52 protein-coding genes and 1 tRNA gene (1 of these 53 cut by a window edge) are annotated in these 56497 nt (G+C 72.5%); 29 read left to right on the top strand and 24 right to left on the bottom strand.

The genetic code is table 11. The annotated features are described in order from the left end of the window. Window positions 1-242, bottom strand: the start of a protein-coding gene (locus tag ACTVAJ_RS11480) for an AraC family transcriptional regulator (RefSeq protein WP_470388101.1). 754 nt of this gene lie to the left of the window's left edge; only the first 242 of its 996 coding nucleotides appear in the window; it begins with the start codon at window positions 240-242; its stop codon lies beyond the left edge, outside the window. 130 nt (window positions 243-372) lie between these two features. On the opposite strand from ACTVAJ_RS11480, the gene ACTVAJ_RS11475 reads away from it, so the two are divergent. Next, window positions 373-816: a DUF6069 family protein gene (locus ACTVAJ_RS11475; RefSeq protein ID WP_470388100.1), complete on the top strand. Its 444-nt coding sequence runs from the start codon at window positions 373-375 to the stop codon at window positions 814-816. Window positions 817-883: 67 nt separating this feature from the next. On the opposite strand, the gene pgl is transcribed toward ACTVAJ_RS11475, so the two are convergent. The 5 genes from pgl to tkt all read right to left on the bottom strand — a co-directional run bounded on the left by pgl (window position 884) and on the right by tkt (window position 7627). Then, complete coding sequence (gene pgl, locus ACTVAJ_RS11470) at window positions 884-1630, bottom strand: 6-phosphogluconolactonase (protein WP_470388099.1); 747 nt, start codon at window positions 1628-1630, stop codon at window positions 884-886. A 2-nt stretch (window positions 1631-1632) separates the two neighbouring features. Further along, complete coding sequence (locus ACTVAJ_RS11465) at window positions 1633-2556, bottom strand: glucose-6-phosphate dehydrogenase assembly protein OpcA (RefSeq protein ID WP_470388098.1); 924 nt, start codon at window positions 2554-2556, stop codon at window positions 1633-1635. Window positions 2557-2596: 40 nt separating this feature from the next. Next, window positions 2597-4147: a glucose-6-phosphate dehydrogenase gene (gene zwf, locus ACTVAJ_RS11460; RefSeq protein ID WP_470388172.1), complete on the bottom strand. Its 1551-nt coding sequence runs from the start codon at window positions 4145-4147 to the stop codon at window positions 2597-2599. Window positions 4148-4334: 187 nt separating this feature from the next. Then, the gene (gene tal / locus ACTVAJ_RS11455) at window positions 4335-5444 is read right to left on the bottom strand and encodes a transaldolase (protein WP_470388097.1); all 1110 of its coding nucleotides are present in this window, start codon (window positions 5442-5444) and stop codon (window positions 4335-4337) included. Window positions 5445-5533: 89 nt separating this feature from the next. Beyond that, the gene (tkt, locus tag ACTVAJ_RS11450) at window positions 5534-7627 is read right to left on the bottom strand and encodes a transketolase (protein ID WP_470388096.1); all 2094 of its coding nucleotides are present in this window, start codon (window positions 7625-7627) and stop codon (window positions 5534-5536) included. A gap of 666 nt (window positions 7628-8293) precedes the next feature. On the opposite strand from tkt, the gene ACTVAJ_RS11445 reads away from it, so the two are divergent. Then, entirely contained in the window at window positions 8294-9262 is a 969-nt protein-coding gene (locus tag ACTVAJ_RS11445) for a heme o synthase (RefSeq protein WP_470388095.1), read from the top strand. A gap of 121 nt (window positions 9263-9383) precedes the next feature. Here the strand turns inward: ACTVAJ_RS11445 and ACTVAJ_RS11440 are convergent, their stop codons facing one another. Then, complete coding sequence (locus ACTVAJ_RS11440) at window positions 9384-9800, bottom strand: hypothetical protein (RefSeq protein ID WP_470388094.1); 417 nt, start codon at window positions 9798-9800, stop codon at window positions 9384-9386. A 156-nt stretch (window positions 9801-9956) separates the two neighbouring features. Between ACTVAJ_RS11440 and ACTVAJ_RS11435 the strand changes: the two genes are divergently transcribed. Continuing rightward, window positions 9957-11243 carry a PrsW family intramembrane metalloprotease gene (locus ACTVAJ_RS11435; RefSeq protein WP_470388093.1) on the top strand — a complete coding sequence of 429 codons (1287 nt, stop codon included), beginning with the start codon at window positions 9957-9959 and terminating at the stop codon, window positions 11241-11243. Here ACTVAJ_RS11435 and ACTVAJ_RS11430 read toward each other — a convergent pair. The 3 genes from ACTVAJ_RS11430 to ACTVAJ_RS11420 all read right to left on the bottom strand — a co-directional run bounded on the left by ACTVAJ_RS11430 (window position 11179) and on the right by ACTVAJ_RS11420 (window position 13757). Next, window positions 11179-12291 (bottom strand): COX15/CtaA family protein, encoded by a 1113-nt coding sequence (locus ACTVAJ_RS11430; RefSeq protein WP_470388092.1) that lies wholly within the window; start codon window positions 12289-12291, stop codon window positions 11179-11181. The genes ACTVAJ_RS11435 and ACTVAJ_RS11430 overlap by 65 nt on opposite strands. A gap of 140 nt (window positions 12292-12431) precedes the next feature. Further along, window positions 12432-13364: an EamA family transporter gene (locus ACTVAJ_RS11425; protein WP_470388091.1), complete on the bottom strand. Its 933-nt coding sequence runs from the start codon at window positions 13362-13364 to the stop codon at window positions 12432-12434. A 6-nt stretch (window positions 13365-13370) separates the two neighbouring features. Continuing rightward, window positions 13371-13757, bottom strand: a complete 387-nt coding sequence (locus ACTVAJ_RS11420; protein ID WP_470388090.1) for a hypothetical protein — start codon at window positions 13755-13757, stop codon at window positions 13371-13373. 134 nt (window positions 13758-13891) lie between these two features. Between ACTVAJ_RS11420 and ACTVAJ_RS11415 the strand changes: the two genes are divergently transcribed. Beyond that, window positions 13892-14581 (top strand): RICIN domain-containing protein, encoded by a 690-nt coding sequence (locus ACTVAJ_RS11415; RefSeq protein ID WP_470388089.1) that lies wholly within the window; start codon window positions 13892-13894, stop codon window positions 14579-14581. A gap of 170 nt (window positions 14582-14751) precedes the next feature. Here ACTVAJ_RS11415 and ACTVAJ_RS11410 read toward each other — a convergent pair whose 3' ends face one another. Both ACTVAJ_RS11410 and ACTVAJ_RS11405 read right to left on the bottom strand, forming a co-directional pair. After that, entirely contained in the window at window positions 14752-15582 is an 831-nt protein-coding gene (locus tag ACTVAJ_RS11410; RefSeq protein WP_470388088.1) for an ABC transporter permease, read from the bottom strand. Next, window positions 15582-16523 (bottom strand): ABC transporter ATP-binding protein, encoded by a 942-nt coding sequence (locus ACTVAJ_RS11405; protein WP_470388087.1) that lies wholly within the window; start codon window positions 16521-16523, stop codon window positions 15582-15584. The genes ACTVAJ_RS11410 and ACTVAJ_RS11405 overlap by 1 nt, the downstream gene beginning before the upstream one ends. A 309-nt stretch (window positions 16524-16832) precedes the next feature. On the opposite strand from ACTVAJ_RS11405, the gene ACTVAJ_RS11400 reads away from it, so the two are divergent. Genes ACTVAJ_RS11400 through ACTVAJ_RS11365 form a run of 8 tightly spaced genes read left to right on the top strand, consistent with a single transcriptional unit; the run spans window position 16833 to window position 23451 of the window. Continuing rightward, a complete protein-coding gene (locus tag ACTVAJ_RS11400; protein WP_470388086.1) occupies window positions 16833-17594 on the top strand; it encodes a helix-turn-helix transcriptional regulator in 762 nt (253 codons plus the stop codon). 19 nt (window positions 17595-17613) lie between these two features. After that, the gene (gene sufB / locus ACTVAJ_RS11395; RefSeq protein ID WP_017598412.1) at window positions 17614-19026 is read left to right on the top strand and encodes a Fe-S cluster assembly protein SufB; all 1413 of its coding nucleotides are present in this window, start codon (window positions 17614-17616) and stop codon (window positions 19024-19026) included. A 1-nt stretch (window position 19027) separates the two neighbouring features. Then, window positions 19028-20188, top strand: coding sequence for a Fe-S cluster assembly protein SufD (gene sufD / locus ACTVAJ_RS11390; protein ID WP_470388085.1), 1161 nt, complete (start codon window positions 19028-19030; stop codon window positions 20186-20188). Next, entirely contained in the window at window positions 20181-20516 is a 336-nt protein-coding gene (locus tag ACTVAJ_RS11385) for a non-heme iron oxygenase ferredoxin subunit (RefSeq protein WP_470388084.1), read from the top strand. The genes sufD and ACTVAJ_RS11385 overlap by 8 nt, the downstream gene beginning before the upstream one ends. An 8-nt stretch (window positions 20517-20524) precedes the next feature. Then, on the top strand, window positions 20525-21286 hold the full coding sequence (gene sufC / locus ACTVAJ_RS11380) for a Fe-S cluster assembly ATPase SufC (protein ID WP_470388083.1): 762 nt from the start codon (window positions 20525-20527) through the stop codon (window positions 21284-21286). Window positions 21287-21288: 2 nt separating this feature from the next. Next, the gene (locus tag ACTVAJ_RS11375; protein ID WP_470388082.1) at window positions 21289-22587 is read left to right on the top strand and encodes a cysteine desulfurase; all 1299 of its coding nucleotides are present in this window, start codon (window positions 21289-21291) and stop codon (window positions 22585-22587) included. 19 nt (window positions 22588-22606) lie between these two features. After that, window positions 22607-23083 carry a Fe-S cluster assembly sulfur transfer protein SufU gene (gene sufU / locus ACTVAJ_RS11370; RefSeq protein WP_470388081.1) on the top strand — a complete coding sequence of 159 codons (477 nt, stop codon included), beginning with the start codon at window positions 22607-22609 and terminating at the stop codon, window positions 23081-23083. After that, window positions 23080-23451: a metal-sulfur cluster assembly factor gene (locus ACTVAJ_RS11365; protein ID WP_470388080.1), complete on the top strand. Its 372-nt coding sequence runs from the start codon at window positions 23080-23082 to the stop codon at window positions 23449-23451. Before sufU ends, ACTVAJ_RS11365 begins: the two co-directional genes overlap by 4 nt. 123 nt (window positions 23452-23574) lie before the next feature. Here ACTVAJ_RS11365 and ACTVAJ_RS11360 read toward each other — a convergent pair whose 3' ends face one another. Next, window positions 23575-24426 carry a DMT family transporter gene (locus ACTVAJ_RS11360; RefSeq protein ID WP_470388079.1) on the bottom strand — a complete coding sequence of 284 codons (852 nt, stop codon included), beginning with the start codon at window positions 24424-24426 and terminating at the stop codon, window positions 23575-23577. Window positions 24427-24466: 40 nt separating this feature from the next. On the opposite strand from ACTVAJ_RS11360, the gene ACTVAJ_RS11355 reads away from it, so the two are divergent. Next, entirely contained in the window at window positions 24467-25909 is a 1443-nt protein-coding gene (locus ACTVAJ_RS11355) for an aminotransferase-like domain-containing protein (RefSeq protein WP_470388078.1), read from the top strand. A 377-nt stretch (window positions 25910-26286) separates the two neighbouring features. Here ACTVAJ_RS11355 and ACTVAJ_RS11350 read toward each other — a convergent pair whose 3' ends face one another. Together ACTVAJ_RS11350 and ACTVAJ_RS11345 are read right to left on the bottom strand one after the other, a co-directional pair. Then, window positions 26287-27033 carry a DUF2470 domain-containing protein gene (locus ACTVAJ_RS11350; RefSeq protein WP_470388077.1) on the bottom strand — a complete coding sequence of 249 codons (747 nt, stop codon included), beginning with the start codon at window positions 27031-27033 and terminating at the stop codon, window positions 26287-26289. Window positions 27034-27169: 136 nt separating this feature from the next. Then, window positions 27170-29482 (bottom strand): hypothetical protein, encoded by a 2313-nt coding sequence (locus ACTVAJ_RS11345; RefSeq protein ID WP_470388076.1) that lies wholly within the window; start codon window positions 29480-29482, stop codon window positions 27170-27172. Window positions 29483-30125: 643 nt separating this feature from the next. Here ACTVAJ_RS11345 and ACTVAJ_RS11340 point away from each other — a divergent pair. Next, on the top strand, window positions 30126-31076 hold the full coding sequence (locus ACTVAJ_RS11340; RefSeq protein WP_470388075.1) for an SGNH/GDSL hydrolase family protein: 951 nt from the start codon (window positions 30126-30128) through the stop codon (window positions 31074-31076). Window positions 31077-31328: 252 nt separating this feature from the next. Here ACTVAJ_RS11340 and ACTVAJ_RS11335 read toward each other — a convergent pair whose 3' ends face one another. From ACTVAJ_RS11335 to ACTVAJ_RS11315, 5 genes are all read right to left on the bottom strand, one after another. Further along, a complete protein-coding gene (locus tag ACTVAJ_RS11335; RefSeq protein WP_470388074.1) occupies window positions 31329-32507 on the bottom strand; it encodes an EAL domain-containing protein in 1179 nt (392 codons plus the stop codon). A gap of 302 nt (window positions 32508-32809) precedes the next feature. Next, the gene (gene fabF, locus ACTVAJ_RS11330; protein WP_470388073.1) at window positions 32810-34048 is read right to left on the bottom strand and encodes a beta-ketoacyl-ACP synthase II; all 1239 of its coding nucleotides are present in this window, start codon (window positions 34046-34048) and stop codon (window positions 32810-32812) included. A gap of 147 nt (window positions 34049-34195) precedes the next feature. After that, window positions 34196-34435, bottom strand: a complete 240-nt coding sequence (locus tag ACTVAJ_RS11325) for an acyl carrier protein (protein ID WP_470388072.1) — start codon at window positions 34433-34435, stop codon at window positions 34196-34198. Window positions 34436-34529: 94 nt separating this feature from the next. Further along, on the bottom strand, window positions 34530-35486 hold the full coding sequence (locus ACTVAJ_RS11320; protein WP_470388071.1) for a beta-ketoacyl-ACP synthase III: 957 nt from the start codon (window positions 35484-35486) through the stop codon (window positions 34530-34532). Between the two features lie 2 nt (window positions 35487-35488). Continuing rightward, window positions 35489-36472, bottom strand: coding sequence for an ACP S-malonyltransferase (locus ACTVAJ_RS11315; RefSeq protein ID WP_470388070.1), 984 nt, complete (start codon window positions 36470-36472; stop codon window positions 35489-35491). Between the two features lie 256 nt (window positions 36473-36728). On the opposite strand from ACTVAJ_RS11315, the gene ACTVAJ_RS11310 reads away from it, so the two are divergent. Both ACTVAJ_RS11310 and ACTVAJ_RS11305 read left to right on the top strand, forming a co-directional pair. After that, a complete protein-coding gene (locus ACTVAJ_RS11310) occupies window positions 36729-37985 on the top strand; it encodes a PucR family transcriptional regulator (protein WP_470388069.1) in 1257 nt (418 codons plus the stop codon). Window positions 37986-38254: 269 nt separating this feature from the next. Beyond that, window positions 38255-39148, top strand: a complete 894-nt coding sequence (locus ACTVAJ_RS11305; RefSeq protein ID WP_470388068.1) for a hypothetical protein — start codon at window positions 38255-38257, stop codon at window positions 39146-39148. 49 nt (window positions 39149-39197) lie between these two features. Here ACTVAJ_RS11305 and ACTVAJ_RS11300 read toward each other — a convergent pair whose 3' ends face one another. Beyond that, a complete protein-coding gene (locus ACTVAJ_RS11300) occupies window positions 39198-40886 on the bottom strand; it encodes a DUF7800 domain-containing protein (protein WP_470388067.1) in 1689 nt (562 codons plus the stop codon). Window positions 40887-41013: 127 nt separating this feature from the next. On the opposite strand from ACTVAJ_RS11300, the gene ACTVAJ_RS11295 reads away from it, so the two are divergent. The 4 genes from ACTVAJ_RS11295 to ACTVAJ_RS11280 all read left to right on the top strand — a co-directional run bounded on the left by ACTVAJ_RS11295 (window position 41014) and on the right by ACTVAJ_RS11280 (window position 42707). After that, complete coding sequence (locus ACTVAJ_RS11295; RefSeq protein WP_470388066.1) at window positions 41014-41421, top strand: secondary thiamine-phosphate synthase enzyme YjbQ; 408 nt, start codon at window positions 41014-41016, stop codon at window positions 41419-41421. A 185-nt stretch (window positions 41422-41606) separates the two neighbouring features. Continuing rightward, complete coding sequence (locus tag ACTVAJ_RS11290; RefSeq protein WP_470388065.1) at window positions 41607-42032, top strand: DUF3052 domain-containing protein; 426 nt, start codon at window positions 41607-41609, stop codon at window positions 42030-42032. Window positions 42033-42119: 87 nt separating this feature from the next. Further along, the gene (locus tag ACTVAJ_RS11285) at window positions 42120-42590 is read left to right on the top strand and encodes a peroxiredoxin (protein WP_470388064.1); all 471 of its coding nucleotides are present in this window, start codon (window positions 42120-42122) and stop codon (window positions 42588-42590) included. 43 nt (window positions 42591-42633) lie between these two features. Beyond that, window positions 42634-42707 (top strand) — tRNA-Val (locus ACTVAJ_RS11280). Between the two features lie 294 nt (window positions 42708-43001). Here ACTVAJ_RS11280 and ACTVAJ_RS11275 read toward each other — a convergent pair. Next, complete coding sequence (locus tag ACTVAJ_RS11275; protein WP_470388063.1) at window positions 43002-43160, bottom strand: hypothetical protein; 159 nt, start codon at window positions 43158-43160, stop codon at window positions 43002-43004. Between the two features lie 124 nt (window positions 43161-43284). Here ACTVAJ_RS11275 and ACTVAJ_RS11270 point away from each other — a divergent pair, with 124 nt between their 5' ends. The 5 genes from ACTVAJ_RS11270 to ACTVAJ_RS11250 all read left to right on the top strand — a co-directional run bounded on the left by ACTVAJ_RS11270 (window position 43285) and on the right by ACTVAJ_RS11250 (window position 50084). Continuing rightward, complete coding sequence (locus ACTVAJ_RS11270) at window positions 43285-43617, top strand: hypothetical protein (protein WP_470388062.1); 333 nt, start codon at window positions 43285-43287, stop codon at window positions 43615-43617. A 218-nt stretch (window positions 43618-43835) separates the two neighbouring features. Further along, on the top strand, window positions 43836-45392 hold the full coding sequence (locus ACTVAJ_RS11265; protein WP_470388061.1) for a pectate lyase family protein: 1557 nt from the start codon (window positions 43836-43838) through the stop codon (window positions 45390-45392). A 495-nt stretch (window positions 45393-45887) separates the two neighbouring features. Further along, window positions 45888-47879, top strand: coding sequence for a hypothetical protein (locus ACTVAJ_RS11260; protein ID WP_470388060.1), 1992 nt, complete (start codon window positions 45888-45890; stop codon window positions 47877-47879). Between the two features lie 169 nt (window positions 47880-48048). Then, a complete protein-coding gene (locus ACTVAJ_RS11255) occupies window positions 48049-48339 on the top strand; it encodes a hypothetical protein (RefSeq protein ID WP_470388059.1) in 291 nt (96 codons plus the stop codon). Between the two features lie 83 nt (window positions 48340-48422). Beyond that, the gene (locus ACTVAJ_RS11250) at window positions 48423-50084 is read left to right on the top strand and encodes a hypothetical protein (RefSeq protein WP_470388058.1); all 1662 of its coding nucleotides are present in this window, start codon (window positions 48423-48425) and stop codon (window positions 50082-50084) included. Between the two features lie 31 nt (window positions 50085-50115). Here ACTVAJ_RS11250 and ACTVAJ_RS11245 read toward each other — a convergent pair whose 3' ends face one another. Next, on the bottom strand, window positions 50116-52242 hold the full coding sequence (locus ACTVAJ_RS11245) for a SpoIIE family protein phosphatase (protein WP_470388057.1): 2127 nt from the start codon (window positions 52240-52242) through the stop codon (window positions 50116-50118). 208 nt (window positions 52243-52450) lie between these two features. Between ACTVAJ_RS11245 and ACTVAJ_RS11240 the strand changes: the two genes are divergently transcribed. Then, window positions 52451-53302 (top strand): universal stress protein, encoded by an 852-nt coding sequence (locus tag ACTVAJ_RS11240; RefSeq protein WP_470388056.1) that lies wholly within the window; start codon window positions 52451-52453, stop codon window positions 53300-53302. 21 nt (window positions 53303-53323) lie between these two features. Here ACTVAJ_RS11240 and ACTVAJ_RS11235 read toward each other — a convergent pair whose 3' ends face one another. Next, entirely contained in the window at window positions 53324-54355 is a 1032-nt protein-coding gene (locus ACTVAJ_RS11235) for a zinc-binding alcohol dehydrogenase family protein (protein ID WP_470388055.1), read from the bottom strand. A 104-nt stretch (window positions 54356-54459) separates the two neighbouring features. Here ACTVAJ_RS11235 and ACTVAJ_RS11230 point away from each other — a divergent pair, with 104 nt between their 5' ends. From ACTVAJ_RS11230 to ACTVAJ_RS11220, 3 genes are all read left to right on the top strand, one after another. After that, window positions 54460-54957: a hypothetical protein gene (locus ACTVAJ_RS11230; RefSeq protein ID WP_470388054.1), complete on the top strand. Its 498-nt coding sequence runs from the start codon at window positions 54460-54462 to the stop codon at window positions 54955-54957. Between the two features lie 123 nt (window positions 54958-55080). Continuing rightward, the gene (locus tag ACTVAJ_RS11225; RefSeq protein ID WP_470388053.1) at window positions 55081-56172 is read left to right on the top strand and encodes a TetR/AcrR family transcriptional regulator; all 1092 of its coding nucleotides are present in this window, start codon (window positions 55081-55083) and stop codon (window positions 56170-56172) included. Between the two features lie 126 nt (window positions 56173-56298). Beyond that, on the top strand, window positions 56299-56497 hold a 199-nt coding region (locus ACTVAJ_RS11220), incomplete at its 3' end, for a ClpX C4-type zinc finger protein (protein WP_470388052.1).

The raw sequence follows: 56497 nt of genomic DNA, 5'->3' as shown, positions 1-56497 counted from the left end.
GCGTCCGGCCGGTCGGCGAGCGCGTAGCCGTCACCGTACGGGAGGAACACCACGTCCCCCACGCCGAGCCGGAGCGGACCGTCCCCGCCGGTCCGCAGCCAGGCGGAGCCCTGGAGCACCACCTGGAAGCCCGTGCCGGACACCTTCGGGAAGCGCATGCCCCAGGGGGAGTGCCACTCGACGCGGGCCGCGCGCGGCTGCCCCGACCGGATGGTCCCGACCACGTCGCTGAGTACGTCCATGCCGTGAGAATACCCTGGAGAGGCCGGATAGGAGACGCTCGCGTAAACACGGGAGCGTCTGACGCATAGGAAGTCTCAGCTATGGTCCGTACGGTCGTGTCCGTACCCACCAGACGCGAGGAAAGCGATCATGACCACGGCATCCCCTGAGAACAGCACCATCCGTACCCGCCGCTCCGCGTGGAAGCCCCGCCTCGGTGCGATCGTCGCCGCCAGTGTCGCCACCGCCGTCGTCGGCGGACTGGCTCCGCTCCTGGGCGCCGACATGGTGATCGAGATACCCGGAATGCCCGCGGGACCCGTCCCGGTGGCCGCCTTCGTCATGTGGACGGCGCTCTTCGGCCTCATCGGGTGGGGTGCGCTCGCCCTGGCCGAGCGCCTGCTCGGGGCTCGCGGACGCCTGCTGTGGACGGTTGCGGCGGTCGTCTTCACCGTGGTCTCGTGCGTGCCGTCCGTGTCGGTCGGCGGCGCCGCCGCCACCGAGGCGGTCCTGGTGTTCACCCACGTCCTGGCCGCCGCCATCCTGGTCCCGGTCTTCTGGCGCTCCTCACCGGTGGCCCGGCCCACGGCCTGAGCCCCCGCCCCGGAACGACGGACGGCCCCGTCCGGACGCACTGTCCGGACGGGGCCGTCCACCGGTCTCAGAGGCGGGCCGCGGCCGCCTCGTCCACCCAGAACAGGGTCCGCTCGGCGCCGCGCGCCCCCGCCACGGGCGCCTCGCACGGGTCGCCGCCCGCCAGGCCGAGCCGTACCGCCTCGGCCTTGCCCTCACCGGAGGCCAGCACCCACACCTGGCGGGCGGTCCGGATCGACGGCAGCGTCAGCGAGATCCGCCGCGGCGGCGGCTTGGGCGCGTCGTGCACCGCGGCCACGGCCGACTCGTCCTCGCACACCGCGGGCAGCCCCGGGAAGAGCGAGGCCACGTGCGCGTCCGGGCCCACGCCCAGCAGGCACACGTCGAACCGGGGCACCGGCGCCTGGCCGCGCGCCGCCGCCGTCAGCTCCCGCTTGTACCGGGTCGCCGCGTGCTCGACGTGGTCCCCGTCCATCCCGTCGGAGGCGGGCATCGGGTGCACGTGGTGCACCGGGAGCTTGACCCGGTCCAGCAGCGCCTCCCGCGCCTGGGTCTCGTTGCGCTCGGCGTCCCCCTCCGGCAGGAAGCGCTCGTCCCCCCACCACAGGTGCACGTGCGACCAGTCCAGACCGACCGCCTCAGCCCGGTCGCCCACCGCCCGCAGGGTCGTGATCCCGACCCCGCCGCCGGTCAGCACCAGGTGGAACGCGCGCTCCTCCCGGGCGGCCTCGGCGATCATGTCGACCAGCCGTCGCGCCGCCGCGTCGGCGAGCCCGTCCCCGTCCTCGTGGCGGAGGATCTCCGGTTCACTCATGGTTACTGTGCTCCGCTTCCAGCGAGCGACGACCCCAGCTGACGGGCGGCGCTCGCGTAGGTCTCGTCGGCGTCCAGACGGCGCAGTTCCTCGGCCAGCGCCATGGCCGCTCCGCGCCGCTCCAGCGCCACGGTCTGGTCCGGCTGCCCCGGCCGCGACAGCGTGGCCACCCGCCCGTCCAACCGGGACAGGGCGACGTCCCCGTGGTCGGTGGTCAGCCGGACCTCGGTCAGTCCCGGCCCGTCGGAGACGGCGCGCTCCACGGTCACCGCCAGCCGGTCGGTCAGCCAGGCCGCCATGAGGTCGGCGCTCGGGTAGTGCTCCTCGGCGGTCACCCTCGCCGAGGTCACCCACCCGCACGGCTGGTCCATGGCGCTGGCCAGCAGCGACCGCCACGGCGTCAACCGGGTCCAGGACAGGTCGGTGTCGCCCGGGGTGTAGTGCTCGATCCGCTCCTGCAGATCCCGCAGCGGGTCCGGGGCCCGCAGCGCGTCGGTGATGCGCCGCTGGGCCAGCCGTCCCACGGGGTCCGAACCCGGGTCGGTCGGGCCCACCCCGGGCCACCACGCCACGACCGGCGCGTCCGGCACCAGCAGCGGGGTGATCACGGAGTCGGGGTGCTCCCCCAGCGGGCCGTACAGCCGCAGCAGCACCGCCTCACCCGGACCGGACGTGCCCGGGCGGCGGATCTCGGCGTCGATCGTCGGCTCCGCGTGCGGGTCGCGCCGGATCAGGGCCACCACACGCGAGGGGTGCTCGCGCCCGGCCTCGGTGGCCGCGCGCACGGCGTCGTAGTGGTCGGCCTCGTCGGTGACGATGACCAGGGTGAGGACCATGTTCATGGCGCCGCCGCCGACGCTGTGCCGTTCGGCCATGAGCGCCTCGGTGATCGCCGCGGTCGTGGTCTGCGGCAGGTAGAGCGTCATCGGCGGTTCCCTCCGGTCACTCCGGCGTGGTCGTGGTCGGTCACGGGCGCCGCCACTGGCGGCCGTCCCTGGCGAGCAGGGCCTCACCCGACTCCGGCCCCCAGGTGCCGGAGCCGTACTGTTCGGGCTGGCCGGACTTGGCCCAGAACTCCTCGACCGGGTCCAGGATGCGCCAGGACAGCTCGACCTCCTCCTGTCGGGGGAACAGCGGCGGGTCGCCGATGAGCACGTCCAGGATGAGCCGCTCGTAGGCCTCGGGGCTGGCCTCGGTGAAGGACTGGCCGTAGGTGAAGTCCATGCTGACGTCGCGCACCTCCATGCTGGCGCCGGGCACCTTGGACCCGAAGCGCAGCGTCACCCCCTCGTCGGGTTGGATGCGCAGGACCAGGGCGTTCTGCCCCAGTTCGGTGATGTCGGTGCGGGGGAACAGCTGCTGCGGCGCCCCCTGGAACACCAGCGCCACCTCCGTGACGCGCCGCCCCAGCCGTTTGCCCGTGCGCAGGTAGAACGGCACCCCCGACCAGCGGCGGGTGTGGACCATGAGCTTGAGGGCCGCGTAGGTCTCGGTCTCGGAGTCGGACGGGATGCCGTCCTCCTCCAGGTAGCCGCGCACCGCCGCGCCGCCCTGCCATCCGGCGGCGTACTGGCCGCGCGCGGTCCCGGTGGCCAGGTCCTCGGGCAGTGAGACCGCCGACAGGGCCTTCTCCTTCTCCGCGCGGATCGCGTCCGCGTCGTGGGAGACCGGCTCCTCCATGGCGACCAGGGCCAGCAGTTGGAGCAGGTGGTTCTGGATGACGTCGCGGGCGGCGCCGATCCCGTCGTAGTAGCCCGCCCGGCCGCCCACACCGATGTCCTCGGCCATGGTGATCTGCACGTGGTCCACGTAGCTGCGGTTCCACAGCGGCTCGAACAGGGTGTTGGCGAAGCGCAGCGCCAGGATGTTCTGGACGGTCTCCTTGCCCAGGTAGTGGTCGATGCGGAACACCGACGACGGCGGGAACACGTCGTCCACGACCGTGTTGAGGTCCCGGGCGCTGTCCAGGTCGTGGCCGAAGGGCTTCTCGATCACCACCCGCCGCCACGGCGTGCTCCCCCCGGGCCCCTCGCCCTCCCTGGCCTCGGCCAGGCCGGACCGCTTGAGCTGGGTGACCACGGTCGGGAACAGCTTGGGCGGCAGCGACAGGTAGAAGGCGTAGTTGCCGCCCGTGCCGCGCCGGGCGTCCAGCTCGCGCACCGTGTCGGCCAGGCGGTCGAACGCGTCGTCGTCGCCGAGGTCGCCCTGGACGAAGCGGATGCCCTCGCTCAGCTGGCGCCACACGTCCTCACGGAACGGTGTGCGCGCGTGGGCGCGGACCGCCTCGTGCGCCTGGGCCGCGAAGTCCTGGTGCTCCCAGTCGCGGCGGGCGAAACCCACCAGGCCGAACCCCGGGGGGAGCATGCCCCGGTTCGCGAGGTCGTAGATGGCGGGCAGTAGTTTCTTGCGCGCCAGGTCGCCCGTGACGCCGAACAGCACCAGCACACTGGGCCCGGCGATGCGGGGCAGACGGCGGTCCTGGGCGTCGCGGAGCGGGTTGGGTACCGCTCCGGGCATCACCGGTTCTTTCACGGGGTCTCGTCCTTCTGTCGAGAGTGGCCGGTGGAGGGTGGCTGGGCACCCGAGCCCCCGCCCGGGTGGGGCGGGGGCTCGGGCCGGGCGCCCCGGCCGGTGGACCGGAGCGCCCCTGGTCACTGACGGAACCGCCTCGCCCGCGGGACGGCTCCGCGCGGCTGGCCGGAGCTCAGGAGGCCTGGTCGAGCTTGGCGGACAGGCCGCCCAGCAGGCTCTCCCAGGAGTCGACGAACTTGCTCACGCCCTCGTCCTCCAGGACCCCGAACACCTCGGTGAGGTTGACGCCCACGCCCTCCAGCGCGGCGAAGTCGGCCTCGGCCTGCTCGTAGGTCCCCAGGATGGTGTTGCCGGTGACGACCGCGTGGTCGGCGGTGGCGTCCAGGGTGGCCTGCGGCATCGTGTTCACGGTGTCGCGCGCGACCAGGTCGGTGACGTAGCGGGTGTCCTCGTAGGCGGGGTCCTTCACACCGGTGGAGGCCCACAGCGGGCGCTGCGGCGTGGCGCCCAGGTCGGCCAGGGCCTTCCACTCGCGGGAGGAGAAGACCTCCTCGTGCTCCTGGTAGGCCAGCCGTGCGTTGGCGACGGCGGCACGGCCGCGCAGGGCCTTGGCCTCGTCGGTGCCGACGGCGTCCAGGCGCCGGTCGACCTCGGTGTCGACACGGCTGACGAAGAACGAGGCCACGGACTGGATCCGGGACAGGTCGTGGCCGTTGACGCGGGCCAGTTCCATACCGGCCAGGAACGCGTCCATCACCTGGCGGTAGCGCTCCAGGGAGAAGATCAGCGTGACGTTCACGCTGATACCCAGGCCCAGCACGCGCGTGATGGCGGGCAGGCCCTCGGCGGTGGCCGGGATCTTGATCATCAGGTTGGGGCGGTCGACCAGCCACCACAGGGCCTTGGCCTCGGCGACGGTGCGCTCGGTGTCGCGGGCCAGACGGGGGTCGACCTCCAGGGAGACCCGGCCGTCGACGCGGTCGGTGGAGTCGTAGACCGGGCGCAGGGTGTCGGCGGCCCAGCGGATGTCGTAGGCGGTGAGCAGGCGGACGGCCTCGTCGACCGACACGCCGCGCGCGGCCAGTTCGCGCACCTGCTCGTCGTAGGCGTCGCCCTCGGCGAGCGCCTTGTCGAAGATCGTCGGGTTGGAGGTCACGCCCGTCACGTGGTGGGTGGACATCAGGGCGGCCAGGTTGCCGGTGCGCAGCCGCTCACGGCTGATGTCGTCCAGCCAGACGGACACGCCCGCGTCGGAGAGGGCCTTCAGTGGTGTGTGGCTCATGGTGTCTCGTGCCTTCCTCATGGGCGTCTGGCGCCCGGTACACACAGGGAGCGGGCCCCGCGCCGGGTCTCGGCGCGGGGCCCGCGACGTCATCGTCCGGCCTTGGCGGCGCTGTCGCGGACCGCCGCGACCACGGCCTCGGAGGTGAGGCCGAACTTCTCGTACAGGGTCTGGTAGGGCGCGGAGGCACCGAAGTGCTCCAGACTGACCGACTCGCCCGCGTCGCCGACGTAGGCGCGCCAGCCCATCGCGATCCCGGCCTCGACCGACACGCGGGTGCGCACGGAGGAGGGCAGGACGCTCTCGCGGTACTCCTCGCTCTCGGCCTCGAACCACTCCACGCAGGGCATGGAGACCACGCGCGTGGGCGTGCCCGCCGCCTCCAGCTCCTCGCGGGCGGCGAGGGCGATCGGCACCTCGCTGCCGGTGGCGATGATGATCGCCTCCGGGGTGCCGCCCGCCGCCTCGGCGAGGACGTAGCCGCCCCGGGCCGCGTCCTCGGCGGGCGCGTACTCGGTGCGGTCCAGGACCGGCAGGTTCTGGCGCGTCAGGGCGAGCGCCGCCGGGCGGTCGGTGGTCTCCAGGACCTTGCGCCACACGACCGCGGTCTCGTTGGCGTCGGCCGGGCGGACGACGTCGAGGCCGGGGATGGCGCGCAGCGACCACAGGTGCTCGACCGGCTGGTGGGTGGGGCCGTCCTCGCCCAGGCCGATGGAGTCGTGCGTCCACACGTAGGTGACCGGCAGCTTCATCAGCGCGGCGAGCCGGACGGCGGGGCGCATGTAGTCGCTGAACACCAGGAACGTGCCGCCGTAGGGGCGGGTCGGACCGTGCAGGGCGATGCCGTTGAGGATCGAGCCCATGCCGTGCTCGCGCACACCGAAGTGCAGCACGCGGCCGTAGGGGTTGCCCGGGAACATGGTGCTGGCCCGGTCGAAGGGCAGGAAGGAGGGCTCGCCCTTGGGCGTGGTGTTGTTGGACCCCGCCAGGTCGGAGGAGCCACCCCACAGCTCGGGCAGGACCGGGGCGACGGCGCCGAGCACCTCGCCGCTGGCCTTGCGGGTGGCCATGCCCTTCTCGCTGGCCTCGAAGACGGGCAGGCTCTCCTCCCAGCCCGCGGGCAGCTTGCCGGACTGGAGCCGGTCGAAGAGGTCGCCGTGCTCTCCGGCGCTGCGGCGCCAGGCCTGGAAGGCGTCCTCCCACTCGGTGCGCGCCTGGCGGCCCCGGTCCAGGGCGCGGCGGGTGTGCTCGACGACGGCGTCCTCGACCGCGAAGGGCTCGTCGGGCAGGCCCATGATCTCCTTGGTGGCGGAGATCTCGGCGGTGCCGATGGCGGCGCCGTGGATGGCACCGGTGTTCTGCTTGTTGGGCGCGGGCCAGCCGATGATGGTGCGCAGGCGGATGAAGGTGGGCCGGTCGGTCTCGGCCTTGCCCCGCTGGACGGCCTCGTGCAGGGCGTGGACGTCCTCGGTGTACTCGCCGGAGGCGGCCCAGTCGACCTCCTCCACGTGCCAGCCGTAGGCGCGGTAGCGCTCGGCGACGTCCTCGGTGTGCGCGACGCGGGTGTCGTCCTCGATGGAGATCCGGTTGTCGTCCCAGATTACGATGAGGTTGCCCAGCCGCTGGGTCCCGGCGAGCGCGCTGGCCTCGTGGCTGACGCCCTCCTGGACGTCACCGTCGGAGCAGATGGCGTAGACGTGGTGGTCGAAGGGGCTGGCGCCGGGGCCGGCCTCGGGGTTGAACAGGCCGCGCTCGCGGCGTGCGGCCATGGCCATGCCGACCGCGTTGCCGATGCCCTGGCCCAGCGGGCCGGTGGTGGTCTCCACGCCCGCGGTGTGCCCGAACTCGGGGTGGCCGGGGGTGCGGCTGCCCCACTGGCGCAGCGCCTTGAGGTCGTCCAGACCCAGGTCGTATCCGGCGAGGTAGAGCTGGATGTAGAGGGTGAGGCTGGAGTGGCCGCAGGAGAGCACGAAACGGTCGCGGCCCACCCACTCGGGGGCGGTCGGGTCGTGCCGCATGACCTTCTGGAACAGGAGGTAGGCGGCGGGCGCGAGGCTCATGGCGGTGCCGGGGTGTCCGTTACCCGACTTCTCGACCGCGTCCATGGCCAGGGCGCGGACGGTGTCGACGGCGCGGAGGTCGAGGTCCGACCACTCAAGTTCGTGCGGCGTGTGGGCGTTCACGGACTTTCGTTCTCCTTCTCGGGCACCCGTTGGGCACGGTGTGCGCAAGGTTGTTGGCGTACTGTCGCCGGGGCACCGTCGGTGTCCGGCGCGGCCCGCCGGAAGGCGGGGCCGAGGACCTGGCCGGGGTGAACCACCCCGGGTACCGGGGCGGGGCGTGCGGTGCCCCGCGAGGTCACCCAGTGCAACGGTCGAGGCGGCCGAGGGAATCCCGACAGGTTCGGCCAACTGCGAGCCTATCGTCCGCAACCGGGGGCGGCGTTGTCCAACACCTCCTATGACCCACGGGTGACCGACGGCTTCGGAGTGGAGGCCGCTCCTTCGGCCCGTGCCCGCGCTCCTGGGCGCCCGTCGTGCGGAGCGTGGCACGCTGGCGGCGTGCACGGGCGTGTGCGACCCTGCTTACACCTGGTGGGCCCCCGCCGCCAGGTGCGGCGTGGACCTGGGGCTTTCCGTTGCCCGGGGGGTCGTCCCCGGGGTCCGCGAGGAAGTACTACAGTATGTCGTTGACGGGGTTTCCGCCGATCCAGACGCTTTGTCGGTCCGTTCGACCCCGCATGGCGAGCAGTGTCGAGACCCTTAGACTTGTCGAGGTATCCGCGTGTCCGAAACCGAGCCGGTACCCCACCAGGGGACGCCCGTGAGCCGACCGGGGGCACGGTGCTGATGGCCCTCGCCGACCGTTCCCCGCACCCGGGCGCCACCGACACCGCCGCTCCCCGGGCCCCCCGCAAGGCCCCCTTCGGCGACCACGTGCGCGCCTACGTCGCCCTCTCCAAACCCCGCGTCATCGAGCTGCTGCTCATCACCACCATCCCCGTGATGTTCGTGGCCGCCGGAGGCGTCCCACCGCTGTGGACCGCGGTGGCGACCCTGCTGTTCGGCACCATGTCGGCGGCCAGCGCGAACGCGATGAACTGCTACATCGACCGCGACATCGACCGTGAGATGCGTCGCACCCGCCAGCGTCCGGGCGCGATGGACCTGGTCACCCCGCGCGGCGCCCTCACCTACGGGCTGGTGCTCGCCGTCGGCTCCACCGCCGGCTTCGCCCTCCTGGTCAACTGGCTCTCCGCCGCGCTGTCGGTCTTCGCGATCCTCTTCTACATCTTCGTCTACACGATGCTGCTCAAGCGGCGCACCGCGCAGAACGTCGTGTGGGGCGGTATCGCCGGCTGCATGCCGGTCCTCATCGGGTGGGCGGCCGTCACCAACGGGCTGTCGTGGGCGCCGTTCGTGCTCTTCCTCGTGGTGTTCTTCTGGACGCCCCCGCACACATGGGCGCTGGCCATGCGCTACCGCGAGGACTACGCGGCGGCCAACGTGCCGATGCTGCCCGTGGTCGCCTCCGACCGCCGGGTGCTGCTGGAGTGCGTGCTCTACAGCTGGGCCACCGTGGTCGTGTCGCTGGTCTTCTGGCCGGTGGCGGGTACCACCTGGTTCTACGGGGCGGTCGCCCTCGTGCTCGGTGCGCTCCTGGTGGTCCAGGCGCACCGCCTGCTGAGCCGCTCGATGGCCGGGGTGACCGGGGCCAAGCTCAGGACGATGGGCTTCTTCCACCTGTCCAACGCCTATCTGGCGCTGCTGTTCGTGGCGGTCACGGTCGACCCGCTGGTCGCCAACCTGCTGGGCTGATCCGGCCGCGGCACGGTGGTGGCGGCGTCCCCTGAGGGGCGCCGCCACACACGTTCTCCGGGGGCCGCCCGGCCGGGGTCCCCGGGAGGCCGCGGACGGCCCGTCCCCGCGGACGGGCGGGTCAGCTCCCCGCGGGCACCCGGCGCAGGCCGCGCGACCAGGACAGGACGGCGGCCCACACCACCAGGCCGGTCAGGACCAGCGCGGTGGGCACGTGGGCCTGGAGCGGGCCGTAGCTGCCCATCGCCGCCTGGCCGAAGCCCAGGGCGAAGGCGACCAGGCTCACCGCCAGCACCGTCCTGGGCGCCTCCGGTCCGCGCCCGGTCCCCGACCACACCCACCACGCGGCCAGGACCTGGGCGCCCGCGGCCAGGTGCACCCCGAAGGCGCCGTAGTAGTGCAGGGGCAGCGCCCCGGTGTTGAAGGTCACCAGCTGTCCGGCGGTGGCGCCCTCCCACAGCACCGCCGCCAGGTGCAGCAGGACCGCGGCCCGCAGTGCCCACAGGGCGGTCGGTGGGGGAGTGGTGGTCGTGTTCATGTCTGGCCTTCCGGTCTGGGGCGGGTGAAGGGTTCTCCGGAGGGGCGGATCGCAACACCACGATCTTGCCGCATCCGGCGGCACCGCGGGAGATCAGCGGCGATGCCCGCGGACGGCGGCGCGGCCCGTCCCCCGGTCCGGATACGATCAGTGCCCATGCCCCGTCTCGACAGCAAGGCCATCCTCCAGGGCCGGCGCTCCCGCTACTCGCTCACCCTGATCGTGGGCATCACGGTCAGCGTGGTGTGCCTGGTCGGCATGCTCGTGTACCTGTGGCTGCTGGCCATGGCGGGCGGCGCGGCCGCCGGTATCGACGGGGCCGTGGGCTTCGCGGTCAGCCTGGTCGCCGCGGTCATCCCGGTGACCGTCCTCGTGCCGCTCATCCTCATGCTGGACCGGTTCGAACCCGAACCCGGCTGGGTGCTGTTCTTCGCCTTCGTCTGGGGCGCGGGTGTCGCCGTGGTGGCCTCGCTCCTGCTCAACACCTGGGGTATGAACAACCTCACCGTCCCGCTGTACGGCCGTGACCTGGGCGACTACCTCGCCACCTCGGTGGTGGCACCGGTGGTCGAGGAGAGCGCCAAGGGCGCCGTGCTGCTCATCCTCCTGTGGCGCCGCCGGCACGAGATCGACACCTTCACCGACGGGGTGATCTACGGGGCGATGGTCGCCACCGGCTTCGCCTTCACCGAGAACGTCCTGTACTTCCTCAGCGCGTTCTTCGACGACACCCTGGTGGCCACCTTCGCCATCCGCGGACTGGTCGCCCCCTTCGGCCACCCCATCTACACCGCGATGATCGGCATCGGCGTCGCCTACGCGGCCATGAACACGGGCCCCGTCCGCCTGTTCGCGCCCGTGGCCGGGTGGGGGATCGCGGTCGTCCTGCACGGTATGTGGAACGCCTCGACGCGCTTCGGCTGGCTGGGGCTCGGTGCCGCCTACCTCGTGCTCTTCCTCGTGCTGCTCTGCCTCCTGGCCACGGCGGTGCGCGACCGCCACGCCCAGATCAGCGCCATCGCCCGCTACCTGCCCCGGTACGTCCCCACCGGACTGGTGACGCCGGCCGACGTCGTCATGCTCGGCACCATGGGCGGACGGCGCCAGGCCCGTGAGTGGGCGGCGCGCAACGCGGGCCGCCGCGGACGCAGGGCGATGAAGGAGTACCAGTTGGCCGCGACCGAGCTCGCGCTCCTGCACAAGAAGCTGGACGCCGGCCTGCCGCGTGAGGACTGGAAGGTCCGCAGGGACTCGTTCCTGGCGCTCATGCACGTGGCGCGCGACACCTTCCTGGGACGGGTGCCGCAGCCGGTGACCCCCGGCTGGGCGGAGAGCCCGACGGACTCCGGCTTCCTACGCAGGTCGGACTTCGCGCACGTCATCGCCCAGGCGCGGGCTCAGCAGGACTACGTTCCCCGGCACGGTCAGCCTCCGGTCCGGTGAGCGCCTCGCCGGCCGGGACGAGCCGTGTGGTGGAGAAGTACAGGCGGCAGACCGCGATCCAGGTCAGGGTCGAACCGAGCACGTGCAGCACCACCAGGCCCTCGGGAAGCGCCAGCGCGTACTGCGTGTAGCCCAGCGCCCCCTGGAGGACCACGACCGCGACCAGGGCGACGGCGCTCATCCTGACGGGGCGCCGCGCGCCGCCGCGGACCGCGATGACGGCGGCCAGGACCGCTGCGGCCAGGGTCAGCCAGGCCAGGGCGGAGTGCACCCGGGTGACCGCGCTCAGGACCAGCTCCCAGCGGGGCGCCTCGGCGTCGCCGCCGTGCGGGCCGGTGCCGGTGACGACGGTTCCGGCGACCAGCAGCAGGAACCCGATCACCACCAGGCCGACGCTCAGCGCGTGCAGCATCGGGCCGACCGACACCCGGGGCGTCCCCTCGGGCTCCTGGCAGCGCACGTAGAGCGCCACGGCCAGGAAGGTCACCACCATGGACAGCAGGAAGTGCGTGGCGACCGCGGCCGGGTGCAGGTCGGTCCACACGGTGATGCCGCCGACCACCCCCTGGCCGAGGACGCCGAACGGGATGATCACCGCCAGGCGGGTCAGGTCGCGGCGCCGGGGGCGTGAGCGCAGGACGGCCAGGAGGGTGATGACCCCGACCGCGAGCACGACGAACGTGAGCGTGCGGTTGCCGAACTCGATCGCCGCGTTGAGCGCCGGGTGGTCGCCGCCGCTGGGGACGAAGCTGTCGGGCGTGCACCGCGGCCACTCCGAGCAGCCGAGCCCGGAGGAGGTGACGCGTACCGTGGCGCCGGTGACGGCGATCCCGGCGTTGACCACGACGTTGCCCAGCGCCCAGGCGCGCAGTGACCGCGGGGTCGGTGTCCAGATGGTGCGGGCCAGCAGGACGAGTACCAGGACCCCCACGGCGGCGACGGCGATCTGCCAGGCCCACAGCGGGGCGCCGAGGATGTCGATGGTCTCCGTCGCCAGTACGGGGAGCGGGGGCGGGGCCGTGGTCGCGGTGGCCGGGAGCGCAAGCATACGACAGAGCGTAGTACATGGTCCGGGCCTCCGGTGCGCACCCCCGCCCAGTGGCGCGACCTGCGTCGATACCGCTCGTCCGAGCGCTCACGTGTGACATGTCGTGACGCACACGGCTCCGCCCGGGGCGTGGGGGAGCCCTACCCCTCCTGGCGCGGCGGCGAGGGGGAGGAGCCGACTCCCCGTCCGGTGTCACCCCGCCGGGCCGACGTGCGCGTCGCTCCGGCGCTGGCCGCGATGACGCAGGCCACCGCGATCCACTGCCACACGGTGAGCAGTTCGCCCAGCAGCACGAGTCCCACGAGCGCGGCGGCGGCCGGCTGCAGGCTCATCAGGACGCCGAACACGCGCGGGGGCATCCTGCGCAGGGCGGTGAGCTCCAGCGAGTAGGGCACCACGGACGAGAGGACGCCGACCGCCAGGCCGAACAGGAGCAGACGCCAGTCCAGCAGCGCGGTGCCGCCCTGGGCCACGCCCACGGGCGCCAGGAGCACGACACCGACGACGCTGGCGACCGCCAGCCCCGACGCACCGCTGAACCGCTGGCCCGTGGCCGCGCTCAGCAGGATGTAGCCCGCCCACGCCGTGGCGGCCAGCACGGCGAACACGATGCCCCACACGTCCATGGACCCCGACTCCAGGCCGAGCGCGACCACGCCCAGCCCGGCCAGCGCGGCCCACAGCAGGTCGACGCGGCGGCGGGAGCCGAGGATCGCGATGGTCAGCGGCCCCAGGTACTCGATGGTCACCGCGATCCCCAGCGGAATCCGGGCGAAGGCCTGGTAGATGAAGAAGTTCATCATCGCCAGCGCCACGCCGTAGCCCACGACCACCGTCCAGTCGGTGCGGTCGTGCCCGCGCAGGGCGGGCCGCGCCACGAGGACGAGCAGGACCGCGGAGGTCAGCAGCCGCAGCCAGACCACGGCCGCGGGGGGAAGCACCTCGAACAGGTTCTTGGCCACCCCCGCGCCGATCTGCACGGAGGAGATGCTGACCAGGACCAACCAGACCGGTGGCACGGACGCCACCGCGGTGCGCGGGGAGAGGCCCGCACGACCCGACGAGGAGTTCATGGTCGGTCATCCTACGTTTTCGGGGTCCCTCCGGTCGACGGACGTCCCCCTGCCGGCGCTCCTCCGGCCGCGCGCCCGCCCGCCTCCCGTACGGCCTTCCGGTGCGACCAGGGCGACCAGCAGCAACGACCAGGCCACGACCACCAGGCCCGGCTGGAGCAGCGTCATGACCAGCCCGTACACCGTGCGTTCCGCCTGGTCGGCGAGGAGCTGCGCGCCGATCCACAGGTACGGCAGCGCCGCGGCGGCCAGGTTGGTCGCCAGCGCGGCCCAGGCGAGGCCGCGCCGGGCCGGACGCCGCCACAACAGGAGGGACCCGCCCGCGACGAGCAGGAACAGTGGCGGCCCGAGGTGGCGGACGGCGATGAACCAGGGAACTCCGATGGCCTCCATGGCGGCCGACACTATCGGGAACCGTGCGAGGGGTGTGCCGACCGGCCAACATGCGCGAATCGGTGCATGTGGTGTGAAATAGTCCGGAGCCGTCGCCGAGACGGCCCCTTCCCGCCGCCTTGGAGCCCCCACGCATGTCCCCTCGAACCGACACCCCGCCCGAGCGACACGTCCCCCGTTGGCCGATCGCGGTCGGCGCGGTGGCGCTCGTCCTGGTCGTCATCATCGCCGGGTACACCGGCGGCCTCCTGTTCCCGGGAGGGCAGCCGGAGGGGGAGCCGGAGATGACCGTGGCCTCGGGCATCCTCGTCGAGCCGCCGGGCGCCCCGGAGCCGGAGCCCACCGAGGAGCCGAGCGAGGAACCCTCAGCCGAACCCACCCACCCGGCGGGCCTGGAACCCGGGGTCGTCTACGTCCTCCAGAACGTCCACGGCGGCCGCGTCATGGACGTCGCCCAGGCGGCCACGGCCAACGGGGCCCCCGTGCACCTGTGGGACCGGCACGACGGAGACAACCAGCAGTGGCGCTTCGTTCCCGTGGAGGGCGGGTTCTACGAGATCGAGGCCGTCGGCGCCAACAAGCTCCTGGAGATCCCCACCGGCCCGGACGCGGGCCCCGGCGCGTCCCTGCTCACCCGGACCGGGCAGCCCAACCAGCAGTGGTCCCTGATCGAGGCGGGGGCCGGGGTGGTCCGCATCGTCAACCGCGCGACCGGTCAGGCCCTGGAGGGCCAGGGCGGAGCTCCGGACAACGGCACGCTGGTCAGCCAGGCGGGCGACGGGGGCCAGGCCCACCAGCAGTGGCGGCTGCTCCCCCTGGCCTGAGCGGCCGGACGCCCCGGGGTTCGTCGTCCGGGCGTCGGCGGGGTGCCGCACGAGGAGGCGGGCCGCGTGGCGGGGTACGGGCGTCAGGCGCGGCCGAGGAGGAGGCGTCCCTGCCTCCGGTACACCCGAACACGGTCCGAGGCGCGGCGAAGGACCGGGACGGACACCGCCTACTCCCAGCGGAACAGGCGGCTCGCCAGCAGGGCACCCGCCGCGGTCCACACGGCCAGCACCGCGAAGGCGGCCGCGCCGGGCAGTGAGCCCTCGACCAGCACCGCTCGCAGACCGGAGGTGAGCGCGGTGATCGGCAGGGCCGCGACCGCCTGCTCCAACGGACCCGGGAAGCTGCTGGTCGGGAAGAGCACGCCGCCCAGACCCAGCATGAGCACGTAGACCAGGTTGGCCCCGGCCAGCGTGGCCTCCGCGCGCAGGGTCCCCGCCATCAGCAGCGCCAGTGAGCTGAACGCGGCCGTGGCCAGCAGCAGCAGGGCCAGCACGGCCACCGCCCCGGCCGGGTCCAGGGACGGCGACCAGCCCAGCAGCAGAGCCACCGCGCACAGCACCGTCACCTGGATCGCCTGCACGCCGAGTACGGCCAGGGTCTTGGCGGCCAGTAGTCCCAGGCGCGACAGCGGGGTCGCGCCCAAGCGCTTGAGCACTCCGTAGCGTCGCTCGAAGCCCGTCCCGATGGCCAGGCCGGTGAACGACGTCGACATGACCGCCAGCGCCAGCACGCCGGGCGTGAGCGCGTCGACCCGGGCTCCCTCGCCCACGTCCAGGACGGAGGTGAGGCTGAAGCCCACGAGCAGCAGGACCGGGATGACCATGGTCAGCAGGAACTGCTCGCCGTGCCGCAGCATGATCCGCAGTTCCATCCCCGCCTGTGCGGCGACCATCCGCCAGGCCGGGGCGGCCTCCGGATCGGGGCGGAACAGGTCGGCGTCGCCGTCGGCGGAGCGGCCCGCGGGTGCGGCCGTGGTGCTGGAGGTGTGCTCGGTCATCAGTCGCGCAGTTCCCGGCCGGTGAGTTCGAGGAAGACGTCTTCGAGGGTACGCCGCCGGACGCGCAGGTCCTCGGCGAGGATCCCGGCCGAGGCGCACCAGGCGGTGACCGTGGCCAGGAACTCCGGTCCCAGGGCGTCGGGGTCGTCGGTGGTGACCACGTACTCGGTCCCGCCGCCCACCGCGGTCGCGGACCCGACCCGGCTGCCCTCGGGCAGGGCGGCCCGCAGCGCTTCGGCGTCCAGCGGCCGGGCGGTGGAGAAGCGCACCTCGCGACGGTCGCCGGTCAGTTCGCGGGGGCTTCCCTCGGCGACCACGGAGCCCCGGTCGACGACGGTCACGCGGTCGGCCAGCCGTTCGGCCTCGTCCATGTGGTGGGTGGTGAGGATCACCGCGACCCCGGCCGCCCGCAGGGAGGCCACGAGGTCCCAGGTGGCCATGCGCGCCTGCGGGTCCAGCCCGGCGGTCGGCTCGTCGAGGAAGACCAGTTCGGGGCGGCCGACCACGGCGCAGGCCAGGGAGAGGCGCTGCTGCTGGCCCCCGGAGAGGCGTCGGAACGGGGTGGCGGCGGCCGAGGTCAGTCCGAGGCGCTCCAGCAGGAGGCCGGGGTCGATCGGCCGCGCGTGGAAGGAGGCCATCAGCCGCAGCCACTCGCCGGCGCGGGCACCGGTGGGGACGCCGCCCGCCTGGGGCATCACGCCCACCCGGGGCTTGAGCGCCGCGGCGTCGGTGACCGGGTCCCTGCCCAGTACGCGCACCCGTCCGCCGTCGGCGCGGCGGAACCCCTCGCAGATCTCGATGGTGCTCGTCTTGCCCGCGCCGTTGGGGCCGAGCAGTGCCGTGACCGCGCCCCTGCGCGCGGTGAACGTGAGGTCGGTGACTGCGGTGGTGGTGCCGTAGCGCTTGACCAGGTCGACGACCTCGACCGCGGCTGTGTCCATGGGCCATGAGTCTACGTGCGGCCCGGCGGGGCGGGTCACCGGCCCGGCGCGGGGGGTCGCGCGCGGAGCGCGGGTCGGGGCCCGGAGTCGTCCACATCGCGGTCAAGTGTCTCACCATGTGGGAAGTCGGGCCGCCGCGACGCTTTTCGGCGCCGTGGCGCGCCGATGGCCGTCGGGTGAATTCGCTGTTAGGCAAGGCTGACCTTCGTGACGAAGGGCATGAATGCGGGTTTGCCTACGCGGACTTATTTAGGCCACACTGATGTTGTCTAAAACACGAGCGGCGTCCGGAGAAGGGAGGGGAGCACTGTGTCCGACGTGTCCAGTGTGCCCCGCCCGATGTCCGGTCCCGACCGCGGGGGCGAGAACGGCACCCGCGCGCGGGTGGCGCGGCTCATCCTCGAACAGGGTCCGATCACCGCCTCCTCGCTGGGGGAGCGGCTCGGGCTCACCCCGGCGGCCATCCGCCGTCACCTCGACAACCTGACCAGCGAGGGCATGGTCGAGGCCCGTGACGCGCGACCCGTCGGCGGACGCCGGCGCAGGGGTCGCCCGGCACGAGTCTTCGCCATCACCGAGGCCGGGCGGGACGCCTTCGTCCACGCCTACGACGACCTCGCCTCCAGCGCGCTCCGCTTCCTGGCGGAGACCGCCGGCCCCGAGGCCGTCGGCGAGTTCGCCCAGCGTCAGGTCGCCGACCTGGAGAGGCGCTACAGGCCCCAGCTCGACGCGGTTCCTCCCGAACAGCGCGTCCGGCTCCTGGCCGAGGCCCTGTCCAACGACGGCTACGCCGCCACCGCGGGCCGGGCGCCCGCACCCGGGGGCGGCGACCAGCTGTGCCAGCACCACTGCCCCGTCGCCCACGTCGCCGCCGAGTTCCCGCAGCTCTGCGAGGCCGAGATCGAGGCCTTCTCGCGGCTTCTGGGCACCCCGGTGCGCCGGTTGGCCACCATCGCCCACGGAGACGGTGTGTGCACCACGCACGTCACCCCCAGGGGGGACGACGGCACCCCCGCGACCAACGCCGTCCGCCAGGGGGCGGGCGGTCCGGAACACCACAAGGACGTCTGAGTCCAGGAGGAGTCCGCGCATGACGTCTATCGCGCACCCCGAGCTCGAAGGGCTCGGCAACTACGAGTACGGCTGGGCCGACTCCGACGAGGCCGGGTCGAAGGCCCGTCGCGGTCTCAACGAAGAGGTCGTTCGCGACATCTCCGACAAGAAGGACGAGCCGGAGTGGATGACCAAGCTCCGTCTCAAGTCCCTGCGGCTCTTCGACAAGAAGCCCATGCCCAACTGGGGCGCGGACCTGTCGGGGATCGACTTCGACAAGATCAAGTACTTCGTGCGGTCCACGGAGAAGCAGGCGGCCTCCTGGGAGGACCTGCCCGAGGACATCAAGAACACCTACGACAAGCTGGGCATCCCCGAGGCCGAGAAGCAGCGCCTCGTGGCCGGCGTCGCCGCGCAGTACGAGTCCGAGGTCGTCTACCACCAGATCCGTGAGGACCTGGAGGAGCAGGGTGTCATCTTCCTGGACACCGACACCGCCCTCAAGGAGCACCCGGAGATCTTCGAGGAGTACTTCGGCTCGGTGATCCCGCCCGGCGACAACAAGTTCGCCGCGCTCAACACCGCGGTGTGGAGCGGCGGATCCTTCATCTACGTGCCCAAGAACGTGCACGTGGAGATCCCGCTCCAGGCCTACTTCCGGATCAACACCGAGAACATGGGCCAGTTCGAGCGGACGCTGATCATCGTCGACGAGGGCGCCTACGTCCACTACGTCGAGGGCTGCACCGCGCCGATCTACAAGTCGGACTCGCTGCACTCCGCGGTCGTCGAGATCATCGTCAAGAAGAACGCGCGCTGCCGCTACACGACCATCCAGAACTGGTCGAACAACGTCTTCAACCTGGTCACCAAGCGCGCCGTCGCCGAAGAGGGCGCCACCATGGAGTGGATCGACGGCAACATCGGTTCCCAGGTCACCATGAAGTACCCGGCCGTCTACCTCATGGGCGAGCACGCCAAGGGCGAGACCCTGTCGATCGCCTTCGCGGGTGAGGGCCAGCACCAGGACACCGGTTCCAAGATGGTGCACTGCGCGCCCAACACCTCCTCCACCATCATCTCCAAGTCGGTGGCACGCGGCGGGGGCCGCGCCTCCTACCGGGGTCTGGTGCAGGTCCAGGAGGGCGCCGACCACGCCAAGTCCTCCGTCAAGTGCGACGCGCTGCTGATCGACACCATCAGCCGCTCGGACACCTACCCCTACAACGACCTGCGCGAGGACGACGCCGAACTCGCGCACGAGGCGACCGTCTCCAAGGTCAGTGAGGACCAGCTGTTCTACCTCATGAGCAGGGGGATGGACGAGGACGAGGCCATGGCGATGATCGTGCGCGGGTTCGTCGAGCCCATCGCGCGCGAGCTGCCCATGGAGTACGCGCTGGAACTGAACCGGCTGATCGAGCTTCAGATGGAAGGAGCGGTTGGTTAAGTTGACCAGCCCGAGCATCGAACCCAAGGCCCACAGTCACGGTCTCGGGGACATCCCGTTCTCCAAGTTGGCCACCCACGGGTCCTTCGACGTGAACGACTTCCCCGTCCCCAACGGCCGTGAGGAGGAGTGGCGCTTCACCCCGATCCGCCGCCTCAGGGGCCTGCACGACGGCAGTGCCGTCGCCGACGGCACCGACAAGCTCGACGTCGACGCCCCCGAGGGCGTCACGGTGGAGCGCGTCGGCCGCGACGACTCCCGCGTCGGCAAGGCGGGCTTCCCCGCGGACCGCGTGGTCGCCCAGGCGCACACCTCCTTCGAGGAGGCCACGGTCGTCACCGTCGCGCAGGGCAGGGCCCTGGACCGGCACGTGACCGTCAACCGCCAGGCCCAGGGCGGGACCCGCTTCGACCAGTACGTCATCGACGTCAAGCCGCTGGCCGAGGCGGTCGTCGTCCTCAACCAGACCGGTACCGGTGTGCGCGCGGGCAGCGTGGACGTCCACGTCGGCGAGGGTGCCCGCCTCACGCTGGTCAGCGTCCAGGACTGGGACGGCGACGCCGTCGACGTCACGCAGCACAACGCCCAGGTCGCCAAGGACGCCACGTTCAAGTCGATCGTGGTCACCCTGGGCGGCGACCTGGTCCGCCTCTCCCCGAAGGTGGCCTACACCGGACGGGGCGGCAACGCCGAGCTGCACGGCCTGTACTTCACGGGCGACGGTCAGCACCACGAGCACCGTTCGCTGATCGACCACAACCTGTCGCACACCCGTTCCCGGGTGGAGTACAAGGGTGCGCTCAGTGGCAAGGGCGCCCACGGTGTCTGGATCGGTGACGTGATCATCGGCGAGGGCACCACCGGCACGGACTCCTACGAGCACAACCGCAACCTCCAGCTCACCGACGACACCCGCGTGGACTCGGTACCCAACCTGGAGATCTTCACCGGTGAGGTGGAGGGCGCCGGGCACGCCGCCGCCAGCGGTCGCCTCGACGACATCCACCTGTTCTACCTGCGCTCGCGGGGGATCCCGGAGGACGAGGCGCGCCGCCTGGTCATCCGCGGCTACTTCCTGGAGCTCATCAACCGGATCCCGGTCGAGGAGCTGCGCGACGACATCATGGCCAAGGTCGAGCGGAAGCTGGCGGCCCATGAGTGAGACCAGGCAGTGGGTGAAGGTCGCCGAGCTCTCCGAGGTCCCCGAGGAGGGGGCCCTGGGGATCGAACTCGACGACCAGACCCCTCTGGCGCTGGTCCGCTCCGAGGGCGAGGTCTTCGCCGTGCGGGACGTGTGCTCGCACGCGGAGGTCCGCCTGTCGGAGGGTGAGGTCGAGGACGGCGCCATCGAGTGCTGGCTGCACGGCTCCTGCTTCGACCTGCGCTCGGGGGCGCCGATCAACCCGCCCGCCACCCAGCCGGTTCCCACCTACGACGTGAAGATCGACGGCGACGACGTGCTCGTGTCGCTGGATGAGAAGAATTCCTGAGGCTTGATATGACGAAGTTCGAAATCCGCGGTCTGCGTGCCGACGTCCTGATCGGAGAGGACGAGCGGCAGGAGATCCTCAAGGGTGTTGACCTGACCATCAACTCCGGTGAGACCCACGCCATCATGGGCCCCAACGGCTCGGGCAAGTCCACCCTCGCCTACGCGATCGCGGGCCACCCCCGCTACGAGATCACCGAGGGCGAGGTCCTGGTCGACGGCGAGAACATCCTGGAGATGAGCGTCGACGAGCGCGCCCGCGCCGGCGTCTTCCTGGCCATGCAGTACCCGGTCGAGGTCCCGGGCGTGTCCATGTCCAACTTCCTGCGCAGTTCCGTCACCGCGGTGCGCGGCGAGGCCCCCAAGCTCCGCCAGTTCTCCAAGGAGCTCCAGGGTGCGATGAAGGACCTGTCCATCGACCCGGCCTTCGCCGCCCGCGGCGTCAACGAGGGTTTCTCCGGCGGTGAGAAGAAGCGCCACGAGATCCTCCAGCTGGAGCTGCTCAAGCCGAAGGTCGCCATCCTGGACGAGACCGACTCCGGCCTGGACGTCGACGCGCTCAAGGTCGTGTCCGAGGGCGTCAACCGCGCCAAGGCCGGCGGCGAGATGGGCGTCATGCTCATCACCCACTACACCCGCATCCTCAACTACGTGAAGCCGGACTTCGTCCACGTCTTCGCGCAGGGCCGCGTCGCCGAGTCCGGTGGCCCGGAGCTGGCCGACGTCCTGGAGGCCGAGGGCTACGAGCGGTTCGTGAAGGCGGGCGCATAACCGTGACCCTCCGCGAGTTCGGTCGGCCCGAGGCGGGCCCGCTCGACACCCAGACGATCCGGAAGGACTTCGAGATCCTCTCCCGGACCGTCCGCGACGAGCGCCCCATGGTGTACCTCGACTCAGGGGCGACCTCCCAGAAGCCGAGACGGGTACTGGACGCCGAACGCGAGTTCTACGAGCGCCACAACGCGGCCGTGCACCGCGGCGCCCACCAACTCGCGGAGGAGGCGACCGACGCCTACGAGGCGGCCCGGGAGACCATCGCCCGGTTCGTCGGGGCGGTCCCCGGCGAGGTGGTGTTCACCAAGAACGCCACCGAGGCGATCAACCTCGTCGCCTACGCGATGAGCAACGCGGCCACGGCCGACGACGGGCTCCGCCGCTTCCAGGTGGGGCCCGGGGACGAGATCGTCGTCACCGAGATGGAGCACCACGCCAACCTGGTGCCCTGGCAGCAGTTGTGCCAGCGCACCGGGGCCACGCTGCGGTGGTTCCCGGTCACCGGGGAGGGCCGTCTGGACCTGTCCGGCCTGGACGAGCTGGTCAACGAGCGCACCCGCATGGTGGCCTTCGCCCACCAGTCCAACGTGCTGGGAACGGTCAACCCGGTGGCGCCCATCGTCGCCCGCGCCCGCGAGGTCGGTGCGCTGGTGCTGCTGGACGCCTGCCAGTCGGTCCCGCACATGCCGGTGGACGTCGCCGAGCTGGACGTGGACTTCCTGGCCTTCTCCGGGCACAAGATGCTCGGTCCCAACGGGATCGGCGTCCTGTGGGGCCGCAGGGAGCTGCTGGAGGCCATGCCGCCGTTCATCACCGGCGGGTCCATGATCGGCGTCGTGCACATGGAGTACTCCACCTGGGCCGAGCCGCCGCAGCGGTTCGAGGCCGGGGTGCCCATGGCGCCGCAGGCGGTCGGTCTGGCCGCGGCCTGTGACTACCTCAGCGAGGTGGGCATGGACCGGGTGGCCGAGCACGAGCACCGTCTCACCGAGTACGCACTGGAGCGGGTCGGCGCCATCGAGGGCGTGCGGATCGTCGGCCCCACCGAGGCCGTGGACCGCGGTGGAGCGGTGTCGTTCGTCGTGGACGGCATCCACCCCCACGACCTGGGGCAGGTCCTGGACGACCGGGGTGTGGAGGTGCGGGTGGGCCACCACTGCGCCTGGCCGCTGCACCGCAAGCTCGGTATCCCCGCGACCACGCGTGCGTCCTTCTACCTCTACAACACCCTGGAGGACGTGGACGCGCTCGCGGCGGCGATCCAGGACGCGCAGCGGTTCTTCGGAACCCGGCCCTGAAGCGAGGAACAGCCTGACCATGCAGTTGGACGCGATGTACCAGGAGATCATCCTGGACCACTACCGCAACCCCCACCACAAGGGGCTGCGGGATCCGCACAACGCGGAGGCGCACCACATCAACCCCACGTGCGGGGACGAGGTGACGCTCCGGGTTGCGCTGACCCCGGCGAACGGGGCGGCCCTCGACGAGGGGGCGATCGTCACCGACGTCTCCTACGAGGGCATGGGCTGCTCGATCAGCCAGGCCAGCACCTCGGTGCTGACCGACCTGCTGATCGGACGTACGGTCGCCGAGGGCATGCGCACCCTGGATGCCTTCACGGAGCTGATGCAGTCCAAGGGCCAGGGTGAGCCCGACGAGGACGTGCTGGAGGACGCGGTGGCGTTCGCCGGTGTGTCGAAGTACCCCGCGCGGGTCAAGTGCGCCCTGCTGGGGTGGATGGCCTGGAAGGACGCGGTGTCGAAGTCCCTGGAGAAGGAAGGCGCCCGATGAGCGAGAACGAGACGGCCAAGGCCGAGGGGGCGGAGGCCGCGGCCCCGCTGTCCCCGGAGGCCGAGCAGCTGGTCGAGGAGATCAGCGAGGCGCTCAAGGACGTGATCGACCCCGAGCTGGGCGTGAACGTCGTGGACCTGGGTCTGCTGTACGGGGTGAACGCCGACGCCGACGTCATCACCCTGGACATGACCCTGACCAGTGCGGCGTGCCCGCTGACCGACGTGATCGAGGACCAGGCCACCAGCGCCCTGGACGAGTTCGAGCGCGAGGTCAGGATCAACTGGGTCTGGATGCCGCCGTGGGGTCCGGACAAGATCACCGACGACGGGCGGGACCAGCTGCGCATGCTGGGCTTCAACGTCTGAGGGACGTTCCTGCAGGGGTGGGCCGGGACCCGGGGGGTCACCGGCCCACCCCTGTGCGCTGTGTCCTGGCCGCAGCGTCGGCCCGGACACCGCTCCCGGAACGGTCTCCCGGGGCGTCCTCGGTCAACGCGCGCGCTGGGTGACGATGATGCAGGCGAGTACCGCCACCGCTGTGACCGGTGCGCCGAGGGCGAGCGACTCACCCATGAACAGGACCGCCCACGTCAGGGTGAGCAGAGGTTGGGCGAGCTGGAGCTGGCTGCCCCGGGCGACGCCGATGGCGGCCATACCGCCGTACCAGACCGCGAACCCGCCGAACTGGCTGACGAGCACCAGGTAGGCCATGCCGCCCAGCGCCGTCGGGGTGACGCTCACGGGCTCCAGCGCAAGGGCGACCGCCGCCGCCGGGACGGCCGCGGGCAGGGAGAACACCAACGCCCAGGAGATGACCTGCCACCCGGGTGTCCGCGCGGCGAGGCGCCCGCCCTCCGCGTACCCCGCGGCACCGCCCACGACCGCGCCGAGCACGAACAGGTCTCCGGTCGAGGGGACGCCGCCGCTGCGCAGGAACGTGAACGCCACGACGACGGCGGCCCCGCACACCGCGGCGGCCCAGAACACGGGGGAGTGCCGTACGCCCGTGCGCACCGCCGCGTAGCTGGCCGTGGCGATGGGCATGGCGCCGACGATGACCGCCGCGTTCCCGGTGGAGGTGGTCTGGAGGGCGAGTGTGCTCAGGAGCGGGAAGAACACCACACACCCCAGGGCCACGACCGCGATCGGTACCAGTTGCCGGCGGTCGGGTAGCGGTACCCGTGCCACCCGTAGCACCACGGCGGCCAGCAGACCGGCCAGGGCGCACCGCAGCGCCGTCACCGTCCACGGGCCGAAACCATCCAGTGCCCAGGCCGTGGCCGGAAAACTGAACGAGAAGCCCAGGACGCCCAGTGCGGCCAGGGTGGTCCCGGTGCGCACCGCTACCGATTTCGTGGTGGTAGCGCTATTCTCTACTCTCATGAGTGAGAGTAGCAGTGTCACGGTTCTGGCCGCATCGTTGCGCCGTGACCTCGAGCGCTACCAACCCGGTGAGAAGCTGCCGTCGAGCCGTGCCCTGATGGATCGGTACGGCGTGGGCCCCGGTACCGTCTCGCGCGCCGTCGCCCGACTCGCGGCCGAGGGTCTGCTCGTCACCCGCCCCGGCTCCGGGGCCTTCCGGGCGCGGCGGTCGGCCCCGGCCCACCGCGGAGGGGACACCTCGTGGCAGGAGGTGGCGCTCAGCGCGGAGACCGCGGCGGGGCCCGGCGGTTCCGTCCCCCGCACGGTCGACGACTCCGGGGTCCTGGCGACGCTCTCCGCGCCGCCGCCGGGTGCGATCGCCTTCCACGGCGGGTATCCGCACCCCTCCCTCCGACCCGAACGGGCTCTGGCCTCCGCGCTGGCGGGCGCCGCGCGCCGACCGGGCGTGTGGGGGCAGCCGCCGGTCGAGGGGGTCGAGGAGCTGCGCGGGTGGTTCGCCCGTGAGATCACCGGACCCGCCGGTCCGCTGGACGCCTCGCACGTCCTGATCACGGCGGGAGGGCAGAGCGCGCTCACCACCGCGCTGCGCGCCCTCGCGCCTCCCGGCGGGTCCGTCCTGGTGGAGTCGCCCACCTATCCGGGGCTCCTCGCCGTGGCGCGCGCCTCCGGGGTGCGTCCCGTGCCCGTGCCGGTCGACGCCGACGGGTTGCGTACCGAACTGTTGGAGGGCGCCTTCCGCGCCACCGGGGCGCGCGTGCTGGTCTGCCAGCCGCTCTTCCAGAACCCCACCGGGGCCGTGCTCGCACCCGAACGCAGGCCGGAGGTCCTGCGCATCGCGCGGGCGGCGGGCGCGTTCGTCGTCGAGGACGACTTCGCCCGGCGCATGGCCCACTCCGACGCCGGTCCCCTGCCCCCGCCCCTGGCCGCCGACGACGAGCACGGCACCGTCGTCCACGTCTGCTCGCTGACCAAGGCCGCCTCGCCCAGCCTGCGGGTGGGTGCCCTGGCCGCCCGTGGGCCGGTGCTGCGCCGTCTGCGCGCCATCCAGGTGGTCGACAGCTTCTTCGTGCCGCGCCCCCTGCAGGAGGCGACCCTGGAACTGGTCGGTTCCCCCGGCTGGCGCCGCCACCTGCGCGGGCTGGCGGCGGGCCTGGCCGAGCGCCGCACCGCGATGAGCGCGGCGCTGCTCAGGGAGCTACCCGGGTGGGAGCAGCCGGTCTCGCGCCTGGGCGGCTACCACCTGTGGCTTCCCCTTCCCGAGGGGACGGACGAGGCCGGGGTCGTCGCGGAGGCGCTGAGGGCGGGTGTGGCCGTCGCTCCGGGGCGCGCCTACTTCCCGGCCGAGCCGACCGGGCCGCACCTGCGGTTGAGCTTCGCGGCCACCGCGGGGCCCCAGGAGACCGACGAGGGGGTGCGGGCGCTCGCCGGGGTCCTGCGCTGAGTGGAGGTACTCATGCGGGACCCGTGCACCGCAGGGGACGATGCTGGCGTGGACGCCTCCCCCGAAAGCCCCCCGGCGGGGCGTCGCCTGGTCGGCCACCGCCGTGGCCGTGGTGTTCGCCGGTGACCGGGCCTTCGGCCCCGCCGGCCCGGTCCCGGTCATGTCGGGGGCGACCGGTTCCGCCGTGTACACGTTCCCGGGGTTGCACGGTGCGGCCGTCGCCGTCGCCGCGGTGGCCCCGGCCCCTGTGGCGCTGGTCCGCCCGGGCGGGTCCTCGGCCGGGCCGTCGCGCCCTTCCCCGCCGGTTGCGGGGTCACCGCCTTCGAGGTCGCGCCGATCACCGGACGGCATGGGACGCGGGTCCGACGGGAGCCGCCTCAGCGGTGATGGTCGGTTCCGGCCAGCAGGTGCACCTCGCGTGCGACGTCGTGCGGGGTCCGGGCCGGTCGGCGGAACGGGATGCGCACGTCGTGGTCGCCGTCGACGGACTCCAGCCGCAGCAGCAGACCGAACCGGTCCACGCCCAGCGGGCGGGGGCGGCCGTCCGGCAGGGGGAGGGGGCAGCGGTCCACCAGGGCGTGCAGCACGTCGGGGTGGTCCCGCTCCAGGTGGCGCAGCCACGGCCCCTCCCAACGGCCGAACGGGTCGGCGGGGGCGCGGCCGAACTCGCCGGGGTGGAGCAGGTGGCAGCCCTCCTGTGCGGAGTGCACGACCAGGGAGGGGACCAGGACGACCATGGCGTGTCCGTGGCCCAGGTCCAGGAGGCGCTCGTCCGGGTCCCTGGTCAGCACCTCCAGCGCGCGCTCGCGTGCCTCGTCGGGATCCGGGACGCTCAGGCCGCCGCTGATCCACAGCAGGGAGCGGGTGGGGTCGCGCAGGTCCAGCGGGGCCGTGTCGACGAACTCGACAGTCGCCTCCAGCGGGTCCGGGCCGATCTCGGACAGGAGCCGGTGGTCGTCGGGTACCAGCAGCGTGATCTCGTCGCCGGGGCCGGTGTGGCAGACGGGGGCGGTCAGATCCAGCGACAGTGCGGAGGTCGTCACGGTCGCGGGGTTGGGTCGGGCCAGGACCGAACGCGCCCGTTCGGCGGGGGACGGCTCCAGGGCACGGCGGGACGCGCGCATGAGGATCACCTCAACTCTCTTAGGTAAGGCTAACCTACATGCTTTTCCGTCGGGGAGGGTAGTCCCGGACGCCTCCGATACGACCGGGCCCCCGGGGGAGGAACCCGGGGGCCGGTGAGGTGACGGTGGGAAACGGTCAGCGGGCGGCGAAGAGGCCGGAGCGCAGCTCCCCGGCGATGTCGGTGTCGCCGCGCAGCTCCAACCGGTCGACGAGTGCCTGAAGGTCCGCCGGCACTGCGTCGTCGCTGATCCGGTGGGCCAGGATCCGCAACGACTCCTCGGTGGAGGCGTGCGCCGTGTAGCCGCTCAGGTGCAGGGCCCGCGCGGCGGGGGAGAAACCGCTCATGTCGGCGGCCGGGAGCTTGCGCGCGTCGAGCCGGTCCCCGGACACGGTGATGAACACCCGGTCGCCGGGCTGTGCCGCCTGTCGGCGCAGGAGCGGTCGCAGTGAGTCGAACGCGGGCTGGTCGCGCCACACCAGCACGAGCAGGTCCGCGCCGGGGGCGGTCAGACACAGCAGTCGGCCCGGCTGGAGGCCCAGGTGCGTGGCGTAGCCCGCCGGAACCGCCACGGGCGCGCCGTTGAGGTGGTCGGCCGTGATGTCGACCCGGTGCCACCAGCGTCCGTCCGGGGCGCGGAAGCAGCGTGCCGCCATGGCGGGATCGCCCGGAGCGACGGGTGCCGCGGGGGCGGCCGCGGGGGGCGGGGGGACGGTCGGGATCGGGCCGGAGGGCGCGGGGCCGGGGGGCGGGGCCGACGGAGGCCGGTCGTGCGCTGGTCTGTACTGGTGCAGATCCGGCGACGGGGCGGCCGGAACCTCCTCGTGCGCGGAGCCGTCGGGACGGCGGCGGATCGGCAGCCCGTTCTCGGTCCGCGCACCCGAGCCGTCCGAAGCGCCGGACGGGTTGGTGGGCGCCTCCATCGGCACCGACGTGTCGACGAACACGTGCCCGTCCTTGAGGCTCACCCCCGGAGTGCTCAGCAGCCAGGCCCGCAGCTCCTGCTGGCGGATGCCGATCCGGCCCAGGCGGAGTCCCGCGTCCGTCAGGCTCGGCCCGTCGCCCAGCAGCTCACGGGTCTGCCAGCGCAGGCGGTTGGGGTCGTCGGCGATCAACCAGCCGTTGTGCATCCGCCGGTCGGTGAACAGGGTGATGACCACGCGCCACAGGGGTGTGTGCAGCGTGGGTACGTTCACCGGGTGGTCGGCGTGGGCGTTGATCAGCCGGTCGATGGTGGTCGCCGAACCCAGTTGCTCGGACAGCTCGCGCAGGTGCTTGGTGATCGGTGCGCCCTCGGGGGAGTTGAGCCACCGCAGCAGGCGCTCCTCGACCCTGCGCTGGGCCGCGCGGATCTCCGTGACGTCCACCGCGATCTGCTCCGAGAGCACCCGGATGCTGATGGGGTCGGTGGCGAAGAGGCGTTCGGCGGCCACGGTGCGCTCCAGGTCGGGCCAGGAGCGGAACATGCCGTCGACCAGGTCCACCAGCGGGTGTTCGCCGAGGGAGGGGGCGGGGGGCTCCTCCGCGGGTTCGGAGCGCATCGCCTTGGGCGGGCCGAAGGAGGGCCGGCGCAGGGTGCGGCCGGGGCCCAGGAGGGAGCTGCGGAACTGCGACCGCAGGTCCCCGACCCCCTCCGCGGCCGCGGGCTGGGCGGTCGCCGCCTCGGTGCCCGGGGCTCCGCCGGGGATCATCGCGGCGGAGCTGACCATCCCGGTGGGCGCGGTGTCGTGGCCGACGGCGGCGGCCACGACCTCGCCGGTTCCCTCGGGACCGGGCAGTTCCTCGGCGCGCTGGGCGCGCAGCGCCCTGAGGGTGCGGATGGCGCGGGTCGCCGGGGTCTGCGGAGGTGCCGGGTCGAGTCCGGCACCCTCGGAGACCTCCGACCCGTCGGCCACGCCGGTGGCGGTGATGAGGTAGTCCAGCGCGTTGCGTACGTGTTCGGGGGCCGAGTCCGGCAGCCAGTGGGAGACCGTGCGGACGGCCTCCAGCATCAGGGCGGGTGAGGGGGTGGGGCCGCCGGGCAGTTCACAGCAGGGTTGGAGCGCCCGCCAGGCGACCGTGCTGACGATGTCGAGGGCGCCGCAGCCGGGGATCGGCCACTCGCGGATCTCCTGGGGGGTGGCGGAGATGAGGTGCTCCCAGTCGCCCGCCGTGGAGGTGACCGCGCCGCGTACCGGTTCGGCCAGGTCGGAACAGTCCACCGTCTGGGTGCGCAGACTGGGTAGGAACTCACCGAGCGGGACGTGGGCCCACTGCTCGGTGGCCAGCCGGGCGAGGCCGTGTGCGAGCCAGGGCGGCCCGGCGATGTCCAGTACCCGGGCCACGGGCAACGAGTGCCACCAGCCGTCGATGAGCCGGTCGTGCTGGAGCAGGGGTGCCACGTCCGGCGAACGCGACCACCGCAGGGCGGGGGCGAGGTCGACGAGGCAGATCGGGGAGACGGCGTTCATCCGCTGGGGACCTCGACCTCCTGGTGACTGCACGTGAATTGGGGAGGAACCGCACGGGCCTTCGGTTCGGTGCACCACAGTACGCGCCCTTCACCCATTGGGGGCCGGACCGGCGGGTACCGGTCGGTTGTGCCGTGAGTGGGCACGGCAGGCCGGGGGACAGGGGCGCCGTGAGTACTTGTCGGAGATCGTACGTGGCCTGGGGCCGCATGGGTACCCCCAGGACGTTCCGGTCTCGGTCGACGCGACTGTGATCCACTCGTGTGGCAACGGTGACAAGGACCATCGCGGGCGAACCGCTCGCTTCGCATGTGATCCACCTCATATCGGACATCCGATGTGTGTGGCCCGTTCCGGTCGGGGGATCCCGCGCCTGTCCGGCGCGCCGGGGTCCGGCCCAGGCCGCGCTCCCGATGCGTCCCGAACCCTCCCCATACCGGCGCGCTGACGTCGGGCGCGGGTATGCTGGGCGGGCACTGTCCTCGTCCGAACGCCCTTCGGTCGGGTGGCCGCCCAGCGGTCGACCTGGGTCGACGGTGTTCGGATCGGGGCGGCGGCATCCGCGGCCCCTGCCAGACTTCCGTTCCCGCGCGCCCTCGGCGCCTCGCGAGCGTGGGACGGTCGAGCCGGACGATTGGTTGACGTGACAGACGTAGAGACGAATCCCCCAGCGGCCGCGCGAGCCACCAGACCGGACACCATCCGGTCCTACGTCGCGATCGGTGACAGCATCACCGAGGGGATGGAGGACGACAGCGGTCCCGACGGTGAGTACCGGGGTTTCGCCGATCGCCTCGCGGAGCACCTCGGCTCGTACACGCCCGACTTCCGCTACGCGAACCTGGCCGTGCGCGGACGCCGGATGCGGCACATCTTCGGTGAGCAGCTCGACCAGACCCTGGAGTGGAAGCCGGACCTGGTCACGGTCCTGGCGGGCGGCAACGACGTCCTGCGGCCCGGAGGCGACCTCGACCAGCTCGCCGAACAGTTCGAGGAGGGCATCCGGCGTCTGAGCGACGCCGGGATCCGCGTCGTCATCCTGTCCGGCCACGACACCGGATGGATCCCCGTCCTGCGCTACTACCGCGGTCGCATCGCGGTGTTCAGCATGCACATGCGCGCGGTCGCCGAGCGCACGGGGACCGAGATCGTCGATCTGTGGGCGCTCAACGCGCTCACCGACTCCCGCGCCTGGAGCGACGACCGCCTGCACCTCAACGGCACCGGCCACCAGATCGTCGCCGCCCGTGTCGCCGACCTGCTCGGATTCCCGATGGGGCCCCGGGAGTCGTGGACCGATCCCTGGAGCACCCCTCCCCAGCAGCTGCCGCGGATCCTGCGCCGCCGTGAGAACCGCCGCTGGGCCCGCCAGTACCTGGTGCCGTGGCTGCGCCGCCGCGCCCTGGGCCGTTCCTCGGGTGACGGACGCCTGCCCAAGCGCCCCACGCTGGACCACCTGCACGACGAGGCGACCCGGGAGCGGATGGTGCGGGACATCGAGCGGGGGGTGGAACCCGGCCGGTTCGACCCGGCGGACGGGGGCACACCGACCAGCAGCCCCTCGGGCACCAAGGGGCCCACGCCCAGTCACTAGGCTGTGTTCTCTGGGTCCTCCGCTTGGCTTCGGACCGTGTTCGGGCCCCCTCAAGGCAGGGATGCTTCATCCTTGTCTTCGCCTGTCGCTCGTTCCTCGCTGCGCGGCTCGACTCGTCTTGCAGCACCCTGCCGGTGCCCGAACGGAAACCCGCTGGGTCCTCCGCTTCGGACCGCCCGCCACCGCCCTCGACGGACGCCCGCGGCTCGGCACCCCCGCCGCCCCGCCCGGGAGGGGCGGGGCGGACTCCGGTCAACTGCGTGAGAGCGACTGGATCAGGTCGGACACATGGACCACGCCGACGACCTGTCCGTAGGAGTTCGTCGCGATCAGATCCTCGTAGACACGGCTGTTGTCCTGGCCGGCCACCCGCAGCGCGGCGAGCGCCGACATCCACGCGGGCACGGTCCGCGGCGGCTCGGCCAACCGCATCGAGGGCCGTTTGGCGTGCAGCGCGTGCCCGTACCGACCGGTCACCGACAGCAGGAAACGGGTCCGGTCGATCACGCCCACCGGGCGGTCGCGGTGGTCGATGAGGATGACGCTGTTGAGCGCCGGGTCCCCGGTGAACGCGTCCAGGATCTCCTCGGCGGTGGAGTCGGCGTCGAACCCCACCGGCGGAAGCATGAACTCGGTGATCTGCGGGCCGGACTCACTCGCGTCCTGGTCGGTGGTGGCCGGTTCGGGGACCTGGGCCACGCGCTCGCCCGGTCGCCAGTCGTCGTCGGCGAAGAACGCGCCCGTTCCCACACGCAGGCCGCAGCGGCGCAACCGGACGACGTCGTCGGAGCTCGACACCCCCGAGGCCATCGCGTAGACGCCGCTGCCCCGACCGAGCCGGGCCAGGCCCTCCACGATGGTCGTCCGCCGCTGGTCGGAGGAGACCTCGGACACGATCGTGGGGTCGAGGCGGATGAGGAACGGCGTGGTCTCCAGGATCAGGTCCGGACGGATCAGCGCCGTGCCGAAGCCGCAGCGGAACCCGGTGGCCCGTAGCCGGGCCACCCCGGAGGTGACGGTCTGGCGGGGTAGGTCGGCCAGGTCGGCGGTGAGCATGAAGGTGATGTCGCGGGGCCGTCGACCCGCCTGGCGCAGTCGGCTGTCGACCAGCGAGACGAAGTCGTCGCCCGCGGTCAGCATGCGCGCGGGAAGGGGCAGGAGGATCGGGAGCAGGCTCTCCGTACTCGCTGCCTCCCTGACCAGCGTCAGCAGCCACTCGGCGACCATCATCTGCTCGCGGGTGGTCACCTCGGCCATGCCGCTTCGGTTGGCGGGCGGAAGAGGGGTGACCACCTCGACGGCCACGACGGCACCGGAGTCCAGGTCCACGACGGGCCGGTAGGTCACGGCGCTGGAGGGACGTCGGGGCGCCGGAGCGCTCTTGTCGGTACGGGGGCTCTCTAGGAGATGCTGGGGTGAGTGGACAGACACGTTTCCATGGTGACGTGCCCGGAACCCGGGAAAAAGACCTGTGCGCTGCTGTTCAGCAGACCTTCACCTGCGCGAAGACCCGTCCCGGCACGGACGGTCACCGTGTACCGGAACGGCCCGAAACCCCGATCGGACCGGGTCGGACCGGGGTGCCGTCGCGGGGCGCGCGCGAGGCGGGCGCAACCGGAACCCCCTGCGCAGCCCGGCCGGAAACCGGTCGCTGGTCCGCGCCGCGGACGGCGGGGACCAGCGGAGGGGCGGGGTGCCACGGGGAACGCCGTGGCACCCCGGAGACGGCCGGGTCAGGCCCGGCGGAAGGCCAGGGCGATGTTGTGGCCGCCGAAGCCGAAGGACTCGTTGATGGCCGCCACGTCACCGGCGGGCATGTCCCGGGGCTTGTCGCGGACGATGTCCACGACGACCTCCGGGTCGAGCTCGCTGATGTTGATGGTCGGCGGGATGCGGCCGTCGTGCAGGGCCAGGATCGTGGCGATCGACTCCACGGCTCCGGCGCCGCCCAGGAGGTGGCCGGTCATCGACTTGGTCGAGCTGACGGCGACCTGGTCGGCCGCCGCCTCACCCAGAGCGCTGCGGATCGCGCGGGTCTCCCCGACGTCCCCGGCGGGCGTGGACGTGGCGTGCGCGTTGACGTGCACGATGTCGCTCGGCGCGAGGCCGCCGTCGGCCAGGGCCAGGTTGATCGCCCGGGCCTGGCCCGCCCCCTCGGGGTCGGGCTGGACGATGTCGTAGGAGTCGGCGGTGTAGCCCACGCCGGCGGCGTGCGCGTACACGCGGGCACCGCGCTTGGCGGCGTGCTCGGCCGACTCCAGGACGATGATCCCGGCGCCCTCGCCCATGACGAACCCGTCGCGGTCCTTGGCCCACGGGCGGGAGGCGCCCTGCGGGTCGTCGTTGCGCGTGGACAGGGCGCGCATGGACGCGAACGAGGCGATGTTGAGCGGGTGGATCGCGGCCTCGGTGCCGCCGGCGATCACGACGTCGGCGCGGCCGTCGCGGATCATGTCGACGGCGTTGCCGATGGCCTCGGCGCTGGAGGCGCAGGCGCTGACCGGGGCGTGCGCACCGGCCCGGGCGCCGTACTCCAGGGAGACCGCGGCGGCGGGGCTGTTGGGCATGAGCATGGGCACGGTGAACGGGGAGACCCGCTTCCAGCCCTTCTCACGGAAGGTGTCGTACTGCTCGAGGATGGTGAGGATGCCACCGATACCGCTGGAGACGACGACACCGAGGCGAACGGGGTCGACCTCGGGGCTGCCCGCGTCGGCCCAGGCCTCCTCGGCGGCGATCAGGGCGAACTGCTGGGTACGGTCGAGCCTGCGCAGCCTCGGCCGGGGAAGCTTCTCGGAGGGCTCCTGGGCGATGCGCCCGGCGAAGTGCACCGGGAGCGTCTCGTGCCAGTCGGGGTCGAGCATGGTGACACCGGAGCGGCCGTCGAGGAGCCCGGACCATGTGGTCGCGACGTCACCCCCGAGGGGGGTGGTGGCACCGAGGCCGGTGACGACGACATCGGTCTTGGACATGATCCGATCGCCCTTCTCGTGGATCGTACCCGGCCGCGGGGTGCCGGGAGGCGTTGGCGGATGTCTGGAGGGGACCGGGCGGCGAACGGCCGCCGCGGTACGCGGTGCCGGGCCGCCGGGGCACGTGGCGCCGGCGGCCCGAAGACGCTACTTCTGGATGAAGGTGATGACGTCCTGGACCGTCTTGAGGTCCTTGAGCTGGTCGTCGGGGATCTCGACACCGAACTTGTCCTGGGCGGCGACGGCGATCTCCACCATCGACAGCGAGTCGATGTCCAGGTCGTCGACGAAGCTCTTCTCCGGGGTGACCTCGGAGGGCTCGGTCCCGACGATCTCCTCGATGATCTCGCCGAGGCCGGCCAGGATCTCCTGCTCGCTGTGGGCCATGTCGTGTATCTCCTTGCTTGATGCTTCTGTCACGGGGATGTCCCCGCTGTACGGGGTCGGCTCGTGGGGTGTGACCGCGGGCCGGGGGACGGGATCAGGGGATGCGGATCACCTGAGCGGCGTAGGCCAGTCCCGCCCCGAAGCCCAGGGTGAGCACGGTGCTCCCCGAGGGCAGTTCTCCGCGTCCGACCATGCGCGAGAGCGCGAGGGGAATGGACGCGGAGGAGGTGTTGCCAGCGGTGACGATATCGCGGGCCACGAGTGCCTGGGGCGCGCCCAGCTTCCGTGCGATGGACTCCACGATGCGCAGGTTGGCCTGGTGCGGCACGAAGGCCGTCAGCTCACCGGGCTCCACTCCGGCCCTCTCCAGGGCCTCCAGCGCGACCTTGTAGAGCTCGGTGGTGGTCCAGCGGAAGACCGCCTGGCCCTCCTGGTAGAGGTACTTGTGGTCGCGCAGGTAGATCGTGTCGGCGCGGCCGCCGTCGGAGCCCCAGACCACGGGGCCGATGCCGTGCTCCTCGGTCGCCGAGACCACGACGGCTCCGGCACCGTCGGCGAAGATCACACACGTGGAGCGGTCGTCCCAGTCCACCCAGTCGCTGAGCTTCTCGGAGCCGACCACGAGGACGTTGCGCGCGCTGCCGCCGCGGACCGAGTCCGAGGCGATGCCCAGCGCGTAGCAGAAGCCCGCGCAGGCGGCGTTGACGTCGAAGGCGCCGGGGGCGGTGATACCCAGCCGGGCGGCGACCGTGGCGGCGGCGTTGGGGATCTGGTCGGTCACGGTGCACGTGGCGACGATCACCAGGTCGATGTCCTGGGGGGACAGCCCGCTGGCGGCCAGGGCCTTGCCGCCGGCGACCACGCCCATGCTCTCCACGGTCTCCTCGGGGCCGGCGACACGGCGCTCCCGGATGCCGACGCGGCTCTGGATCCACTCGTCGTTGGTGTCGACCCTGACCGCCAGGTCCGCGTTGGTCACGACCCGCGAGGGCTGGTGCTCACCGAAGGCGACGATGGCCGCGCCCACGGGAGCGCTCGGGGTGTTGAACATGGTCAGCCTTCCTGGTCGGCGCCCGTCGGGGCGCTGACCCCGGCGTGCTCCTTGATGAGGGCGGTGGCACGGTCGATGTCGTCCGGCGTCTTCACCGCGAGCAGTTCGATGCCGCGCAGGGCTCGCTTGGCCAGCCCGGTGAGGGTTCCGGCGGGGGTCAGCTCGACCAGGGCGGTCACGCCCAGGTCGGCGAGGGTCTGGGTGCAGGCGTCCCACCGGACCGGCGAGGAGATCTGCGAGACCAGGCGGTCCAGGTACTCCGCCCCGCCCCCGACGACGGCGCCGTCGGCGTTGGACAGCAGCCGGGTCGAGGGGTCCTGCGGGGACAGGGCGGCCGCGGCCGCCCGGACGCGCTCCACGGCCGGAGCCATGTGCTCGGTGTGGAACGCTCCGGCGACCGAGAGGGAACGCAGCCGGGCGCGGGCGGGCGGGTTCTCCGCGAAGGCGGCGAGCTGCTCGGTGGTCCCGGCGGCCACGATCTGCCCGGAGCCGTTGTCGTTGGCGGCGGTGAGCCCGGCGTCCGCGACGGCCTTGAGCACGTCCTCGCGCACGCCGCCGAGCACCGCGGTCATACCGGTGTCGGTGCGGGCCGCGGCGTCGGCCATCCCGCGGCCGCGCTCGGCGACCAGGGCGAGGGCGTCGCTCGGGGACAGAACCCCGGTCACCGCCGCGGCGGTGAACTCACCGACGCTGTGGCCGGCGACGGCGTCCACGAGGGAGCGGTCGGCGGGAAGCCCGGGACCGGGGGTGGAGAGCGTGCCCAGGATGGCGGAGGCGGCGGCCAGGCCGGCGCTGACCAGCAGGGGCTGGGCCACGGCCGTGTCGCGGATCTCGTCCGCGTCGGCCTCGGTGCCGTAGCGGACCAGGTCGAGACCGGTCACCTCGGACCACGCGGCGAACTGTTCGGGGACACCGGGCAGTTCCAGCCACGGGGAGAGGAAGCCGGGGACCTGGGCGCCTTGGCCGGGAGCAACGATTACAAGCACAGCATCAACCTTGCCCTGTAGAAGATCACCAGTCAGAGGGGGAGGCACACGAAGTTACCTCCAGGTCGTTTGTAGGCCCTCCACAAAACGGGGTCGGACGCGGACGCCCGCCCGCCTTCCGCGGGTGGGGGAGATCACTCTCCGGTGCCGCGGGGGCGCTCGAACAGGGGCTGAGGAGGAGGGCCGAGCCTCCTGACGGGGCCGCGACGTAGGCCGGGCCGCCTGCCGGAAGGACACGGGATGAGACCCTGGGAGGGTGAACACCCGACACCAGGATGCCCGAGACCCCGACGGCGCGGACACCCCGGACCCCGGCGGCGAGGCCACGGGCCGGGCCGAGCCGGATCGCGTGCGCGCGCAGACCGTGCGTCGCCTGGAGCGCTCGATGGGCGCGCTCGGCACGGCGGCCGTGGCGCGCATGGAGGAGCGGCTCGCCTGGTTCCGCCGGATGTCGGCGGAGGACCGGTCGTGGATCGGTCTGGTGGCGCAGTCGGGGGTGGCGGCCTTCGTCGACTGGTTCCGCGACCCGGTGCCCGGGCGCCCCGCCATCACGGTCGAGGTCTTCGGTACGGCTCCGCGCGAACTCACGCGGTCGGTGTCGCTGCAACAGACCGTCGACATGATCCGCGTGGTCATCGAGGTGGTCGAGGCCCAGGTCGACGAACTGGCCGCGCCCGGCGGCGCCCAGCAGTTGCGTGAGGCGGTGCTGCGGTACACGCGGGAGGTCGCGTTCAGCTCGGCGAAGGTCTACGCTCGCGCGGCCGAGGCCCGGGGCGCCTGGGACGCACGCCTGGAGGCCCTCATCGTCGACGCGCTGCTGCACGGTGACCGTGAGGAGGGGCTGGAGACCTGGGGGTCGGCCCTGGGCTGGTCGCACACGCCGGTGGTCGCCGTCGCCGGTGAGGCCGAGGGAGAGGGCGGCGCCAAGGTGCTGGACGACCTGCGCGCGGCCGCCCGCCGCCTCGGGCACGACGTCCTCGCCGGGCGCCAGGGCTCCCGGGTGGTCGTGGTGGTCGGTGTCGGCGACCGCTACCCGGAGGAGGAGCTGCCGATCGTCGCCGCCGAGCCGCTGGCCGGGCTGTTCGGACCGGGGCCGGTCGTCGTCGGCCCGGCGGTGCCCGACCTCAGGGCGGCGGGGGCCTCGGCGCGGGCGGCGGTCAGCGGTCTGCGGGCCGCGGTGGCCTGGCCCGACGCGCCGCGCCCGGTCAGCGCCGACGACCTGCTGCCCGAACGCGCGCTGCACGGGGACGCCGACGCGCGCCGGAAGCTGGTCGAGGAGGTGTACGTCCCGCTGGCCGGAGCCGGATCGCCGCTGCTGGACACGCTCTCGGTCTACCTGGAGCACGCGTCGTCGTTGGAGGCGACGGCCCGGATGCTGTTCGTCCACCCCAACACCGTCCGGTACCGCCTCAGCCGGATCGCCGAGCTGACCGGGCACATGCCCTCGGACGGGCGCGGATCGTTCGTGCTCAGGGTGGCCGTGGCCCTGGGGCGTCTGGCGGCCGCGGAGTAGGTTCCGGCCGCGCGGACGCCGTCGGCGTCCGGACGGCGTGACCAGCGCCACGCACCCATCCGTAACCTGATCGTTGTGTACCGTACCTGGCTACTTATGGATGTTTCACTCCGGTCGGGTATGTCTGTAACTGCCCGTGTGCGCCCGGGGACCACACCAAAAGGGATAGCTTTGTGGTGGGCGGGACGCCTGTGGAACCGCGAGGAAGGGCATGCCTCGGGCGAGGTTCCCGCGCCGCTCCGACACGACGTTCTTGGGGGGTCAAGGCTGTGGTCGAGCGACCGAGGAAGAGGTTCCGGCTGATCGAGGCGGCGACCGAGGCCGTTCTCCAACCCACGCAGGAGGGCGAGCTGCGCAGACGCGTCCTGTTCTGGGTCCCGGTACCGGTCCCCGTGCTGGCGCTGGTCTTCCTCGCGGTCGGGGGCGACCTCTCCGCACCCGGGTGGACGATCCTCCTGGCCACCTCCATGGGCGTGGGCACCCTCCTCCTGGCACTGGTCGTCCAGCCCACGCCGCTGCCCGAGGGGCTCTCGCCCCAGGTCTCCGCCCGCCGGTCCCTGCACCGCTTCCGTCAGTTCACCAACCTGCGGATCTGCCTCGCACTCGTCCCGGTGGCGCTCGGCGCCACCGCGTCGCTCGTCGGCGGCGGCCTGTACCCGCTCCTCGCCGGCCTGGCCCTGGCCTGGCCGCAGCTGTTGATGGCCATGCCCACCTTCTTCACCATCACGCGGGCGCGCCGCGCGATGGAGGCGTGGGGCACCACCGCCTACCTGTGGCACGCCCTGTCGCGTCCGGCGAGGGTCACCTGGCCGGTGCTCACGCCGCTGGCGAGCGCCTGGCGGCGCTGGCGTGACGAGCGCGACCGCGCGCGGAGCGCGACCGGGGACGAGGAACGGGCGGCCGGAGCCGACACCTCCGCGGCGGACGCCGACGCCTCCCCGAACGCGCCCGAGGCCGCGGAGGAGCCCCTCCCGGGGAAGTCCGGGGACACCGGTGCCCGGGTCGGCCCCGCCGGAGGTCGGCCGACCTCCGGGGGCACGCGGGCCACCGTGCACCGCGCGGCACGGCGCGTCATCGAGGGCGGCGTCGCCCTTCGGACCGTCTCCGGCCGGGACCGCCGCGGAACGCGGTCGACACGGCGCCCGAGCGCGCCCAAGCACTGACGGCGGACGGCGCGGCCGGGTCCCCGCCGCGTCGGCGCGCGCCGACCCCTCACACGCTCACGCGTCGGTGCACGCGGGCCGCGGCGCCCTGCCCCGCCCCGGGGCAGTGGTACCAGGACGCCTCGGCGCCTGGGCCGTCGAAGACCACCTCACCGATCGTGTTGCCGAAGTACAGGGGACCGTCCAGCCGCCAGCGGAGCCAGGGGCGGGGCACCCGCGCCAACCACGTCAGCACCCTCCCCGCGGCGGCCAACGGCCAGCTGGCGGACAGCCGGGCGCTCCGGCGCAGGGGGAGCGGCAGCTGGTTGCACAGGGGCGAGGAGACGAGCTGGGCGACGCGTGTGCGGTGCCCGTCCCGCGCGGCGCCGTCCCGCGGTCCGGCCGGAGGGTCGCCCTCCGCTCCGTCCGCGCGGGCGAGGTAGGAGAAGTGGACGTCGCCGCTCAGGAACAGGAGCGTGGACGGCGCCCGCCCGCGTTCGCCCCGGCACAGCGCGCCGACCCCCTCGCCCAGACGGCGGAAGGAGTACTGGAAGGCGCCCCAGTGCTCCAGGTCGAGGGCCTGGCGCAACCGCTCCGCCGGCCCCCGGGCCCAGTCGCCCCACGCGCCGTCGCACACGGCCTCGTTCCACGCCTCCAGGCGCTGCACCGCCGGGGGCAGGAGGACGGGGACGGTGGAGGCGACGACGACGTGCTCGTGGCCGCCGGTCAGGTGCTCGTCCAGCCACGCGTGTCCGTCGGGACCGAGGATCGACCGCTCGGGTCGGCCGTCCCCGCCCAGGGCGCGGCCGCACCGGCTGTCGGTGACCAGGACGCGGACGTTCCCCACGTCGACACGGTGGCTCCAGCGGTAGGACGGGGGCTCCTCGTGCGCCCGCCAGGCGAACGCGTCCAGGAGTTCGCCCGCGTCGGAGCCGTGGTCGCGGATCCGACGCCACACCGGGTCCGCGGCGCGGTCGGCGGGGGACAGGTTGCCCAGGTGCTGGTACACCCAGTAGGCGCCCAGCCCGCTGGTGATCCGCGCGTGCCACCAGGGCAGGGCGTCCATGGCGCGGCGCCAGGCGGCGGAGGTGTTCCAGTCGTCGCGGATGTCGTGGTCGTCGAAGACCATGAGGGTGGGGACGGTCGACAGCAGCCAGCGCACCTGGGGGTCGCTCCACGCCTGCCGGTACAGCTCGGCGTACTCGTCGTAGCGGACGACCTCGTCGTCGGGGGCGCTGTCGGCGGGGCGGTCCCCGCGCGCCCGGCGCAGGAATTCGCGCATGGGCTCCCGGACCTCGTCGGCGTAGACCTGGTCGCCGATGAGCAGCAGCAGGAGGTTGTCCCCGACGGGTTCGCGGGCCAGGCGCCGCGCGGTGGCGCGCAGCATGTCGGGTCCGTGGCGGACGAGGCCCTCGGGGCTGTCACCCGTGGGGGTGTGGCAGGAGCCGTACAGCAGGCGGGTGGGGGCGTCCGGGGCCGGGGTCCGCACGACGCTCGGCGGCAGGGGGCTGCCCGGCTCGGGCCAGACGGGTGCGTCGTCGAGCCGGACCTCGTAGGGCAGGCGCGACCCCGGGCGCAGGTCGGTGAGTTCGCACACGGCGTAGTGGTGGCCGTGCACGGTGAAGGTGCGCGCCGAGGCGGTCTCGCGGCCGTCGACGAGGATCCGCGCGCGGCACGGCGCGTCGGTCTCCATCCACACCGTTGCGCTGGTCGGACCCACATGCCGCAGCAGGGGTCCCAGACGTAACGAGACGGTCACCGTTCCCCCTCTTTTGACCCAGGTTCTCACATGTCGTGGACGAGTATGGCGTTTCGGAGGCCCACCGTCATCCACAGCTCGGCCGAAGATGGTTGCACGAGCGCCCCGGCTGCGCGAAGGTGGCGCTATGCGGACACAGATCCTTGAGCTGCACACAGGAGGTTCGGAGAGCATCACGGACATCACCCGTGAGTGCGCGGACTTCGTCGCCGACGGCGGCGACGGGCTCCTCAACGTGTTCGTCCCGCACGCGACCGCCGGTGTGGCCGTCATCGAACTCGGGGCCGGATCCGACGACGACCTGCTGGCCTCGCTCGACGACCTGCTTCCCGCCGACGACCGGTGGCGGCACAAGCACGGTTCCCAGGGTCACGGGCGCTCCCACGTCATGCCGGCCTACGTCGCACCGCAGACCACCGTTCCGGTGCTGTCCGGACGGCTCGAACTGGGGACCTGGCAGTCCATCGCGGTGGTCGACCTCAATATCGACAATCCGGACCGGCAGGTGCGGTTGTCGTTCCTGACGTCGTCGTGAGGACGGGAACCGGGAAGGACCCGGGTTGGACGGTGCGTTGACGGGAGATGCCACTAGCGTGTGAACTAGGCGATCAGCGATGGTTACGGACCCACGGGACGGGTGCTTGGCAAGGCCCGGCATCGTTGTGACAACTGCTTCGTGCAGGCAAGATTGAGAAAAAACATCTGTGGAGGAGAACTTTCGTGAGCGCGACCGCGGGCCAGGCACAGAGCGAACGCGGCTTGGCTGACCGACTCGGATTCAAGCCGGGTCAGGTGGTGCAGGAATTCGGTTTCGACGACGACGTCGACGAGGGACTGCGCGCATCCATCGCCGAACTCACGGGCGAGGCGCTGGTCGACGAGGACTTCGACGGCGACGTCGACGCGGCACTGCTGTGGTGGCGGTCCGACGAGGAGGGGGATCTCACCGACGCCCTGATGGACACGGTGCCCCTGATCGCCGACGGCGGCATCATCCTGGTGCTGACGCCCAAGGCGGGGCGCGAACTGCACGTGTCCCCGGGTGACGTCTCCGAGGCGGCCACCACGTCCGGCCTGTCGCAGACCAGCGCGATCAGCGTCGGCGCGGACTGGTCGTGCACCCGTATGGTCGTTCCCAAGCGGTGACGGACTCCACCCCGGGAGGGTGGGGGCATCCGGTGCCGCGCGTCCCGAAGGAGGGCGCGCGGCGCTGAGGAGCGTCCGCCGACGAACATGAACGACATCATCACCGAGGGCGCCCGCGCGCCCGACTTCACTCTGCACGACCAGTACGGGCAGGACACGACCCTGAGCGCGTTGCGGGGCCGCCCCGTCCTGGTGGTCTTCTACCCGCTGGCCTTCTCCGGCGTGTGCTCCGGAGAACTCGCCGACCTGAGCGCGCGCCACACGGAGTTCGAGGAGCTCGGAGCCACGGTCCTGGCCGTGTCCGTGGACTCGGTGTTCGCCCTGCGCACCTGGTCGGACCGGGAGTCCTTCCCGTTCGCGCTGCTGTCGGACTTCTGGCCGCACGGCGCGGTCGCCGACGCCTACGGGGTCTTCGACGACGCCCGGGGGACCGCGCGGCGCGGCACCTTCCTCGTCGACGCCGAGGGGGTCGTCCGCTGGACGGTCACCACGCCCGTCTCCGAGGCCCGTGACGTGGACGCCTACCTCCGGGAGCTGCGCTCGCTCGCCGGCGACTGAGGAGCGGCGACCCTTGTGAGGCGGTATGATCGCCTGCGACGCGGGGCGCGTAGCTCAGTTGGTTAGAGCAATTGCCTTACAAGCAATAGGTCAGGGGTTCGAGTCCCTTCGCGCCCACGGACTCGGGACGACCCTGCTCGCGCGTGACCGCGCTCGCCGGGTCGTCCGTCGTGTTTACCGGGGGGGAGACCCCCCGAGGTACCCCCCTGCGGCTGAGGTGGCGCGGGTCGGCGGGGTGAGCGCAGCGATTTCTTGCATCGCGGGGCTGCGCCCCGGGGTTGTGGTTGGCCTGCCCAGGGGTCCGTTCCCAAGCAAGGACGCCTCGGCTCGGGGTCGTCGGCCGCCTCGCCGGATCGTCTTGTTGTCTCTTCCGGGAAAACGCGGGATTGTCCCGGTGTGACGGTCTCACCTTTAGCGCATCGCGGCTTCTGCTCGCTTGGTGAAGTCGGCGGGAGAGATGATGCCCCGCCCCTTCCACCCTTTCGGGCGCCCCAGGACGAGCAGGTCGCTGTAGTAGCCATCTTCGGACAGCTCAGCCAGGTCGCAGATGAGATCGATATAGGTGTCCACATCCGATTCCGCTCACCCCGTGTCGATCAGCTTGTGGTCGACCATGGCAAGGATGTGCTCGCTGACTTCCAAGACCCCCGTCCCAAGACGCCTCCATCACGGATGACTCCAAGGACGTGCAGGCTTGGGTGCACCCGACGTGGAGGAGGTGAGGTATGCCGTCGAACTCCAGCGGGTCGCCGAGGATCTCCAGCTTGTTGCCACTGACAGCGTCGATGTGGACGTTGGCGTCCAGGACGACGCCGAGCAGGGAGCCGCCATCGTTCACCTACTCCGGCTCCTTGTCCTGCGACGTACCCGCTCCATCGAGGCTTCCTTCTGCTCGGGAGTGGCTGCACGCCAGCGCGCCTTGGCGTCCTGGCGAGGGCGATCGCCAGAAGGGCTCGCAGTTCGTCGCTGTCGAGTCGGTACTCTCCTCCGCCAGGCAGTCTCAGCATCACCTGTGCTGTGTCGTTGAGGATCTCGCTGACGGCTGTTCGAGCGGCTTTCCTCTGCTCCTCCGAGGCTGGGGGAGCGATCTCCTCCACCACTCTGTTCAGGATGTTCGCTGGTCGGGACATCCGGGGCGCGGCCTGACTGCAAACGTTTGCATTAACCCCCTTGACATGGAAAGCGCTTTCTCTACTCTCGGTGGAGAGCACGTCAATGCTCGTTCCCTACCGGGAAAGGTAAGCGGTGAGACGATCAATCGCGCGTCGACTCGTGTCGACGCTGACCGCCGCGGCCGTGGTGGCGGCCGGTCTGTCCCTGCCGATGTCCTCGGCATCGGCGCAGACCGGTGACGCCACGGGTTACGCGACTCAGAACGGCGGGACCACCGGCGGCGCGGGCGGACAGACGGTCCGCGCCACGACCGGAACCCAGATCCACGAGGCCCTGTGCGACCGGCCCAGCACCAGCACCCCCCTCGTCATCGAGGTGGAGGGAACCATCGACCACGGCAACACCTCCAAGGTGTCGGGCGAGGGTTGCGACACCGCCGACGACGTGATCGAGCTCAAGAGGATCAGCAACGTCACGATCGTCGGCACCGGCGGCGGGGCCGTGTTCGACGAGCTGGGCATCCATGTCCGCGAATCCCACAACATCATCATCCAGAACGTGACGGTCCGGAACGTCAGGAAGTCCGGCTCACCCACGTCCAACGGCGGCGACGCCATCGGGATGGAGAGCGACGTCCGCAACGTCTGGGTCGACCACGTCACCCTGGAGGCGTCGGGCGGGGAGTCGGAGGGCTACGACGCCCTCTTCGACCTGAAGAACAACACCCGGTACGTCACCCTCTCCTACAGCGTCCTGCGCAACTCCGGTCGCGGCGGTCTGGTCGGGTCCAGCGAGAGCGACCTCTCGAACGGCTACGTCACGTACCACCACAACCGGTACGAGAACATCGACTCGCGCGCGCCCCTGCTGCGCGGCGGCACAGGGCACATGTACAACAACCACTACGCGGGGCTGAACAAGTCCGGCATCAACTCCCGGGCCGGGGCCAGCGCCAAGGTGGAGAACAACTACTTCGAGGACTCCAAGGACGTCCTGGGCACCTTCTACACCGACGAGAGGGGTTTCTGGGAGGTCGGCGGCAACATCTTCGACAACGTGACCTGGTCCGCCGAGGGCGACGAGAACTATCCCGCCGGACCCGACCCGCAGTCCAACACGTCGGTGAGCATCCCCTACCCCTACGAGCTCGACGACGCCGGCTGCGTGCCGGACGTGCTGGACCAGACCGCGGGCGCGGGCCGGGGCAACCGGGTCTCGGACGGCGACTGCGAAGCGCAGGACCCGGACCCCACGGACCCGGACCCCACGGATCCCACCGACCCGGACCCCACCGATCCCCCTGACGGGACCAACCTCAGCATCGGGGCCGGTGCCGACGGCTCCGACAAGGCCGGCGGCACCAGCTACGGGAGCGTCGTCGACGGCGACATGAGCACCTACTGGTCGCCGGGCGGCCCGACCGGTCGCATCTCGGTCAAGTGGGGCTCCGACACCACGGTGTCCGCGATCAACATCCGCGAGGCGGCCGGAGCCGAAGGCGCCATCGGCTCCTGGCGGGTCGTCGACCACGACACCGGCGCCGTCCTGGCCGCCGGCAGCGGAGCGGGCGCCATCACCTTCGGCCCGACGGCGCTCCGGAAGATCGACTTCGAGATCACCAGCTCGAACGGCACACCGCGCGTCGCCGAGTTCGAGACCTACGCCGGACAGCCGCCGGGCGGCGGGTGACCTCCCACCGCCTCCGGCCCGTCGGACCGGGGTTCCGGTCCGAGCGCCCGCCCCGCGGTGACCGTCGGCGGCGGTGAGGTCGGCCGGTAACCGATCCGGCCGACGGCGCGGAGCCGATCGGATGCAGGCCGGTCCGCCCGGACGAACCGGGCGGACCGGCCGTTCGGTGTGTCGCCGACGGGTTCGGGTCGCGAGGGCACCCGGTCGGGATTCACCTCTCCGCCGCCTCCGGAGAGGTTCTGCCGACCATGGGGTTCAGGCCGGGTCCGGGCGGAACGCGACGGCGAGGAAGTTCGCACGCCGCGCCGATGCGAGCGGTGGTATGTCCTGATTCCGAAAGAAGCCGACAAAACGCATGTACGGGCCCATTCTCATTGCGCGAAACTCCGCATTTGCGCTGCGTGATTTATCTATCACTCTCGGTGTACGTTCGTCGCTGGGTGCCGCCGTGGGCGCGCGGGCATCCGCAAGCCGCCGTCGTGGATCGGAGTCCAGATGCGTCGTCGCTGTGTTCTCGTGGCCGGGGCGGTCCTCGCCGCGCTGACCACCACTCCGGCCGCCGGTGCCGATGACGACCTGACGGGCCGGGCCGACGCCCACCAACGCGGGACGATCAGCAACGGGGGCGAGCCCTTCGGCGGCGCCCGGGTACGGCTCTACCAGGCCGGGGACGGTTGGGACGCGGACGCCACCGTGCTGGGTTCCGCGCGCAGCGACGCCCACGGGCGCTTCCGGATCTCCTACCGCCGCCCCGGCGATCCCCGCGCGGTGCTCTACCTCGTGGCCGAGGGGGCGCCGAGGGACGACGGCCACGGCTACCGCACGGACGGCGGGGAACCGGTCCGGATGAGCGCGGTCCTGCCCTCCTCCGGCCGCTCCCGCGCGGTGGTCAACGAACGGACCACCGTGGCCACCGCCTTCTCCATGGCCCAGTTCATGGAGGGGGAGCACATCGCGGGTCCCTATCCGGGGCCGCAGAACGCGGCACTGACCTCGCACAACCTCGCCGACACCAGGACCGGCGGGATCGCCCGGGTCCTGGCCGCACCGCCCAACGGCGACCGCACCTCCACCCTGCGCAGCTTCAACTCGCTGGCCAACCTCCTGGCCGTCTGCGCCGACCGGTCCTCGTGCCGGCGGCTCTTCCGACTGGCGACCTCCCACGGCCAGCCCCGGGCCCGGGACACCCTCCAGGCCGCGCTGAACATCGCCCACGCCCCGGGGCACCGGGTCGGCGGCCTGTACGCGGCCTCCCGGACGCAGGACGTGTTCACCCCCGCGCTGGGTTCCGCGCCGGACGCCTGGACCCTGGCCCTGAGCTACGTCGGCAACGGCCGTGAGCTGGACGGGCCGGGCAACGTCGCCTTCGACGCCGACGGCAACGCCTGGATCATCAACAACTACGAGTTCGACGCCGACCCCCGCGAGACGGTGTGCGGCGGCGAACAGCTCTCCACGTTCACCCCGGACGGGCGGGACGCGCCCGGAGCCCCGTTCTCGGGCGGCGGCGTCTACGGGGCGGGCTACGGCGTCACCCTGGACCCGGAGGGCGACGTGTGGGTCGGCAACTTCGGCTTCCAGGGCCGGGGCTGCGACAGGAACCAGGACCGCCTCTCCCGCAGCGTCTCCCAGTTCAGCCCCCAGGGGCGTCCCCTGTCCCCGCCCCGTGGGTGGCGGTTCGGGGGCATCGACAGGCCGCAGGGCACCGTGTCCGACGGGGACGGCAACATCTGGGTCGCCAACTGCGGCAACGACACCGTGACCCGGATCCCCGGCGGGAACGCCCGCGCGGCGCAGAACATCGACCCCGGCTCCGACCTGCTGGCCGAACCCTTCGACATCGCCGTCGACACCCGGGGCCGCGCCTGGGTGACCAGCAACAGGACCTCCAGCGTCCTGGTGCTCGCCCCCGACGGCACACCGGTCGGCTCGGTCGACAGCGGCGGCATCGACGCCCCCATGGGCATCGCCTCGGACGCCCTGGGCAACGTCTGGGTGGCCAACTCCGACATCGTCCAGCCGCCCTGCGGCGACATCAGCGTCGAGGACTTCCTGGAGTCGATCCTCGACCCCGGGACCGCCCCCTCCGTCACCATGGTGGACGCCGACGGCCGCACTCCGCGCGCCCCCTTCGAGAACGGCGGCCTGCACATCCCGTGGGGCATCGCGGTCGACGGCGACAACAACGTCTGGGTCGCCAACTTCGGCGGGCAGCGGGTGGCCCACCTGTGCGGCGCCGACACCTCCGCGTGCCCGCCCGGGTACCGGACCGGCCAGCCGATCTCCCCGGCGGACACCGGCTACACCAGCGACGCCCTCCTGCGGAACACGGGGGTGCAGATCGATCCGTCCGGCAACGTCTGGCTGGCCAACAACTGGCAGACGCGGCCCCGGCTGACCAACCCGGGCGGCCACGAGATGGTGGTGTTCGTCGGGTTGGCGGCGCCCGTGAAGGCACCCCTGACCGGTCCGCCGCAGCGGCCCTGACGGCCGTGCGAGGAGGTGCACGTCCGCCCTGCTAACCTGGCGCCCGCTCATCGACCGGGAATCCCCCCCGGCGCCGGATCGGAAGGGCAGAACGAACATGAAGCCTCGCGCGCTCGCAGTCTGCGCCGTGACCCTCCTCGTGGCACTGGCCGCGAGTTCCTGTTCGGGTATGAACACCCGCCAGTGCCGCAACGGCGACTGCACCGTGGTGGTCGCCGACGCGCAGTACTCCGGCGACCTCCGCGAGACGCAGCGCGTGGACTTCGAGTTCGAGATCGCCGTCGCCGACGACCAGAGCGCCGAGGTCACCGTGGAGCGGGAGGAGGAGCGCACCCGCCGGGACGAGGAGGAGTCGGCCACCCTGCGCCCCGGGGAGTCCGCGCAACTGTTGACGTACTCGGTCGAGTACGTCTCCCACACCGCGGACGGAGCCACGTTCGAGTTCACCCGTACGGACTGACGGCCGCTCCCGACGGTGGGAGCGCACGGTCTGCCCCCCGCGCCCCCACCCTTCCCCCAGACCTGCCGACAGGAGGATCCCCCGTGCCGTTCCACCACCCCGGACGACCCGGCGACCTCCCCCCGCCCCACCTGCTGTGGGCGCGCGCCGCGGCGATGGCCGCCCTGGCCGAGGTCGGCTGCCGGACCCCCCTGAACCTCGACGGACGGGCCCTGCTCCACGACGACGGCGGGGGTAACACCTGGCGGATGACCTGGGTGGAGGGAGACCGTGCCGTCCTGGTCGGCTACGACCACGAGTTGAGCGACACCCTCGAACTCCTGCCCGACCTGCTCGACCTTCTCCGGGGAGCCCCGGCCTGGCTGCCCTGGGAGTGGGTCGGCGCTCTGGAGGCGGACGAACAGGTCGGGTTCGTCTACTGGTGGGACGGCGCGTGGGCGCGCGCACCCTACCCGGACGACCTGGGGGACGACGGCCTGGCCGCCCTCCTGGGGGACCTGGCCTCCACCGACGAGGCCGTGGCCGCCCTGACCAGGCATCTGAGCAGGGGACGTTCGTCGGAGGCCTCTCCCGACGCCGTGCGCTCGGCGGTCCGGCGCGTGCTGCTGGGCGCGGAGTCCGGAACGGTCGACCGTGCCGACGTGACGACGGTGCGTGCACTCGTCGCGCCCGACGAGCACGACGTGGACGCCGCCGTGGCCGCCCTCCGCAGGACCGGTCTGGCGCCGGGGGCCGAACGCCCCGCCATGGCCGCGGGGCGCGCCAAGCCCCAGCGGCCCGCGCTCGCGGCCATCGGCGGCTTCACTTGGGGTCTGCTCATCGGTGACGCGATGCGCCGCGCGGGAGAGGCGGAGCGTCCGACCCCCGCGCCGGGCGCGGAGCTGGACCGGGTCGCGGACTGGATCTGGGCCAACGCGCTCGACCCGGGCACCGCCACCACGCTCACCCACTCCCCGGTGTGCGGCTCCACCATCACCAAGGAGTCCGGTGAGCGGGTCACGGGCCTGGATCTGTACCCGCTCCTGAGGGCCCTGCGCGACGCGGAGGCCCACCCCGAGCACGGTCGGTGGTTCTTCCTCCGGCTGGTCGTCACGGAGCGGACCGCCGAGACCGACCGCGCCTACGACCACTGGCCGCACTGGCACCCGCCACGTGACCCGTCCAGCGGTGGGGTGGGGCCCGCAGCGGTCGCCGAGGAGATGCGCGCACGCGCACCCCGGTGGCGTCCGCGGTGGGCGCACCTGGCCACGGAGGAGACGCGCTGGTCACCGCCCGTCCTCACGGTGGAGCCGGGCGGAGCGCCCGGTGTCCCCCTCCGGCCCCTGTCCCCGGACGGGCAGAAGGAGCTCCTGGTCGAGGTCGGCCGGGAGCTCCTCGGGCAGGCCCCCGAGGGGTGGCACGAGCTCCGCCTCTCCTACCGGACCCTGCTGGGGTACGCGGGCGTGGAGTACCGGGCGGTCGGTCCGTCCGGCGAGGTCACACCGCTTCCCAGGCCGTACCGGGCGCACCGTGCCCTGTCCCGGTTGCGGGAGGGCATGTACACCCGGGGCGCGGGTACCTGGTTCGGCGCGGAGTACGTCGTCGAGCGCCCGGGCCGTTACCGCGTGCGCTACTCCTACGACGACGAACCCGCCTTCGGCCTCGACCCCGGGAACGTCGGCTACGTCGTCGACGCCCTCCACTTCCCCCGCGACGCCGGGCACACCCCGGACTGGCTGCGGCGCCGGATCGGCGGCGCGGGCTGACCGGCACCGTCCGAGGTACCGGTGCACGCGCTCACGGAACGGCGCGCAGGAGCAGCAGAGCGGTGTCGTCCCTGCGGTGGGGGAAGGCGTTCACGTCGGACGTCAGTTCGTCGGCGACCTGGTCGACCGGGAGGTGGCGGAGGGTGGCGAGCCGGTCGGCCATCTCGGTCTTGGCATCGTCCAGGTCGATGCCCGGCGCCTCGACCAGTCCGTCGGTGTACAGCGCCAGCGTCGTCCCCGTGGGGAGCTCGAACTCCGTCTCCGGGTACTCGGTGTCCGGGTCGATCCCCAGCAGCAGCCCGTCCGGCGACTCCAGGACACGGCCCCCGCCGGGTCCGCTCACCAGCGGTTCGGGGTGCCCCGCCCGCGCCATGCGCACCCGCCCCGTGCCCGTGTCCAGGCGCAGCAGGAGACAGCTGGCGAACAGCTCGGACTCCATCATGCACAGCAGCCGGTTGGTCTGGGTGAGGACCTCTCCCGGGCGCCCGTCCCGGGCGGTCGTGTAGGCCAGGACCGCGGTGCGCAACTGCCCCATCAGCGCGGCCGCGGACACGTTGTGCCCCTGCACGTCGCCGATCACCGCGACGACGCGGTCCGGCCCGAGCGGGACCAGGTCGTAGAAGTCGCCGCCGATGTCCATGCCCTCGGTCCCCGGGAGGTAGCGGGCGGCACTGGCCAGTCCGTCGATCCTGGGCAGCCAGCGCGGGAGCATCCCGGCCTGGAGGCCCCGTGCCAGGTCGAGCTTGAGGTCGTACAACCGGGCCCGCTCCAGCGCCTGGGCGATGAGGCCGCCCAGGGAGTTGAGCACCGCCCGCTCCTGCACCGTGAAGTTGTGCGGCCGGGTGAAGCCGAGCATGCACGAGCCGACCGGGCGGCCCGACGCCACCAACGGCAGGAACGCCCATCCCTCCATGTCCTTCTGGACGTACACGTCGGGTGAGGGGTAGACCATCTCCAGTTCCTTGAGGGAGCGGAAGAAGCCGGGCACGCCGGTGGTCGCGGCCCGGGCGGCCGGGGCGCTGGCGTCGGCGGACTCGCCGTCGATGCCCGCCACGAACGCGGGGTCGAACCCCCGCTGGCCGATGAGGCGCAGCCGCCGCCGCTCGGGGACGTGGGTGAACAGGGCCAGCGCGCTCGCGCCCACCGCCGGGACGATCTCGTCGGCGACCAGGTCGATCACGTCGTTGACGCTCACGGCCTCGGTCAGCGCGGAGGCCAGGTGGAGGATGTGGTAGAGCACACTGGCCCGGGTCGGTGCCTGCCGGGTGTGCGGTTCCTCGCCCTCCCACTCGACCTCCGTGGGAGAGATCAGCACGCTGACTCCCGTCTCGCCCGGATGGAGCCGGAACGACAGCCAGTGGTCCGGTGGGCACAGCGCCACGAACTCCGTCGACCGGTGGCTGAGCACCGCCGCCCGGTACCGGTCCTCGTAGACGGGGTTGTCCAACCACGGCAGCGCGGTCCAGGGCCGGTGGCCGACGATCTCCTCACCGGGCCTGCCCAGCAGCTCGGCCGCGGTGTCGGTGACCAGGGTGACCCGGCCGTTGAGGTCCAGGGAGCACAACCCCTCGGGCAACCGGTCGACCAGTTCGGCGAGCGCCTCACCGGGGGCCTGGGACTGGACGGCGGGCCGCAGCATGTAGGGGGAGGGCGTGGGGTGGATCGGCTGTCCCATGGACCGGGCGCGTTCCAGGATGTCGACCATCGCCCGCGCGTTCTCGGCCAGGGCCCGACGCTCCGCGCTCGACAGCCCCGGACGGTCGGACCGTCCGATCGTGAAGAAACCGCCGAGCACCTCCTGGTCCCTGACCAGCGGGTAGGCGATCGTGGCGAAGTCGTAGGGGACGGTGATCGCCGCGCGGGGGAAGCGCTGGGCCAGTTCCTCGCCGCTCGGCAGCCACACCAGGTGTCGCTCGCGGGCCGCCTCGGCCACCGGGATGCCGGTGGTGAGGGCGACCCGGAACCACGAGCGCACGAGGTCGCGCGCCACCCCGGACAGCACGGACATCACGAGGGTGGAGTCACCGGGCTCGCGCAGGTAGAGGGCTCCGGCGTGGGCGCCCACCGCCCGGATCGTCCGGCGCAGTTCCTCGCCCAGCTCTCCGAGCCCCGGTGCGCGGTCGGAGGTGTCCTCGCCCCGCGCGGTCGTGTCGGACACGGCCCCTCCCCATGTCACGTCGAGTGGCACGCCCCACGTTCGACGATACGCGTCCGCGGCCGCGTCGTCGGTAAAGGGGAGACCACGTGTGCCGTCCCCGGGACGGATCACACGGGAGGGGCCGACGTCGGGGGAGCCGTCGTGTCGCGGCGGCGGGCGCGCGGCGCCCGGGGGACGATGGGGGTCGAGGACGACGGGAGGGACACTCGTGGGATCGATCCTGGTAGGGGTGGACGGCTCGGAGCCCGGCCTGCGGGCGGTGGAGTGCGCCGCCCGGGAGGCGGTGTACCGGAAGGGCGGACTGACGCTGATGACCGTCTACGAGGCCGGTCTGGCCGACTCGGTGTCGCGCTGGCCCTCCGACCTGTTGGAACGGGAGGCGGTGGTGGCCGCCGAGACGGCCGGGGCGTACGTGCGCGAGCACTGGCCCGACCTGGACGTCGACGTGCGCGTGGTCAGCGGGGCGCCCGCGGAGGAGCTGCTCGGGCACGCCTCGGAGTTCGACGTCGTCGTCGTCGGGAACCGGGGCCGGGGCGGTTTCCCCGGGATGCAGATCGGCTCGGTGGCCTACCAGGTGGCGGCGCACGCCCCGGGCTACGTGCTGGTCGTGGGCGAGGAGGGGGTCGATCCGGGGGCCAGTGAGATCGTGGTGGGCGTGGACGGCTCCCGGCACGCGGACTGCGCGGTGGTGGCGGCGCTGCGCACGGCGGCCCACCACGGTGACCGGGTGCGCGCCGTCTGGGCGTGGTCGCCTCCCGTGTTCTCCTCCTCCGGGCTCGGCCCGTGGGCGCGTGCCGACGAGGAGATGGCCCAGACGCAGAGGACGGCCCTGGACGCGGTCCTGGCGCGTCACCTGCCCGACTTCCCGGACGTGGAGGTGGTACGACAGGTCGTGCGGGGGCAGCCGGTGACCGCGCTGCTCGACGCGGCGGCGGGCGCCCGCATGGTCGCGGTCGGGGCCCGGGGTACCCGGGGGTTCGCCCGGCTGGCCCTGGGCGGGGTCGCGCACGCGCTGCTGCACCACGCGCCGTGCCCGGTCCTGGTCGCCCACCGGACCTGAGCCCCGGCCCGGGAGGCGCCGTCAGCCGTCCCCGACGGTCAGGACGGCGGCCCCGTCGACCCGGTCGGCGGCCAGGTCCGCCAGTGCCCGGTCGGCGTGTTCGAAGGGATAGGGCGTGGTGTGGACCGTCAACGGCCGCTCCGCGGCCAGGGCGAGGAAGGCGCGTGCGTCGGCGCGGGTGTTGGCGGTGACGCTGCGGACCGTGCGCTCCTGGAAGAGGTGCTCCTGGTAGTTCAGCGGCGGGACGTCGGTGAGGTGGATCCCCGCGATCGACAGCGTCCCGCCCCGGTCCAACGCGGACAGGGCCGTGGGGACCAGGTCGCCGACGGGGGCGAACAGGATCGCCGAGTCCAGCGGTTCGGGCGGAGTCCCGCGGGTTCCGGTCGCCGAGTGGCAGCCCAGCCGCAGCGCGAGCTCGCGAGCCCTCTCCGAGCGGGTCATGACGTGGACGCGGGCCCCCGACGCGAGCGCGACCTGGGCGGTGAGGTGGGCCGAGGCGCCGAAGCCGTAGATCCCGAGCACCCCCTTCCCGGGCAGCTCGGCCCGGGCGAGTGCGCGGTACCCGATGATCCCCGCGCACAGCAGCGGAGCGGCGGTGCGGTCCGCCAGGCCCTCCGGGAGGGGGTGGACGTAGCGCTCGTCGGCGGTCAGGTACCGCGCGAACCCGCCGTCGGTGTCCCAGCCCGTGTAGGTGGAGCCGGGGCACAGGTTCTCGTCCCCGCGCCGGCAGTAGCGGCACTCACCGCAGGTGGAGGCGAGCCAGGCCACACCGACCCGGGCGCCCGGGACCAGGCGCTCCGCCGACTCCCCGACGGCCACGACGTCACCGACGACCTCGTGCCCCGGCACCCTGCCGGGCGCGCGGGGCGGCAGGTCGCCCTCGGCCAGGTGCAGGTCGGTCCGGCAGACCGCGCACACCCGCACCCGCACCACGACCTGACGCCCGGTCGGCGGTGCGACCGTCCGCCGCACGCGGCGTAGCGGCCGGGTGCCGACCGGGCCCGGGGTACCGACCGCCCAGGCATCGGTCTCGATGGGAGTGAAGCCGTTCACGATGTGAGCACAACACGGATGACGTACCAGGTCAACGGGTATGAGTCGAGTGTTGGGCCAGGTCGCCTCCAGGCGATCGCGCCCCGCCCGAGGAGGCGTTCCCAGTGCCCCGCTTGCTCAGGGCCGGAGCCGTCACGGCCGTCGTGGCCGTTGTGGCGCTCCTGGCCTACCTGATCACCTCGATGCTGTTCGTGGCCGACCGCCCGTGGCCGCTGATGGTGCTCACCGCGTGGGACGCGCTCATGCTGGGTGCCGCGGCCGCCGTCGCGGTCTTCGGCTGGCGGTACGTCCACGCGGTGTTCCCGCAGTCCACCGCGACGGCCTCCGCCGTCCTGGCGAGTCTGGTCGTCCTGCTCGGTTCCCCGTGGCCGTACACCGTGCTGCGCACGCTGACCGGTGTGCAGGGCACCGCCGCGCTGTGGACCGACACCGTGTTCCACGTCCTGTCCGGCGCCGCCGCCCTCGTCCTGGCCTGCGGGCTGGTTCGGCTGGCGCGCGACCGCTGGATCTTCGAGGCGGGCCGTTCGCACGCCCGCCGCGCGCCCGCGGCCGCGCCCCGCACCAGACCGATGACCGGCAGGCACCACAAGCGCACCGGCTGACCTCCCGGACGCGACGGAGCGCCGGTCCTGTGACCGCGTGCGAACGGGATGTTCCGGGGTATCCGGGTGTCCCGGGCATCCCGGTGTACGTACGATGGGGAGGCGCACGTCGAGGGGAGGGCGATGGTCCGGCTCACGCGGGTGGAGCGGCAGGCCCGCAACCGGTCGCGGGTTCTGGCGGCCGCCGGGGACGAGTTCGCCGAACACGGCTACCGCGATGCGAAGGTCGACCGCATCGCCGACCGCGCCGAACTGACCCGGGGCGCCGTCTACTCCAACTTCCCCGGCAAGCGCGCCCTGTACTTCTCCGTTCTGGCCGAGGCCGCCGAGAGTGCGGAGAGCGCCCTCGGCGGGATCCCTGCGCCCGTCCCGGGTACCACGCCCCGCATGGCCCTGGGCTCCTTCGCCCGGGCGCTCCTGGCCGGAGCCGGGACGCTGCCCGGTGGTTCGCACACCCCGTCGGGGTGGGCCGAACCGCACCCCGAGACACTCGCGGACGTACCGCTGCGGCTCGCGTACGCGCAGTTGATGCGGCTCGGCGCGATCCTGCTCGGCCTGTCCCTGGAGGCCTTGGCGCAGCCCGGCGCAGGGCGCCGGGTCCGGGCCGCCGAGACGGTGCTGACCACGCTGTACGGGGCGACGCGGCTCTCCGACACGGCACCGGGTTTCGTCGACCCCTTCGGGGTGATCGGCGCCTGCGAGCACCTCGCCGACCTGGAGATGGCTGACACGTGGCCGCCCCCGCACCTGGCGCACGTGCCGGAGGCCGAGTCCGCCGACGACCCGTGGTCGCCGCCGGGGGCGTTCGACGCGCTCCGGTCCGCGCCCGTCGCCCTCGACGGCGACGGGGTGGTCGCGGTCCTGGGACTGCACCGCCTGGAGGGGGTGGAGGAGGCCGTGCGTTCCGCGCCTGACGGTGCCGACGTGACGGCGGTCGTGGTCACCGGTGACCCCGGGGAGGGGGTACCGCTGGCACGGCTGTCGGTCGCGCGGGTGTGCGGTGCGCTGCGCGCGGCCTTTCCCGAGCGGTCGTGGCCGCGGCTGCGCCTGGTCCTCGACGGCGGCGGCCGTGTCGCCGCCGCCGCGGGGGTGGTCCCGGTCGGTGACACCACCGAGGCGGCCGTCCGGATCGGGGGAGGACGGATCACCGCCAGGGCGGTCGGCAGGGGAGCGGGGCACGCCGTGGCGGCCCGTGCCCACGCCGACCACCGCTGACCGGCCCGGAAAGTGTGCTTTGCCACCCGCCCCGACTTCGGGATACCGTGCAATCCAGATGATCGCATCATCTGGGATTCGGGCACTGTTTCGACCAGGGCGCCCCCGTGTGAGGAGAGGGTCCGAGTGACACGCACCGGCGACAGCCAACCTCCGCTGACCTGCTCGTTCTGCGGCAAGGACCAGCGGGCGGTCCGCAGACTCGTCGCGGGCCCGGGCCACCTCTGCATCTGTGACGGATGCGTGGGTCTGTGCAACGAGATCCTCGAGGAGGAACTCGCTGACGCCACCGAGCTCACGTGGGACAGTCTGCCCAAGCCCCGGG

The sequence above is a fragment of the Nocardiopsis sp. KDC1DS13DA1 genome, assembly GCF_055632325.1.
The sequence above is the reverse complement of the archived record's forward strand: the minus strand, read 5'-3'. Positions and strand labels throughout refer to the sequence as shown.

Excerpts from the sequence above, each read along its gene's own strand:
- ACTVAJ_RS11445 (WP_470388095.1), top strand. The coding sequence starts at position 8,294 with ATGGCCCTCGCCGACCGTTCCCCGCACCCGGGCGCCACCGACACCGCC.
- ACTVAJ_RS11295 (WP_470388066.1), top strand. The coding sequence starts at position 41,014 with ATGCGGACACAGATCCTTGAGCTGCACACAGGAGGTTCGGAGAGCATC.
- tal (WP_470388097.1), bottom strand. The coding sequence starts at position 5,444 with ATGAGCCACACACCACTGAAGGCCCTCTCCGACGCGGGCGTGTCCGTC.
- sufC (WP_470388083.1), top strand. The coding sequence starts at position 20,525 with ATGACGAAGTTCGAAATCCGCGGTCTGCGTGCCGACGTCCTGATCGGA.
- ACTVAJ_RS11260 (WP_470388060.1), top strand. The coding sequence starts at position 45,888 with ATGCGTCGTCGCTGTGTTCTCGTGGCCGGGGCGGTCCTCGCCGCGCTG.
- ACTVAJ_RS11325 (WP_470388072.1), bottom strand. The coding sequence starts at position 34,435 with ATGGCCCACAGCGAGCAGGAGATCCTGGCCGGCCTCGGCGAGATCATC.
- ACTVAJ_RS11425 (WP_470388091.1), bottom strand. The coding sequence starts at position 13,364 with ATGAACTCCTCGTCGGGTCGTGCGGGCCTCTCCCCGCGCACCGCGGTG.
- ACTVAJ_RS11285 (WP_470388064.1), top strand. The coding sequence starts at position 42,120 with ATGAACGACATCATCACCGAGGGCGCCCGCGCGCCCGACTTCACTCTG.
- ACTVAJ_RS11430 (WP_470388092.1), bottom strand. The coding sequence starts at position 12,291 with ATGCTTGCGCTCCCGGCCACCGCGACCACGGCCCCGCCCCCGCTCCCC.
- ACTVAJ_RS11385 (WP_470388084.1), top strand. The coding sequence starts at position 20,181 with ATGAGTGAGACCAGGCAGTGGGTGAAGGTCGCCGAGCTCTCCGAGGTC.
- ACTVAJ_RS11225 (WP_470388053.1), top strand. The coding sequence starts at position 55,081 with ATGGTCCGGCTCACGCGGGTGGAGCGGCAGGCCCGCAACCGGTCGCGG.
- pgl (WP_470388099.1), bottom strand. The coding sequence starts at position 1,630 with ATGAGTGAACCGGAGATCCTCCGCCACGAGGACGGGGACGGGCTCGCC.
- ACTVAJ_RS11255 (WP_470388059.1), top strand. The coding sequence starts at position 48,049 with ATGAACACCCGCCAGTGCCGCAACGGCGACTGCACCGTGGTGGTCGCC.
- zwf (WP_470388172.1), bottom strand. The coding sequence starts at position 4,147 with ATGCCCGGAGCGGTACCCAACCCGCTCCGCGACGCCCAGGACCGCCGT.
- ACTVAJ_RS11405 (WP_470388087.1), bottom strand. The coding sequence starts at position 16,523 with ATGGACACAGCCGCGGTCGAGGTCGTCGACCTGGTCAAGCGCTACGGC.
- ACTVAJ_RS11465 (WP_470388098.1), bottom strand. The coding sequence starts at position 2,556 with ATGACGCTCTACCTGCCGCAGACCACGACCGCGGCGATCACCGAGGCG.
- ACTVAJ_RS11435 (WP_470388093.1), top strand. The coding sequence starts at position 9,957 with ATGCCCCGTCTCGACAGCAAGGCCATCCTCCAGGGCCGGCGCTCCCGC.
- fabF (WP_470388073.1), bottom strand. The coding sequence starts at position 34,048 with ATGTCCAAGACCGATGTCGTCGTCACCGGCCTCGGTGCCACCACCCCC.
- ACTVAJ_RS11420 (WP_470388090.1), bottom strand. The coding sequence starts at position 13,757 with ATGGAGGCCATCGGAGTTCCCTGGTTCATCGCCGTCCGCCACCTCGGG.
- ACTVAJ_RS11410 (WP_470388088.1), bottom strand. The coding sequence starts at position 15,582 with ATGACCGAGCACACCTCCAGCACCACGGCCGCACCCGCGGGCCGCTCC.
- ACTVAJ_RS11345 (WP_470388076.1), bottom strand. The coding sequence starts at position 29,482 with ATGAACGCCGTCTCCCCGATCTGCCTCGTCGACCTCGCCCCCGCCCTG.
- ACTVAJ_RS11365 (WP_470388080.1), top strand. The coding sequence starts at position 23,080 with ATGAGCGAGAACGAGACGGCCAAGGCCGAGGGGGCGGAGGCCGCGGCC.
- ACTVAJ_RS11440 (WP_470388094.1), bottom strand. The coding sequence starts at position 9,800 with ATGAACACGACCACCACTCCCCCACCGACCGCCCTGTGGGCACTGCGG.
- sufB (WP_017598412.1), top strand. The coding sequence starts at position 17,614 with ATGACGTCTATCGCGCACCCCGAGCTCGAAGGGCTCGGCAACTACGAG.
- ACTVAJ_RS11355 (WP_470388078.1), top strand. The coding sequence starts at position 24,467 with ATGAGTGAGAGTAGCAGTGTCACGGTTCTGGCCGCATCGTTGCGCCGT.
- ACTVAJ_RS11415 (WP_470388089.1), top strand. The coding sequence starts at position 13,892 with ATGTCCCCTCGAACCGACACCCCGCCCGAGCGACACGTCCCCCGTTGG.
- sufU (WP_470388081.1), top strand. The coding sequence starts at position 22,607 with ATGCAGTTGGACGCGATGTACCAGGAGATCATCCTGGACCACTACCGC.
- ACTVAJ_RS11350 (WP_470388077.1), bottom strand. The coding sequence starts at position 27,033 with ATGCGCGCGTCCCGCCGTGCCCTGGAGCCGTCCCCCGCCGAACGGGCG.
- ACTVAJ_RS11475 (WP_470388100.1), top strand. The coding sequence starts at position 373 with ATGACCACGGCATCCCCTGAGAACAGCACCATCCGTACCCGCCGCTCC.
- ACTVAJ_RS11320 (WP_470388071.1), bottom strand. The coding sequence starts at position 35,486 with ATGTTCAACACCCCGAGCGCTCCCGTGGGCGCGGCCATCGTCGCCTTC.